Source organism: Halobacillus alkaliphilus (assembly GCF_900113125.1).
Lineage (GTDB): Bacteria > Bacillota > Bacilli > Bacillales > Halobacillaceae > Halobacillus > Halobacillus alkaliphilus.
This window is the reverse complement of record NZ_FOOG01000009.1, coordinates 57,672-115,342: the sequence shown is the minus strand read 5'-3', so window position 1 is coordinate 115,342 and position 57,671 is coordinate 57,672. Positions and strand designations below refer to the sequence as shown.

Genomic DNA, 57,671 nt, shown 5'->3' with positions numbered 1-57,671 from the left:
CAAAGAAAACGGGTGACGTAAATCATCGTACCTGGTCCCCATCACGTTAACGCTTTGTAGCGGGGGCAGGCACCAGGTAAAGAAAAATTTTACAAATGTCATAACCACAGTATTCTTGTATATAAATCATTCTCAATAATATTCTTTAATCATGATTGGCAGTGTAAAGGTCGTTTAGGTGTTTCCACTTTATATAAACATACTGGCTGCACGGGAGCGCAAAAAAGCTTGTAGAAAAACGCGGGGTTTTTCTACAAGCTGAAGGCTCTCTTTGGAGGCCTTATTTTTGTTGCAAATAGAACTGGTTTTTTCCCTCATACGGCGTGCTTTACTTGGTCAGAGTTACGATTAAGCTTATGCAGCTAAAGTTAAATGGAGGATTGTTATATTGAGTTAGACCTTCTTAAGTATGATTTCTGTTCTGTTGAGCTATCATAGCTAGTTCCTTCGGTAAGGTTAGTGACAAAAAAACGAAGAAGCAGAGACAATTGCTTCAGAAGACTCAGTTAATTTCAAGCCTAATAATAGAAATTTTAAAGTTTATAAAAGAGGTTGTTCCTTTTGAGGGGGAACTTGGAAGGAGTTTTACTCAGAAGAAACTATTTTTTTAGTATGCATGTCATGTCATGTGATCACTTTCTTCAACTGTCACTACAGCCCGACTCCCCAAGCATACAGTTATGGGATTTTCTTTTTTTATATCATTAATTCCCCATATTATGAATATTTTTCCTTACTCTTACAGAGTCTAATAAAAAAGTAAAGGATCCTTTCAAATATGAGGGCTGGACAAATTAGTTATGTACAATTGATCTTTTTAGTCATGATGTCTTCTGGTTTTTATAATCACGTTATTTTGACACCGCCCATTTTGAATGTGGCGAGAAGAGATGCATGGATTTCTGCATCAATGACTTCGGTTTCCTTTTTCGTTGTCCTTTTCATTATTTACATCATTCATAAACTGACGAAAGACCGTCCTCTTCTTCAATATTTAGAAGAAGGTTTCGGTAAAGCAGGTAAGTGGATCTTTATGATCCCTCTCCTGACTTATTTACTGCTAAGTGGGTTTATCACGTATTTCGACACGATTATGTGGACGAAAGTATCTTATTTACAGAGCACCCCAAAAATCTTTTTAGCTGTTCTAACATTAGCTGTCGTTTTATTAATGTTGAAAGAAGGGGTGCAGACTTTAGCAATTTCAGCTGGAGTGCTGCTGCCTTTCGTCGTTCTATTGGGCATATTTGTAGCGGTTGCCAACCTGCAGGATAAAGACTACTCTCTACTTTTTCCTGTGGTGGCTGAAGGATGGGAGCCAGTATGGAAGGGGTTTATCGTAGGAAGCAGCGGTGCCATCGACTTGATTATTATTTTGTGTATTCAACATCAAGTGAAAAAGAAAATGGCGTTCTGGAAGTATTTAATATTTGGAGCATTGCTTCTAAATCTGTTTGTATCCCCCATTACCGGGGCTATCGCTATGTTCGGACCAGAGCATGGAGCTGAACTGAGGTATCCGGCATTCGAACAATGGCGGATGGTATCCATAGGTTCTTATATTACCCATGTAGATTACTTAACAATCTATCAGTGGCTCTCTGGTGCGGTGATAAGAATAGCTCTTATCATATACCTTCTTCCTTCTTTTTTTACGATTAAAAAAGTAAAGGCGAAAAGATGGATTCAGTTAGGTTATGCCGTTATTTTAGTGCTTAGTTTATATACACCTTTATCCGATATGCAATTCTATTATTTATTGAAAAAGTTTGTATTGCCCGGTTTTGTTTATGGAATGGGGGTATATCTGTTCCTATTGCTCGGAGCCGTAGTATGGATTTATAGGAGGCGGACATCTTGAAAAAGAAAAATAAGATACAGGAAAATACGGAACAAGCTGTCACGTTTACTGAAAAATCCTTGAGAGAGCTGTTTGACGGCTGTGCAGATGTCAAGTTTCATCAAGCGGAAACTTCTGTTGGAAAAATAATTGTGGTTTATTGTAAAGGGTTGTACGATCAGACCGCTTTATTCCATTATGTATTGCGCCCCATTCAGCAAAACACAAGAAAAAGAGCAGATCTGAAGGAAATTCTTCCAGCAAATGTAACAGAGCTTGGTACTTCAATTACGAAAGAAAAGATGGTAAACATTGTTTTTAAAGGGAAGGCTGTCATTCTACATGAAGATGACTCCCAATTATGGAAAATCGAATCCGTTGACCATCCCAAGAGAAATGTAGAGGAACCAAGTACAGAAGTATCGATCAGAGGTTCGAAAGAAGGCTTTGTTGAAGAAATTGTCATGAATACAGCTCTCATACGTAAACGCCTAAGGACTTCCAGTTTAAAGGTCGTATCTTTTGTTGTAGGTGAGCGAACGAAAACAATCGTGGAATTGCTTTATTTGGAGGATGTAACCAATCCGGAAATGGTTGAAGAAGCTAAGTCCAGACTTAAAAATATCGATATTGACGGTGTAGAGAGCAGCCTTCAAATTGAGGAATTGATTGCAGACCGCAAACATCCTTTGTTCCCTTTATTTGTTTATACAGGAAGGCCGGACTTTGTGGTGGAAAGTTTAATGCATGGTCGGTTTGCCATTTTGGTTGATGGCACGCCGACAGCTTTAATCGCACCTGTTAATTTATTCTTCGTGTTAAAAACAGCGGAGGACAGTAATGTTTCTTCCATTTTTGTTCTTTTTGAAAGATTTATACGTTTGGTGGGGCTGTTCATCGCTTTATTTGTTCCTGCATTTTGGATAGCATTGATTTCTTATCACCCTGACCAACTCCCATTTACTCTATTAGCCACCGTAACACTGTCGAGAGACGGTGTTCCATTTTCTGCTCCTGTAGAGTGTTTTTTGATGTTATTTTTGTTTGAATTATTTCGAGAAGCAGGCATTCGCTTACCTATGGTTATTGGACAAATCTTGTCAGTTGTGGGTGGATTGATCATTGGCCAAGCCGCTATTGCTGCCGGCCTTACAGCACCTGGGATTCTTGTCGTCAACGCAGTCGCTCTTGTAGCTACCTTCACGTTGATCAATCAATCATTAACAGGCATTGTAGGTATCTTACGCCTGGTCATTTTACTGTTCACATCCATCTTTGGAATGTTCGGTTTTTTCATTTGCCTATTTGCAGTAGTTGGTTATTTAGCAAGTATGCGATCGTTTGGGGTCCCGTACCTGGCACCTTTCGCACCGCTTAAACCAAAAGACTTGAAGGATTCCATTTGGAATTCGTCTGATGATAAATACCGGAGACCAGACATGTTGGACCCTATTGATACTACGAGAAAAGGGCAGTGAATAAATTGTACAGAAAATGGATACTTGTCTTACTTTCTCTCATATTATTGACAGGCTGCTGGGATAGTACAAACGTCGAGCAAGTGAACTATATTTCCGATTTAGGTGTAGATTATAAAGATGGAAAATTTTATGTCTATACGAGTTTTCTTCACTTTGAAAATGTGGGTAAACAAGAAGGCGGTAGTTCTAAGGAAGAATTACCAATATGGGTTGCAGAAGGAGTGGGGCAAACCTTCGATAGTGCTACTGATCATATCTACTATACTGCTCAACAACCCATCTCGTGGGCCCATATCGGAGAATTAACCATCACGACCAGGGCATTGGAGAAGGACGGAATTCTAGATGAAGTGATGGATGTTCTGAACCGTTATTCGGAGACGAGAAGTGAAGTGATGCTTTATGCTACCGATGAGGAAATCCCCCGTCTAGCACAAGGGGGACCAATTTTAGGGACTTCCCCCTGGTATTCAAGAGTCAACAATCCCTACCCTGTATTTAAGCAATATTCTCTCATTACACCTATTACTTTGCGAAATTATTTAATTGACCAAAAGGAACCTGGTAAAGTCATAAAGATCCCTAAGTTTGGCATCAACGAAAATATGTGGACGAAACGTAATGAACCTCATCCTATTCCTGAATTTGGAGGAAGTGCTTTTGTAGATAAAGGGAAATACAAAGGCAGTCTATCCGTAGAAAAGATACAAGGAGTTCGGTGGATGCAGAAAGAATCAGAAAGGATCCCTCTTTACTTATATAAGAATGAAGATGATTACGCCTCTATAGTTTTTACCACCCCTAAAATTGATATTAAGCCTGAAGTTCAAGGTGAAGAGGTGACGGTTTCTGTGAAAGTAGAACTGACAGGAGAAATCATTGAGAATCCCTTCCATAAAGATGATCAAACACTGATGAAAGAAGCCGAACAACAAATTAAAGAACAAATAACGACCACCTATCAGGCAGGTTTAGAGAAAAACATTGATGTCTATCAGTTCACAAATCACATATACAAAACGGATCCCAAAGCTTTTAAAAAGCTCAGTCTTGAAAATAAAGATTGGATGAAACCTGAGACGTTGAAAGACTTAAAAGTAAAAGCAAGCATCGTTTCCTCAGGAAAACTAAAAATAAAAGAATGAGCAACTTTTCTATGTGATTCATTCATATTTACAAAGTAGACATCAGTATTTTTGGGAGAATACTTCTTCTCGAAGCTAATCTAATTATTCTGAATTATGAAGGTTATCGATCCAAAGAGGTTGTCGAGATGTTGGAATGTTCACCGGTCAACTGTTTAATTAGGCCGTCTTTTTGTAGTGTGATTTTTTCTTGGGGGATTTTCTGCATAAGATTTGAATCCTTTTCAGTCAGCGCCCTTTGTTGAGTAATCGTTTATCAATAGTAATAAGTCGAATATACTAATGCTTGTTAAAAAGTGTAGCTTTCTATTTATCCGGGAAAAGAAAGAAGAAATCGTGATAAATGTTAGACTGGTTTGTGCTTATGGAAAAAGAGAGAAGCAACGGTTAATTATCAAAAGGAGGGAAGCGTAAATGGCTGACCAAAATTCAGAAAACCAGAAAGCCCTCAAGAAAATTAAAGATTTGATTAAAGATGAGAAAGTGGCAATGCTGACCACGATATCCCCAGAGGGAAAACTAATGTCCCGGCCCATGCATACACAGGAAGTAGCAATGGATAAGGAAGAGTTCTGGTTCATTACAGAAAAAGATACAGATAAATATAGGGATATCGGCCGCAATCCTGCCGTTAACCTGGCCTATTCAGGAAGTTCCTATGTATCGATCAGCGGTACGGCTGAATTTGTTCAGGATGAAGATAAGAAGAAAGAATACTGGAATAAGATTGTCGAAAAAGTGCTGAATGCTTCAGCTGATGACCCGAATGTTATTCTGGTCAAAGTGACCCCCGAAGTTGCTGAATACTGGGAGTCCGGCGTGAACGTCAAGACCGTTAAGGAATTTGTGAAAAAGATGGCGAGCAGTAATTCAATAGAAGAAGAGAATAAATTAAAAGATACCGTCCACTTTGATGAAAAGTAGAAATAAATCAAGGAAGCGGTCTACTTTATGAAGTCAGCTAAAAATTATGTAACCCTGCCAGAGTTCCTCAGAACTATGGTGGGGTTTATTTTTCATTTCACTACTGTTTTTGGAACTGGGCTCGTATAGTGATTTCTCTTTTCCATCAATCAGGAAGCTCGATGACAATTTCATCTTTTCCTGGGCTCGATTGGGGAGTAGCGTATTTATAGGAGTTAAGGTAGGATGAGTATGTTTTTACATAAATTTTGTTTTCGTTCGATTTAACCTTTAATAATCGCATATAGCCTTGTCCGCCTTCTGGCTCGTTTTGATAATTAGTCATCATCTGATACACTTTCCGATCTGGTTTACCATCTTTATTATCGTCAAGTTCCTCAATGCGTGTTTCACTGCCATAGTAGTGACCGCTCAAAGTGGCTACAACATTTTTATTGGGTTCTACGACTTTCTTAAAGATTTCCTCTCCGATCGGGCTGTGCTTTCCTGAAGCTAATAAATAATCGTGAAAGCTGAGAAGAGCGATGTGATCAGGGTACTTGGCTAATACACGGTTTATCCAGTCGATTTCGTCCTTTGAAATTCCCCACCCCATATAGACCATAATATAATCATCGCTATTCTCACTGATTAGATCAAAATGACCCTGATTATCTTTATATGATCCGCCGTATGATGGCTGCTTTTCAAAACGAGTTTGTCCAAAGTACTTAGAAAACTGTGTGTATTTATTGCTGCTTTTTAAGTCGATGTCATGGTTACCGGCAAGAATTCCATAAGGGATGTTCACTTTTTCTAAAACTTTCATATACGTATCTGCATACTGCCACTGTGCTTCATTATCCCATTCATTTACGACATCGCCGGTGTGAAAGACATAAGGAATATTAAGATAATCTTTGTTTGCAGCAATCCAATCGACCATACTTTTGTATATGTGGGGATAGTTTTTTGAATAATACTGGGTGTCTGACATCCAGACAAGCGTGTAATCATAGGGTGAGTTCTCTTTATTACTGTTAAATGTGGTGGAAGGGTGGAGGCCGGCTCCAAAAACATCGGTCCCCTCATAATTGAAAACCGTAAGAAAGCTAATACATATGGTGGCAACGAATATTTTTTTTAGGATCTGCTCCATAACTATCCCCCTTTACATGTGAATTTTAATAAAACATAGGGATTGCTGATCATTGAGTTTAGTTTAGCTTCAGAGGGAAGTTATTATACGGTAGAAACGGGACAAAAGAGAGGAAAAATTAAAAACAGAAATAAAAAAGCTAAACACATTACTCAAGCGGGATAGGGGCCTCTTTTTGGACGTGAAAAGCCTTCTGATCCAGGGTGATGGTAATTTTGACCATACATTGAATCAATGGATGAAACGGCAAGGTATATTGCCCAATTGAAAGGGGATTATTATAAAATGGGGAAAATGACAGAAGCTAATGAAATGTTGAAAGTTAAAAACTAAAAATTCTCTCCTATACCATAATTTAAAATATCGTCTTTATTGAAATCGATTTTCTTAAAAATCGTGCTTTATAACTTCCTACAGTTATCCCGTTTCCTTGTTAGGTCATTATTCCAATTCAAAGGAATACATTAAAGGAAAGGAGGAATGGCTGTTATGATTTTAAAAATGATAGACTTAAGTTTAATGGCTGAGCACTTACCTGTTCATAAAGCGGAATTGGATAAATTAGCGTTATTTATTTGCAGTATTCAAGACCCAGAGATCAAACAAGTCGCAACAGAGCAATATATGATCATGCAAAATCATGTGAAAGTTATGATTGCACTTATGAACCCAGTTCAAAATGAAGCCATCGGGGTCAGTGACTTACAAAAGTGGGAACCTGTTACGTTTAACTGTAAGCAAAATTCCATAGGAATGGCTCAAGAGAATATCTTAATAGAACTTAAAACTTCCGCTGAAACGATGGCCAATAAGAATTTCAATTCAGGTTTAAGGATGAAAGCTGAAAATGTTCGTAATATACATATACAAATGGCCCTGCAGCAAACAATGATCCTCAATCGTTACAGTGACTTAATGAATAAACTCATTAAAGATACAGCTCCGGAAAGTTCACGGGAGGAGCAGGAGGAAACTGTTCAGACTTTTAAGAACTTGTTTAATATGTGAGGAATGCAGTTTTATCTAGCTGTACTATCTCCTGGTATATTTTTTTCAATAAATGAAAATAACTCAAATATGAGGTTTAATCACCTCTTATTTGAGTTATTATTATGTATGGAATTGTTTAATTTAACGCACGATACAAGAAAGCACTGAATTCAGCTCTTGTTGCTTCTTTGTTAGGGCGGAATGTGTCGTCATGGTATCCTGAAGTAATACCGTTAGAAGCTAAAGCATAGACATCCTCATAGGCCCAATGAGAAGAGCTTATATCTTCAAAACTATAAGAACTGTTCATATTGCTTAATTCGAAAGCTCTATTAACCATTGCTGCTATTTCAGCTCTGGTAATATCTTCATCTGGTTTGAATGTACCGTTCTCATAGCCCGTGATCACCCCGGCACCGCTTGCCGCATTTATGTATTCGTATGCCCAGTGAGAGGAAGAAACATCCTCGAAATGGCCGGACGAAGAAGGCTGAAGATTTAATGCTTCGCTCACCATTTTGGCTACTTGTGCCCTGGACACATTAGCCGTAGGTCCAAAACTTCCATTAGATAAACCGTTAATGATCCCTTCGTCATTTAAATACTTAATTTCGTCATAAGCCCAATAGTCTGGCGATACATCGCTAAAGAAACTGTTATCTATGAATCTTTTGGCTCCTGTATATTTATCTCCCCAAAAACCAGAGAAGACCGGATCGATGGCAACTCCGCTGCTCTTGGTGGCAGAGATCATGTCCCCGTTTCCGATGTAGAATCCTACATGAGATATACCCGTTTGGTGGGTGCCAGAGAAGAAGACCAGGTCTCCTTTTTGAAGATTGGATGCTGTTACATATGTACCTTGCTTATATTGATCATAGGAACCTCTTTCAAGATCTATCCCAAATTGATCCATTATATAGTGTGTAAATCCTGAACAATCAAATCCATCCGGTGACTCTCCACTCCATTGGTATGGAGTGCCAAGGTGCTTTTTTGCTCGTTCAATCACTTCCTCGCCTGAAGCTGATGATGCGTATGTATGTGGTATAAATAAGAACATTACCATGAAATTAGCTAGTACGACACTGACAAATTTCTTTCCCAAAAAAAATACCTCCTGATTATGTATGGCTTGCTAGCTTGCTCTTATATAATATCGTAGCATATTACAATTCGACACGAATTTACAGTTGTATAACAAATATGCTAAATTTCTATTTCAGTTACTTATTAAACTAATACTAATAAGTCGAATTTTTAAGTAGAATTCCTGTTATATTCAAGTGACAGTCAGCATTTAAAGGTTATGAGGGCTACAAGGTTTCTTGTCTATAATCCATTTTTTATGTAATCAAACTACAAATTAAAGGCTGCTTATATTATTAAAAGTAATTTCTTGTTAAAAAAATATGACTTGGAAGCATGGTTGAGTTCAGACGGCAACAATTAATGTTCTCTTCGACTAAAGGGCTGCCGCATATGAAGGCCATATTACCAATAATCATAAATAAAGCCGGGCTCTTATAATAAATAAGAGCCCGGTTTTTTTATGCATTTATTTTACCCATTCATCGACTAGATCTTGATTCTCTTCCACCCATTTTTCAGCTCCATCGAGAGGATTTTCCGTACCTTCTACATATTCGATAAGCTTACCGATTTGTTGATCATCCATCTTCCAGTTTTTAAACCATTTGCTTACTTTTGGATAATCTTCTTCAAATCCTTGTCTTGTAGCATGGTGAATTTTTTCTACACCACCGTACGTGTTTTGTGGATCTTCGAGGAATTTCAAGTCATATTTGGAGAACACCCAGTGTGGGCTCCAAAGTGGTGCTACGATTGGTTCTTCATCTTTTACAGCTTCTCCGATTTCAGCTAACATCGCAGATTCTGAGCTGGATAGTAGTTCGAAGTCGAGATCATAATCCTTAATTAGTTGTTCTGTTACTTCCATTGTACCTGCGCCAGGTCCAAAACCAACAATTTCGCTATTGAACATTTCTTTATGTTTATTTAAGTCTTCTACACTATTCACTTCCTCTAAGTAGGAAGGAACTACAAGTCCTACTTTTGCGTTGTCATACCAGGTTGCATCTGAGAAATTGACGGTATCTTGATACTTCTCCAAATAATTAGCATCCTGTACAGGCAGCCAAATTTCTAAACTAGCATCTAAATCGCCGCTTTCTAATGCCTTCATTGTACTGCCCATATTCAAGTTATTTAATTTCACGTTATACCCTTTATCTTCTAAAATGACTTTCCACATATTTGTTACAGCAATGTTTTCAGCCCAGTTAACTTGACCTATCGTTAATTCTTTATCCTTTGCTTCTGATTCTGTACCTGTCTGTTCACTGTTTGCTTCCTCATTATTGTTTCCGCATGCGGCCAGTACAGCAACCATTAGAATCGCTAAAATAAAACTAAGTTCTTTTTTCCACTTGTACATGTTGAAAACTCCCCTTTGTTGTTATTTATTTTAATTTTTACAGATTGTAAAAAATTAAATACGTTAAGAATTTTTTTAACATAAAGATATGAAAAATCCATTTCTTTCTTAGAAAAGAGTGGAGGATTCCTATAACCAGGCAGTCCATAATGGTTTTCTATAGACTGCCTGAGATTTTGCTTGCCCTTAGTCATGTGGATCCTTCGGCAAAAATTCAAATATCTTACCGCTTCTTATACTGTCCACTAAGTCATTCAGCCAGTGATAATATGTTTTCGATTCTTCTAATTGATCATAGTATTTCTTTGCATTTGCAACAATATCTGGTGTACTGCTGGAATCTTTTATAACATCGATAAAATCTTCCTGCGCTTCTTCAATGGCTTCCAAATTCATTTTCGCTTCGCGTTCCCACATCTGACAATAAAACGCCATAAAGGAACGGAAGAAGTTTTTCTCAGCTGCATACGTATGTTTCCTTGAGCCACGTGTAAAGGTTTTTTTCACCATTTCTATTTCCTGAAGACGGCGGACGCTGGTACTCATACTCGGTTTACTCATTCCGAGTTCTGTGCGCATTTCATCAAGCGTCATCTGATCCTTAAAATACATCGTCGCATATAAATTTCCAGCAGCTGGTGTTACTCCATATAAATCCATAGTCTCTGCAATGGCACCAATGACTTTATCTTTGGCTTCTTCTATTTTAATGCTGGGTTTTTCGGTATCGCTCATAAGGTCGCTCCTTCAATATAAAATAAACCTCGTTAAATATTTATCAAACATTCTTTATGAACTACATGTTAACGTGTTCAGCTAAAATGTCAAATGAGGATTTAATTTTTATCAACTTGATAAGTTGAAACTCACAGTCTTTATAGGCGTTATGCTTCTTTCCAAATATTACTTCATTTTATGATTGACATTATTTTGACAGCCTTAATAATACGTGTTAGTGTTTAAAACGTTAAATAAATTCTTAATAAAGTTAATTTTACTTCAGAATTGGAGTTGATAGATATGGATTTGAAACTACAACAATACATCAATGGAGAATGGGTGGATGCGAATTCAGGAAATAAGCGCCACATTATTAATCCATTTAATCAGGAAATTATTGCTACGGTCCCTGAAGGTGATGAATCAGATGCAAAAGCAGCCATCGCTGCAGCAAGAGAAGCATTTGATAATGGGGAGTGGGCTTCAACCCCAGCAACTGAGCGCGGTACTGTCGTAACGAGAATTGCTGAATTGATTGAAAGAGACAAAGAAGAATTGGCGTATTTAGAATCCTTGGATACTGGAAAAACAGTAGAAGAAAGTCGTGGAGACATGGAAGATATCGCTGGAGTGTTTCGTTATTATGGAGAACTTGCAGATAAAGATGGAGGAGAACTAATTGATTCTCCTGTGCCGAATTCCAGCAGTAAGGTTGTACACGAGCCGGTCGGTGTTTGTGGACAAATCACACCCTGGAATTACCCTTTACTGCAAGCGTCCTGGAAACTGGCTCCAGCGCTTGTAACTGGAAATACTCTCATTATGAAACCAAGTGAAATTACACCGCTTACTACCATTAAAGTATTTGAATTAATGGAAGAGGCAGGCATCCCTGCTGGTGTCGCTAACCTTGTACTTGGTGCAGGTAATACGATTGGTTCTGAGTTGTCCGGCAGTACAGATGTAGATCTTATTTCTTTCACAGGTGGCATTGCGACAGGGAAGAAAATTATGCAGGCGGCAAGTGTGAATGTGAAGAAGCTCGCGCTTGAACTCGGAGGAAAAAACCCGAATGTCATCTTTGCAGATGCTGATTTTGAATTAGCTGTAGATCAGGCGTTAAACGGAGTGTTTTTCCACGCGGGACAAATCTGCTCTGCTGGTACAAGACTGATTGTAGAAGAAAGCATTCATGATGAATTTGTCAATGCTCTTGTGGAACGAGTGAAAAAATTCAAGCTGGGCAGCGGATTTGATGAAGATACACAAATGGGACCGCTTATTTCAGCTGAGCACCTTGAGAAAGTGGAGAAGTATGTGGAAGCAGGGGTCAAAGAAGGAGCAACTTTAGCCGTTGGCGGCAAGCGCCCAGAAGATCCAGAATTGCAAAAAGGTTTCTTCTATCTGCCTACAATTTTCACAGACTGCACCACAGACATGCACATTGTTCAAGAAGAAGGCTTCGGTCCAATTATCACAGTTGAGAAATTTAGTACAGAAGAAGAAGCCACTAAGCTTGCAAATGATTCCATTTATGGTCTTGCTGGCGGTGTCTTTACAAATGATATTGCCAAAGCTGAACGCTGTGCAGCGAAAATGCGTATGGGTACGGTATGGATCAATGAATTCAACCTATATTTCCCGCACGCCCCGTGGGGTGGATTTAAACAGTCCGGTATTGGACGCGAATTAGGCAGATTAGGTATAGAAGAATATACAGAAACTAAACATATCTTCCAAAACCTGAAGCCCGAACCTATTAACTGGTTCTAAACTTAAACTACTAATCTATAAAAAAGTATCGGTATGGTAGAGAAGCTCAAGTCTGAAAAAGCTCAATCTATTTTATAAATGAATACAAAAAACAAATTTTTAATAAAGGAGAAGGGTTTTTGAGCGGTGTGTCTTTATTGCTTCAAAACCTTTCTACCCATTACAACATCTAAGGAGGAACTGACATGACAGAAGCATATGACATTGTAATTGTAGGAGGCGGTAGTGCGGGTTCTGTACTCGGTGACCGTTTAAGTGAAGATGGAAAAAAGAGTGTCCTAGTTTTAGAGGCGGGACGCAGTGATTATTCATGGGACTTATTGATTCAAATGCCGGCAGCATTGCCGTTCCCTTCTGGAAAAAATCTTTACGATTGGCAATATGAATCTGACCCTGAACCATATATGAATGGACGTCGCATCCCGCATGCGCGCGGAAAGGTGCTTGGGGGTTCCAGCTCCATCAACGGTATGATTTATCAGCGCGGAAATCCGAAAGACTATGAACGCTGGGGATCCGACAAAGGTATGGAAAACTGGAATTGGGCGCACTGCCTTCCATACTTCAAACGTTTGGAGAATGCTTTAGGCTCACCAGATGACGATCTTCGCGGTCACGACGGGCCAATCAAATTGGAGCGCGGACCAGCCAAAAACCCTCTATTCCAAGCCTTTTTTAACTCAGCTGTAGAGGCCGGTTATAACAAAACTCCGGATGTCAACGGTTTCCGTCAAGAAGGGTTCGGACCATTCGATAAGCATGTGTACAAAGGTCAGCGGTTGTCAGCTTCACGTGCTTACCTGCATCCTGCAATGAATCGTGAGAACCTGACGGTAAAAACTCGTGCTTTCGTTACGAGTATTGACTTCGATGGTACTCGTGCCAAAGGGTTGACCTATAAACGAAACGGGAAGATCCACCAAGTCAAAGCGGGTGAAGTCATCCTCTCAGGAGGGGCTATCAACACGCCGCAGCTTCTTCAATTGTCAGGGGTAGGAGATGCAGAACATCTTCGCTCTCTTGGGATTAAACCTGTTGTTAATCTTCCTGGTGTAGGTGAAAATCTTCAGGATCACCTTGAAGTTTACGTTCAGCACGCGTGCCCGATTCCTGTTTCTGAACAGCCTAACCTGCAGAAGAGACGCATGCCTTGGATCGGATTGCAGTGGATGCTTGGGCGTACAGGACCTGCAGCCACGAACCATTTTGAAGGTGGAGGCTTTGTCCGTTCAAATGAAGATGTTGATTATCCTAACCTGATGTTCCACTTCCTTCCGGTAGCGGTACGCTATGATGGACAAAAAGCACCAACGGATCACGGCTTCCAGGTGCACATTGGACCTATGTACTCTGATGCACGTGGATCATTGAAAATTCGCTCTAAAGACCCGAAAGAGCATCCGAGCATGGTTTACAACTATCTGTCTACGGAACAAGACAAACGTGAATGGGTGGAAGCGATTAGGATTACGCGTGAAATTATGTCTCAACCTGCCATGAAAAAATACAATGCAGGAGAAATCTCACCTGGACCTACTGTTCAGACAGAAGAAGAAATACTGGAGTGGGTAAAAGAAGATGCAGAGACTGCCCTTCACCCGTCTTGTACAGCTAAGATGGGACCGGCATCAGACCCAATGTCTGTAGTAGACCCAGAAACCATGAAGGTTCACGGACTCGACAATGTACGAGTAGTGGATGCATCTGCTATGCCTTATGTTACAAACGGCAACATTCATGCACCTGTATTGATGTTGGCGGAAAAGGCAGCAGATCTTATCCTTGGACGTAAGCCGCTTGAGCCAATTGATGCAGACTACTATCGTCATGGAGTACATCCAGCTGATGCAGGTACAGTAACTAAATAACATTCTATCAAGAAGGCCTCTATCCAAAAGAATTTGCTTATGAAGCAAACCTTTTGATAGAAGGCCTTTTCTTTTTTCAAAAGAATTATTAAACTAAAGGGCCGGTTAATTGGGCTCGAATTCGAGGTATTGTGGGTCCGTTGCTAAGAAAGAGAGTGGGATGGCTGCGGAAACAACTCGCTTTCCTGCGGGGGAACTGGCAAGCCTCCTCGGTCGCTTCACTCCCTGTGGGGTCTCGCCTCGCTCCTTCTCCCGCGGGAGTCTCGTCGTTTCCTCCGCCATCCTATGTTTGAGGAGTGAACGGACCCTTCTATAAGAGAGGTAATCGCTCTGGATCAGCCTTAACCCCTTATATATCAGGGATTGCATACTTAAATAAGTTAGATACTCTTTCGCTCTCCAGTTAACTTTAGCAGGCATTTTTGGTGGATTTCGAGTTTCTGATTCAGCCAGGTCCGGAGGGGGATGATGTATACTCCTGTGGGATGAACATGATCGGTGAGATCCCGGAAGGCGAAGCCTGAGGAAGCTCACCTCAAGGGATGTTCGACTAAGATCGCCACGTCCTGTGGCAACGTCGAACGACCCTGCGTCGTGCAGGGCCGGAAAGCGAAATCGTCACCCGGAGGACCTAATTCTCACAAATGTCTCGAAATCGAGTCTTCAACAAACGGGAGCTTTACTGGAAGATCAACACGATTTAATTTTTACTCTTGAAGACAAAAAACTCCGGAAAAACAGGATGATATTTGAACCTGTTTCCGGAGTTTTCTTGTATATAAATATAAAGAGTTTTTACTACTAGTTTCTAATCAAGTAATCAAATGCACCAAGAGAGGCATTTGCACCATCACCCATAGAAATAATGATCTGATTGTTTGGACAGTCGGTTACGTCACCGGCAGCAAACAGACCAGGTACATTCGTAGAACCTTGCTTATTGGTGATGATTTCACCAATGCGGTTGGTTTCTACATCTGCGTCTAACCATTCTGTATTCGGCACAAGACCAATTTGAACGAAGACGCCCTGAAGGGCAATGTGCTGTTCTTCACCAGATTCACGGTCGATATACGTAATACCATTTACGTTTTCGTCACCGGTGATTTCTGTAGTTTGGGCATTTGTCTTCACATTTACGTTTGGAAGACTATTTAGTCGTTCTTGGAGAACCTCATCTGCTTTCAGCTCGTCGGCAAACTCAAGCACAGTAACGTTTTGAACAATTCCTGCAAGATCGATAGCTGCTTCAACGCCGGAGTTTCCACCGCCGATGACCGCTACGTCTTTGCCTTCGAACAATGGACCGTCACAGTGAGGGCAGTAGGCTACACCTTTGTTCTTGAACTCTTCTTCGCCTGGAACACCAATTTGGCGCCAGCGCGCACCTGTAGAGATAATGGCACTCTTACTCTTCAGAACGCCACCGTTATCAAGTTCAACTTCGAACATGCCGTCATTCTTTTCCAACCCTTTGACACGTTGAAGGTTCATGATATCGATATCATAGTCTTTCACGTGTTCTTCAAGGCTTGCTGCGAATTTCGGTCCTTCGGTGTTTTTAACACTGATAAAGTTCTCGATGGTCATGGTATCAAGGACCTGACCGCCGAAGCGCTCGGCCACGACCCCTGTGCGAATCCCTTTACGTGCAGCATAAATAGCAGCACTGGCACCTGCAGGGCCACCGCCGACAACTAACACATCGTATGGGTCACGGTTTGTAAATTCTTCTGGAGATGGACCGTCACTGATTTTTGCAACGATTTCTTCAAGGGTTATACGACCGCCGCTGAAGAATTCTCCATCAAGATAAACAGCTGGAACTGCCATTACATTATTTTCTTCTGCTTCTTCTTTAAATGCAGCGCCATCAATCATTGTATGAGTGATGCCAGGGTTTATTACGCTCATGATATTCAGAGCCTGAACCACATCCGGGCAGTTATGACAGCTTAAGCTGACAAACGTTTCGAAGTGATACTCTCCGCTGATATTTTTAATTTGTTCAATCATAGTATCATCAATTTTTGGAGGTCTTCCGCTTACTTGAAGCAAAGCAAGTACTAAAGATGTGAATTCATGACCGAGCGGAACACCGGAAAAGGTAATCCCTGTTTCCTCTTGGGGACGGTTCACACTGAAGCTGGGTGTGCGTTTAAGTTCTGCATTTGTAACTGTAATTTTCGGTGACATGGAGGTAAGCTCATCGGTGAGAGCCAGCATGTCGCGGGAGACATCATCGTCTCCCGCGCTGACTTTCAGTTCGATGTCACCTTCTAAAAGCTTTAGATATTCTTCTAATTGCGCTTTTATTTGTGCATCTAGAACCATTTATTTCACTCCTTAAATTTTGCCAACTAGATCAAGGCTTGGCGTAAGGGTTTCTTCGCCTTCTTCCCATTTAGCCGGGCAAACTTCGCCAGGATTGTTGCGTACATATTGAGCAGCTTTAATTTTACCTACAAGATTATCTGCATCGCGTCCGATTCCGCCTGCGTTAATTTCTACAGTTTGAATAACGCCATCTGGATCAATCACGAATGTACCGCGTTCAGCCAGGCCATCTTCTTCGTTCAATACGTCGAATTGACGGGAAAGCTGTTGGGATGGATCCCCGATCATTGGGTACTTGATTTTGTTAATTTTTTCAGAGCTATCGTGCCAGCCTTTGTGTACGAAGTGAGTATCTGTAGAAACAGAGTATACTTCAACACCAAGTTCTTTCAAAGTTTCGTAGTTATTTTGAAGGTCTTCAAGTTCAGTTGGGCAAACGAAAGAAAAGTCTGCTGGATAGAAACAAACAACGCTCCACTGACCTTTGAAATTTTCTTCTGTTACATCAATAAAGTCTTCACCGTCTTTGAATGCTTTTGCCTGGAATGGTTGTACTTCTTTTCCGATTAGAGCCATAGTAGAATTCCTCCTGTAATTGTGATAAGATTTCTGCTTTTCTTAAGCAGTTTTTTATAATAATTCTAATCCAGTAACTATTATTATATAGAATGCGTTTTTTGTCAACACATCCACAATTCCGTCTAATAATCAATTCTTCAATGGTTGAGCAGGTGGAGTTAAATCACCTGTTAAGGACTAAATAATTCCTTATACTCTACCTATAACAAAGACACTAGTGACTGTCTAGGTAAAAGGGTTAAGAGGTGCTCTCCAGGAAGTAACAGATCGTGATTTTAGTTTGGCTTAAGATTCATACAAGGATACAGTTACAGCCCGCATTATCAATGACTCATTATAATTGAAATTAGTGCCATTAGAGAAAAAGTGGTCATGGAGACATTTCATATAGAAGTAAACACATTAAACAATCACCTTATTAGGGAGATTATTTAATGGGCAGTTTGAAACTTAAACTCCTTAATAAAGAAAGTAATTGTCATTTTACGTTATCTACCTTCCGAGGCAAGAGAAGTGTTACAACTATTATTCCTGCCGCGATAAGAGTAAAGCCAATAAAGAATTGCATTTCCATCGATTCCCCTAATAATGACTACCAAAACAGGGCTCCTTCTAGAGGCTTGATCGCTCCGTGCATAAATAGAAGTAGAGGATTCAACAAACTGTGGAAATGAATGGAAAGTCCTAAATAGTATTGACATAGATTTTCACTTGCAATAACATGATTACAGATGAAAATGATTCTCAATATCAAAAAGGAGGAATACATATGTTAAACCATCTTTTACATAAAAAATGGGGACTGCTTTTAATTGTTTTACTTTTGGCTACATTGCTTGCAGCTTGTGGTTCGGACGGGGCTTCTTCAGAAAGTAATTCATCCGATGAAGGTAGTGATTCATCAAGCGAAGCATCCAATACAAGAGAAATTGAACACGCCATGGGGACGACAACGATCGAGGGAACTCCTGAAAAGGTGGTAACTCTTTATCAAGGAGCAACGGATACAGCTACTGCATTCGACGTAGAGCCGGTAGGAATTGTTGAATCATGGGTAGAAAAACCTATTTATAAGTATCTTCGCGATGACTTGGAAGGTACGCCATTAGTAGGAGAAGAAACGCAGCCGAATTTAGAGGAGATTGCCCAATTAAATCCTGATGTTATTTTCGCATCGAAACTTCGTCACGAGGATATCTATGAGAAATTAAATAAGATCGCTCCTACTGTAGCTATTGATCAGGTCTATGAATTCAAGGAAACCGTTAAATTGATGGGAGAAACATTAGATAAGCAAGATAAGGCAGACGAAATCCTGACTAACTGGGATGAGCGAATTGAAGATTTCAATACAAAAGCTTCTGAAAAGCTAGGGGATGAGTGGCCGCTTAACGTATCTATCTTGAATTTCAGAAGCGATCATGCACGCATCTATTTCGATAGTTTTGCTGGGACAATCCTTAGAGAGGCAGGATTTACTAGACCAGAAAACCAGCAGTCAGATGAATGGGGTATGAAGTTAACGGATAAAGAAAGCATTAATGAAATGAATGCTGATGTCTTTTATATATTTATGAGTGATGAGCCAGCGATTAAAGATAATTATGAAGAGTGGACTAATCATCCTCTTTGGAAGAACCTGGACGCTGTGAAAAATGATGAGGTTCATATGGTGGATGAAGTTACTTGGAATATGGCTGGAGGAATTCGAGCGGCCAACTTAATGCTGGACGACTTGTATGACCGATTTGATTTAGAGAAGTAAATTCCAAAGATAGGAGGAGATCTCCTATCTTTGTTGCTTTGGGGAGAAACCTAATGAGCAAATTTATTATAAACAGACATTTCAAATGGACAATCCTGCTTGGGATTATTGTTATATTTTTAACCGCTGGATTTTTAAGTATAGCTATAGGAAAAACCTCTATACCTCTATCTACGGTTTGGGACGCCTTCATTCATTATGACCCTTCCAGCACGAATCAGGTCATTATTCGGACGTCGCGTATTACCCGGACATTAATAGCTATGACCGTAGGTGCCAGTTTGTCCATAGCCGGAGCTCTTATGCAGGCGTTAACGCGCAATCCTTTAGCATCTCCTGACATTTTCGGAGTCAATGCAGGAGCTCTTTTCTTTATCGTAGCTGCAGCCACGTTCTTTTCGGTAGAGTCCTTAAGCGGGTATATGTGGATTGGTTTTGTAGGGGCTGGTGTTGCCGGAACAATTGTATATTTATTAGGTTCTATGGGTGAAGACGGTTTGTCTCCTATTCGGATTGTGCTAGCGGGTGCTGCAATTAGTGCACTTTTTATTTCATTCACTCAAGGGATGCTCGTGTTAGATGAGCAACGAATGCAAAGCGTGTTGTTTTGGCTGTCCGGTTCTGTAGCAGGGCGGGAATTAGACATTCTTTTACCGGTTCTTCCTTTTCTCTTAGGAGCCATTGTCCTTTCCTTTTTCATTGGTAAGCCTTTGAATATTCTAATGTCAGGGGATGATGTGGCTAAGAACTTGGGTCAAAACACCGGATTGCTCAAACTGGTTATTGGAATAACGATTGTATTTTTAGCCGGAGGGTCTGTAGCTGTAGCAGGGTCGATCGGCTTCATTGGGCTGGTTGTCCCGCACATCGTAAAAGGAATCACAGGACCTAATTATCAGTGGATTATACCGATCAGTGGTCTGTGCGGAGCTACGTTGTTGCTCGGGGCGGACATTGCCGCACGGCTTATCATTGCACCCCAGGAAATGCCAATAGGGGTCATGACAGCTCTTTTCGGAACACCATTCTTCATTTATATAGCTAGAAAAGGGGTGAAGAAAAGTGGGTGAATTTTTCACAATCCGAAGTAAAGGCGACCAATTTTCGCTGCAATTTCATAAACGTTCATTATATATTTTAATTTCCTTGATGTTAGTGACGTTTATTGTATTTCTCATCAGCCTTTCAGCAGGCAGCAGTTATATTCCTTTAGGAGCGGTATTTCAAGAGCTTATTGGTGAAAGTGAGCACGCTTTTGTTCTCAATGAACTCCGGATGCCTCGTGTAGTTATGGGCTTCCTGGTCGGAGCAGGACTGGGAGTGTCTGGCTTAATCCTGCAAGGTATGATTCGTAACCCCCTTGGTTCTCCAGACATTGTGGGAGTTACCGGCGGGGCTTCCGTAGGTGCTGTATTGTTTATTGTTTTTTTGCTGGGCGAAATGAGTGTGAATTGGCTTCCCCTTGCTTCCATAATGGGAGCGGCCGTCACAACCGCAATCATCTACTTATTGTCATGGAAAAATGGAGTTACACCTATGCGTCTGATTCTTATTGGTATTGGCATCTCTGCTTTAACTAATGCCATAGTGACCATGTTTATGGTATCGAGTGAATCTGCTATTGCTTCTAAAGTATATCTATGGTTAACCGGAAGCTTATACGGGGCTAATTGGCAGGAAGTAACCATTCTTCTTCCTATTATTCTCACCCTGATCTTTATCTCGATTTTTTTTACGGGGGTTGTGGATGTCAAGCAGTTGGGGGATGACGTAGCCACTGGCATGGGCGTCCGAGTGCAGTTGTTCCGCTTCCTATTACTTGCCTTAAGTGTGGCTTTGGCTGGAGCGGCTGTGTCTTTTGCAGGCGGGATCGCTTTTGTGGGGTTAATCGCTCCCCATATCGCTCGGCTTATTTTGCATAACTCGTTTGCCAACTTAGTAGTTGGTTCTGCCTTAATAGGATCGTTAATCGTGATGGGTGCTGATATCATTGCTCGAACGGCCTTTTTACCATCTGATATCCCTGCTGGAGTGTTTACAGCCGGAATCGGCGCGCCATTTTTCATCTATTTACTATACCGCAATCGAAAGGTGATGAGTGAATGATTCCCATACAAGCCTTAACGGAAGAAGCAGAATGTATTGATTTCCTAAACCATCAACAACAACGGATTTTAGCTCCCAACTTAAAGGTTACAGCGTCCATGATGATGAAGAAGTACGCTCAGGTTCTGCCTTCTTATGTAATGGACTCTATGTTGTGGGAAGAGAGAGCGAGAATTATCCCTCTCGATTCGTGCAGTATTAGCAATGAGTTGGATATTAAAATCGACGATTCACGAATTAAATATACCGATTCACGAGAAGAGGCCTGGGAAGAGCTTTTTGCTTATAACATCCTGCCTTTGCTGGAATCGTTTCATCAAGTCACAAATCTTCCTGTCTTTATTTTGTGGGAAAATGTAGCTGTCCGGATTAATTCTTACTTTAGAAAAGCAGTAGAGCGATACCCGGATGCTCACCAGGCAATCGTTCAGCTGGCTGAGGAATTTAATCAACTGGGGGGAAGCTGCTTCAACTGGGTGGAGCACCCTATGAAGAATTACCTCACAGCTCCCAAATCTCTTAGAGAGCAAAAAGTTCGGCGTACATGCTGTTATTTTCATAAACTGGAAAAAAAGAAGGAAGCACTAACTCATTGCCTTGTATGCCCGCTTTCTAATAAGAAGTGCTCTTCTTAACTACCATGTTATGTTTATATCGTTCTCAGTTTTCGGGGGAAGCAGTTTTGCCGGACTCAAATAATGTAAATGGAGGTAGCGCCGCATTTTTCTCCACCTTCGTTATGGACGCAGTTTACACTTCACATCATACATCTAAAGCCATTGGGTACAAATCCTTGAACCTATCATACATAATGATCCTCTAATAGAATAAATTTACACTTAATGAGCGTGGAACAGTTAATTCTGTCTCATGCTTTTTTCGTATAGAAAAAATCCTCTTGTAGATAGGGTCTCCTAAGATTAGGTGGCATTTTCAATTGTGAACAAATAGATAACTTTCATGAAATATAAGGAAGTAATAGTAATTAAATGGTAATATATTCTTTGTATCCTATTGTTTTTGCGGTAGTGGAAAAATCTTTTTTAAAGCGTTTTAATAAAATTAGAAGAGGTTGATGAAAAGTGACAATACCAGTGAAGGAACCCTCCATTTTCGACCATACGGGGCATAAAATTATTACCGAAGACCGTGAAATAGCAATTATCGCTAAGATGGATAATCCATTGATTGCTGTCCTGGGTAATGTGGTGAGTAAGGAAGAGTGTGACGATCTCATCCTCCTGTCCAAAAGCAAAATGAACCGATCAAAAATTGGATCAAATCACGAGGTGAGTGACATCCGGACGAGCAGCAGCACGTTTCTCCCAGAAGATGATCTAACGGCCAGGATTGAAAAACGTGTGGCACAAATCATGAACGTCCCCGTCGAACATGGAGAAGGACTTCACATTTTAAATTATAAACAAGGCCAGGAATATAAAGCACATTATGACTACTTCCGTTCAAAGGCTAAAGCAACTAACAATCCAAGAATCAGTACGCTTGTCTTATACTTGAACGATGTGGAAGAGGGAGGAGAAACCTACTTTCCGCATATGAATTTATCCATCTCCCCTCATCAAGGGATGGCCGTCTATTTTGAATATTTCTATTCGGATCCCCTCCTCAATGAAAGGACTCTCCACGGTGGCTCGCCGGTCACTGCCGGTGAAAAGTGGGCTGCGACGATGTGGGTAAGGAGAAAACATTACAGGTGAGAGAACGTCTCTCGTAGGTAAGTAGGAACACCTTTAAAGCGGATGTATAACCCTTTGAAGGTGTTTTTTCTATACAATGTTTTACCATAGTGTATTTCAATCATGATAACGAAGAAGGTAAATCCAATCCTTTCTCCTAATCCCTATAGCTCTTGCGGGCAAAAAACACTTAGAAGGGTTCAAATCTGAAAGACCGGTGTCTATATGTTATAATATCGTAAGTGTCTTAACAGAATAATAACCGAAAATGTCGTCTTTATATAAAGTGTCGACAGCTACATAAACGAGTTAAAAATTTTAAGTTCGGGAGAGATTTACATGAGTTCAAAATCTGAAATGAAGCTATTTACGTTAAACTCCAATGAACCGTTAGCGCAGGAAATATCTGAGATATTAGAAGCGCCATTAGGGAAAAGCTCCGTTGTTCGTTTTAGTGATGGCGAAGTACAAATTAATATTGAAGAAAGCGTGAGGGGGGACGATATTTATCTCATTCAATCCACCTCTCAGCCGGTAAATGAACACTTAATGGAATTGTTGATTATGATTGATGCAATGAAGAGGGCTTCAGCAAGAACCATTAATGTGGTCCTTCCGTATTATGGATATGCCCGTCAGGATCGAAAGGCTCGTCCACGGGAACCGATTACAGCAAAGCTCATTGCTGATTTACTTGAATCAGCTGGGGTTTCAAGGGTCATTACCATGGATATGCATGCGCCTCAAATTCAAGGTTTCTTCAATATACCTGTTGATCAGCTGCTTGGCACATCTATTCTGGGTAAATACTATAAAGAAAAAGATATGAAAGATATCGTGGTGGTAGCACCGGCTACAAGTGGGCTGAGCCGTGCCAGAAGAATGGCGAATTTGCTAGACACCCCGATTGCTTTTGTAGATAAGCGCAGACCTGAACCGAATGCTGATGAGGTTATGAATGTGGTTGGCTCCATTGAAGGGAAGACAGCTCTTATCGTAGATGACATGATTGATACAGCAGAAACGGTGGTCCAGGCAGCATCTGCTCTAATTGAAAGCGGAGTGCACGACATTTATGCCTGCGGTACCCATGCGGTATTATCAGAACCCGCCGTTCAGAAGATTGAAGAATCTCCGATCAAGGAACTGGTCATTACTAATACAGTTTTCTTGCCGGAAGAAAAGCAGATTCAAAAAATCAAATCACTTTCAGTGGCTCCGTTGTTTGCGGATGCAATCGTACGTGTTCAGACGGACCATTCAGTGAGTGAACTTTTCGACTAGAAAAGAAATAAATATCTTGAAAAACTATATAGTGAAACTTGTGAAAAATGATCTCTGAAAAAAGAGATCATTTTTTTGTTGGAAAAAGTTATAGTGTACAGCCTTGTAATAAATAATACATATAAATCTGGGGTACCTTGCCCATACTATCTATATTCAGCAATCGATATTACAAAGCTGTTCTATTTTAGAGAGGTCAAGTGTATGAAGGAGTTCCCAATTATACATACAAATGTTTGGGAGGTGTTAATTGCTGTTCCTGTGGTAATCATTGTTACGGAAAATCTTAGTACCTGGAACCGCTGCGTTAATGGGGTTAATCATCGGTGTGTTTTTTGCACACCCAAACAACGTGTGAACAGGTAACTTTATGGGTTTCTTCTATAGGAAATAAAGCTGTTGGAGGATGTGCTTCTATCAAAACTTCTCTCGTCGCATTTAGGAAGAAAAAAGCTAAAATCCAGCCTGGGTAAAAAAAGCAAAATTAGAACGATATTGGCAAGTTTCCTGTGAAGCGGTTAAGGCAAGTTTCTAGACATCTTCCTGTTTTTTCATCTACGATAATAATATGGATCACGCAATGAATTCAGATTGTAAATTAGAAAGGATGAAGAAATGATGAAAGTACTTGTTGTAGGAGCAAACGGTCAAATTGGTAAACACCTGGTATCCACTATTCAGGAAAGCGACAAATTGGAAGCTAAAGCCATGATTCGTAAGCAGGAACAGGCGTCCTTTTTTGAAGATAAAGGGGCTGAAACAGTGGTCGTTGATTTAGAGGATGACATTGAAACGATTGCCAAAGCGGCTGAAGGAGTAGATGCTATTGTATTTACTGCAGGATCTGGACCTCATACGGGGCCGGACAAAACTGTTCTAATTGACCTGGACGGGGCTGTGAAGACGATCGAAGCAGCTAAAGCAGCTGGTGTGAAACGATATGTGATGATCAGCTCGTTTGATACGACCCGTGAAGCCATTCAGAGTGCCCCTTCATCCTTTGCACCATACGTTGCAGCGAAACATTACGCAGATGAGTGGTTGAGAGGAACAGATTTAGATCATACCATCATCCATCCTGGTATGCTGACGAATGATGCAGGAACCGGGCAGGTAGAAGCTGCTTCCAAAGTGGAAAGAGGGGAAGTGCCAAGGGAAGATGTGGCAAACGTAATTGCTGCCGCTTTAGAAAATGATTCAACGATTGGTAAAGAATTTCAGGTTGTGAGCGGAACCACTGCGATTAAGGAAGCTATACAATCCCTTTAAGTTGATAGTGTTTAGGAAAGGCAATTCACCGTTATGGTGTCTTGCCTTTTTTAATTTGCATCTAGTGAAGAAGAAAGGTCAGGGGTAGACTTTAAGTTTGTCCAGCTTGCGAATAATCAGGTGAATGATAATAAATCCACCGAAGTACATGAGGAAGGTGTAGAAGATGTTCCATTTTTCATGATAGGTCAATAGGTGAATAGAAAGAGCTATGAATTCAACTCCAGTCATCCCAAGTACAAACATTAAGTACATCCACGCCGGTTTTCTCTCCTTATAGTAAAGAAAATACGTAAACCATACAGCCGATACCGTAAAAATTCCTAAATCAAGAAATAACGTATTTAAAAGGACCACATTTGAAGACGTGTGGATCGCCCAGAGGTCTGTCTGGATTCCGAGCTGATTCAAAATGAGCGCAATTAAAGCAGCGAATGGTGCAACTGTAAAGAAAATCTTAGGTGCTCTCTTATAAACATATCCTGTGGTCAGCCAAGGAATGATGAAGCCTAGAACAATCATTAACAACATATGAACCACCTCCTTTGCTACCATCTTTTCTAATAATGAATAGGAAATATACGTGGAAATAAAATGGTAATTGTCGAGTGCTGTCTTTTTGTTACATAGAAAAATAGTTAGAAGGTAATGGATTGGTAGTTTAATTTGTCTGTCAGGTTTGTCTAAACATCTAACATGTGGAGGGATATATGAAAATTGCCAAGGTTTTAGATGAAAGGAAATGTTTATCGTTTATCCAAATAAAGGTTATTTCATAATGCTGGAGAATCTAATACTTGAAAGAGTAAAAAATAAGTTAGTGAGGTGAATGTAAAATTAAAAAGGGCAGTCAATTTTTAATGGAAGAGTACGTTAATCATCATTCACGTGATCTTAATAACAGTATCTTAATGAGTTCCCCATCACTGATTTCTTTTATGGATAAAAGCAAAAATATGAATTGGTATTCTCCATTGGAAAATGAAAATTATAAAGAGTATCGTAATGAATTTCTCGAATTGGATGATGAGTGGAAAAGTGCTAAGTCTCAAATGGAACTTTATTGGCCTGCTCAAGGTCCGAGGTGGGACGGCATCGCAATGGTTCAAGGTAAGGATGGTATGAAGGGGTTAGTGCTAGTAGAAGCTAAAGCTCATGTGCAGGAAATGAGGTCAAAACTGAAAGCAACGGATCCCCAGAGTGTAGATCTAATCGAACGAACGATAAGAGAGATAAAAGCTGTTTTTGGGTCAGAGTCCTCGATGCATCCATGGTTAAATCAGTACTATCAGTTATCCAATCGTTTAGCTTACATGTATTTATTGAATGAAAAATTAAAAATCCCTACCTGGCTTGCGCTCGTGAATTTCGTCGATGATGGCAGTCATAAGCCAACTTCCGTTAACCAATGGATGGACCATTACCAGGAGGTATTTGCAGAGTTGGATATAAATTTTGATTCTTCAAGCCTGCTTAATCGGTTAGTAACTATATATCCGAACAGTGTAGAGAAAAATTGAGGGATGAAATATCTTCGTATATCCTTAAAGCTGTATAATAGTCTACTACGATATCCAGTGAAATATCATTTATCTGCAAACTTATGAAAGTCTACTGTTTATAGCAAACTATAAAAATCCCTTATAAATCCTTTTCCTTTTGTCCATACTGATCCTAAAAAGGGTGATAAAGATGACTTATATGGAGAAGACCAATCAGGTGATCATGGAGCTGAAGAAAGAAGAGCGAGCTCAGTTCGGCAACTATTCTTATAGTTCAGCCGGTTTTACAGATGGAAAACAAGATGTGCCTGAGTGGGAAGTCCGGCAGTTTGTGCTCAAATATTTCTTAATTCTCGAAAACTCAAATAAATACCAATACAAATAGACTCCCTTTTTGGGAGTTTTTATTTGGAAACTTTTTTAATGTTCTCGTTTCCTTGTAAAAACGTTTTATTCAGGGGGGAAAAGGAATAATATGTATCATAGCTGTTTTTGAAAAGGAGTGTTCCTATGGGCAAATTTATTTTGAATTTACTTGCTTATTTACTTGTGGTTATCGTTAATGGACTCGCCAATACGCTGCCACTTAATGGTCAGACGACGGGCGAAATTTCAAACAGGTTGAACGTCCTGTTTACTCCAGCTGGGTATGTGTTCAGTATATGGGGCTTAATCTATATCCTGCTTGGCATCTGGGTGCTCCGCCAGTTTCCTGAAAGCAGACGAGATCTGCCTATTTATCAAGCGGTAAGTGGACTCTTCGTGTTAAGTTGCATTTTGAACAGTCTTTGGATTTTTATGTGGCATTACAACTTCTTTGGACTTTCGGTCATCGTCATGATTCTTTTACTTCTCACTCTTATTCGTCTTTATGTAAAAGCAAAAGCGGTCGATGCTTCGTTTCTGGACCGGCTGCCATTTTCCGTTTATCTTGGATGGATCAGCGTAGCTACTATTGCTAATATCAGCTATTACCTGACATACGTGGAGTGGAGCGGATTTGGGATTTCTGCTTCTATCTGGACGTTCATCCTTCTCATTATAGCGACTCTGCTTGCTTTCTATATCTTAATAACGAAAAATGACCGGGTGTATCCTCTCGTGTTTGTCTGGGCGTTCGTCGGAATAGGGGTTAGAAATCAGGATGCAGATGTGCCGCTTGTGGTGTATTCCTCATATATTTTAGCCGCTTTGATTCTGATGGTTACGATCTTTTATGCCTTGAAGCAAAGAAAATGACAGGATGTTCAGTCTAGGAACAGAGAGTTTTGGCGGCTTCTTGTCAGGATTCTTTGATAAAGCTCTCTTTACAGGTCAGGCCGCTGGGGATTCATGGGCTACGGGCTGGACAACCTTTTATTGGTCAAACTGGATGGCCTGGGCCCCTGTAACAGCCGTGTTTCTGGCGAGGATTGCCTATGGTTACACGGTTAAAGAAGTGATCATGATGAACTTTGTTATTCCCGGGTTGTTCAGTGTCATTTGGATGACTGTGCTAGGCGGTACAGCCATCAACTTCCAGATGACAGGAAAAGTAGATATTGCCGCTATTATAGATGCCCAGGGCACAGGAGCAGCCGGGTATGCTGTCTTAAGCGAAATTCCGTTTTCCGGCATTCTGATTGTTCTCTATTTGTTAGCTGTAATGATTTCCTTCGTAACAGCAACCGACTCGACAACCAACGCGATGGCGAGTATTAGTGCTACCGGGATAACGGAAGGTGCTCAGGAGGCTCCGATCTTTATTAAGATTACCTGGGGACTGATCGTAGGAGCTGTGGCTCTTATCTTCATATCGACTCTTGGGATAAATGGGATCATGACTTTGTCCTACCTGGGAGGATTTCCAGCTCTGTTCTTAGGAATCCTCAGTATATTATCTCTGATTGTAGTGATGAGAAATCCAGCGAAATTTGACCGGCATTCGAAAAAGCAAAAACAAAGGGATTCAGCTTAAAGGAGCTAGTAGAGACTATACTGCTTTTATTTTTTTGGCAGTCTATGTACTTGATTAGCAACTAGTGAATTCTAACTTAATAAAAATAAGAGCCCCTCCTAGAGCGGCTCTTATTTTTTTACCAGAAGAAAGCTGAAGCCAGAGCAACACCGGTAATTGCTCCGATTGCAAATGGAATACCGAACCCGTACCCTCCGTAAAAGAAAAAACCATATCCGCGTGGACCCGGGGATGGACGCAGCCATACATGGTTGCGAGTCACTCGGGTTATTCTACCGTAATGAACACGACCATCACGACCGGTTAGACGGACATCTCTACCATGATAACGGCAGCAGAGACCATAAATGTTGGATTGAGACAAGTAAACACTTCCTTTCTTTCCTGCATAGAGGACTATGATTATAGAATATGTTTACAGACGAGTTTTGCTTATACGAGAGTTGATATTCCGCCATAGTTTAAAAGAAAAATGTTTTTTGCCCTAAAGTCATAGAATGAAGGAGAACTTACTTAGAAAGGGTGCATGGATTGGGAATTGTAGACACTTCACGTGCATTGGAAGCTTTTAATGAAAAGTGTAAAAGAAAGGCTCCTTTTCAATCTCCTTATATCGCCCAAAGAGAAACGATTTGTCAGCCTGCCCAACATCCCTTCAACGGACTGCAAGAAGAAGAAATTCAATATCTCTTGTTATCCTATGGTTTATTCAAGCCGGATGCTTGGAGAAGAGCGGGGAAATTGGTGAAGAACTGGAAAGAGGAAGGTCTGTACGAAAAGTTGGAAAAAGAATACCGGTATTTAAAAACATTGTGGAAGGGTCCTGAGGTCCCTGTATATCTTTATCCCTTCCAAGAGGGCGGTTCTTTCTTGAGAGAAAGCAAAGATAATAAAGGAGGAGTAGCGTTCAAGGAAGGTTTATACCTTTTCTATGGAGACCCAGTAAAAGAAGATGATTGGAAAGCAGTTCTGGCTCACGAGTATAACCACGTCTGCCGCTTAACCGAAAAGAATGTGGATATGGAGCGCGTAACATTACTGGAGACTCTGGTAATTGAAGGTTTGGGAGAGTACGCAGTTAATGAGGTTTATGGAAAAGATTATATATCTCCGTGGACGAATCAATACACTGACAAGCAATTGAATAAATTATGGCTAAAAAAATTCAGGGTCAATCTTTCAAACCGAGAGCGTGATAGTCAAATGGATTTTCTTTACGGAAACAAAAAGAGAGCCATTCCCAGGTGGGCAGGGTATCAGATTGGTTATAAAATTATTGAGTCTTACCATAAAGCCCACCCAGACCAAAGTCTGTCACGGATGATGAAGCTTGAGGCAGATGATTTGGTTAAAGGATCTTCTTTTCCGTTGCCTGAGAACGAATGAATTGAAGTAAACAGGGACAACTGCTGATACGTCCTTCGTGTCATTTTCATAGAATACTTAAGAACTCTAGGAAATGACGAAGGAGGTTTACTCGTTGTTCGATAAATTTGAGAAAAAGACCGGCGTTAAAATGGATGAAGTTTTTAAATTAGCAAGGTCGCTGCAGGGTGCGAACTTCAAAGATGAGAAAACAGTCAGAAACGTAGTAAATAAAGTGTCCGCATTGGCAAACCGCCGAGTTTCCAAGCAGAAAGAAGATATGATTGTGAAGGCAATCCTTGATGGAAAAGTACCGAAAGATCTTTCATCGATAGAGAAAATGATGAAAAAGAAGAAATAATATAGAGCAAAGACTCTTCGTTGGTGGACATGATCGAAGAGTCTTTTTTATATGAATTACTTTTTATGAGCCTTTAAAATGGAATCCCTGAGATCATACAGATCTTCATTTATATTTGGCGAAGGTCTGTAACTTGGGTCTCTGCAATTGGTTTAACGTCGTGTACCCGAGATACACTCTTTGACTGTAACCGTTCGAGTGCTTTTTTCACCATAACGGGAAGATTGTCTATAGCGGTAACTTTACAATCTAAGTGATCGGAGAGTATTCGGCTTTTTGACCGGTTCCGCAGCCAATGTCTAATACGGATGATGAGGGAGGAAGATGTAAGGATGACAACACTTCTTTGGTTAGAGGTAGACCGCCTGGATGGGCGCATCCGACTCCGAATTCCGCTAGTAAATCAAGATAACGATTGCCCATAATTAGTTGCTGATGTACTTGGCGAAAAACAAAATAATAAATAATGGAAAATCCCTGGCTCTGCTTATTTGCGAGTCAGGGATCTTTTATATTTAAAAGTAATTATTTATCCTCATCCTCATAAGGGTAAAGCTCTTCAGAAGCTTCCGTACTTAATTGAGGTGCTGGGCTCATCTTTTCTGTACCTGCTTCCTCACCATCCAAGTTACGGGCAACAGATTGGTGGAAGAAGTATTCAAAAATAGTGAGTGAAATAGTCGAAATCAGTGTGGCTGAAAACACATTATCTCCAACGGTAAGTGCATCGGTCATCAAGTAAACCACCAGAAATGTGAGTACGAAATCTGAAATCGTAGCTGTGGTATTACTGGATCGGGATAGGATTAATAAGTCGCCGATAGCATACGAAACGGCCCCCAAAACCAACGTAATTAAGAACACATTCCCAAAGGATACGTCAAATCCGCCTCCTAATATGATAAGAAGGATGGGGAAAGTGAACAAAAACTTCATAGCGATTAATTTCAAATGTTCCATGAATAATCACCTCCTGCGTCTATAGCTTCCTTCAAAACCATTCGGTCTATACCTTATTTACATTTAATTTTACAAATGTATCGAAGGAAGCAGTGCTGTAAGTAGCTTTATTCAACTCAACAAATGAGAAAAAAGCAAGCATGCCAGATATGCTTACTTTAATTATTTAGTGAATCGTATCGTTCCGCATATCAATATATAAGCTTCCATCTTTTTGGACTTCTGCATAGAAAACTTCGGATATGGACGGCACGCCAGCTGATTTAAGCTGTTGGTGAAGCCACTTCTGATCCAGATTTAAGTTTTGCAAGTTACCATCGTTTATCTTTCCATCCGAAACGACGGTTGTAGGGATGGGGTAAACTGCGGGGCTGTTTGAAACGACATTCCCGTCTTTTTTAGTAAACGGCTGATCTCCTGTTTTTTTCAAAACAGACAGGGTTCCGTCGGTTTCGAAAATAGCATAACTTACTTCATTTAAAGAAAACACATTTTTCTTTCGAAGTAATACGTGCAGGGAATCCAGGTCAAGTCTCGCTTTGCGTAGTTCATCCTCAAGCACTTTCCCCTGTTTCACAACGATGAGAGGCTGGCCGTCAATAACAGAGCGGACATCCTTGGATTTAATATCCAAGTACCCTAAAAAAACAGTAAAGACAGTCCAGCTTACTAATGCAATCAATCCATTCCGAACGCTTAAGGAAGCATCGATAGCAAGTGATCCTCCGATCGTACCGATGGATATAGCGGACACGAAATTAAAAAACGTCAGTTGAGAGATTTCTTTTCTTCCCATTGTTCTTGTTAAAACTAAAAGAACAGTAAATGCGAGTGCCAGTCTTAACTGCAATTCAGTAACATCCATGCTTTAGATCCTTTCTGCTGCATCTCTATTTGTGTAATTTCTTACTTTTATTTTGATCTAGAAAAAGGTTACTTCAAGAATGGTTTTTCTGAATTTACTACAACGTTTCTCCAAAGAAGTTTCTAAACGCTTCCAGGACTGATTTACGGTTTACAGCTGCAATAGCCGTGGTTAATGGTATGCCTTTCGGGCAGGATTGTACGCAGTTTTGTGAGTTGGAGCATGCTTCAATTCCCCCTTCTCCCATAACGGTCTGCAATCGCTCGCTTTGATTCATTTTTCCGGTCGGATGAGCGTTTTTTAACTCTACTTGAGAAAAAATAAATGGACCAATAAAATCGGACCGCACGTTAACAACCGGACAGGCTTCCAGACATACGCCGCAGGTCATGCACTTGGAGTATTCATAAGCCACCTGCCGCTTTGGTTCTGCCATTCGGGGTCCTTCTCCTAAATCATATGTACCATCAATAGGAATCCAGGACTTGCTTCGTTTTAACGTGTCGAACATATTGGTTCGGTCGATAATTAAATCCCTTACAATAGGGAAGGATGACATGGGTTTTAAACGAATAGGCTGCTCTAACTTGTCGATAAGTGCTGTGCAGGCTTGTCTTGGAGTTCCGTTAATAGTGACAGAACAAGATCCGCATACTTCTTCTAAGCAGGCTGCGGTCCAGGCAACGGGAGTGGTTTTTTCTCCATTTGCATTAACGGGATTGCGCTGGATTTCCATTAGTGCTGAAATAACATTCATAGTCGGCCGGTAAGGGATCATAAATTCTTCTTCGTATGGTTCCTTGTCCGGATGGTCTTGTCTTTGAATAATAAAATGTACTTCTTTCATACACGACCTCCTTCTCTCTAAATATTTCCAAACAGCTTGAGGCTTATACGAAAAAAGTTCTTAAAGCAAAAAACCCAACCCCGATTTTACTCCTGCCTAAAGCTCTATCTGTTTATTCAAAAAATCAGCAGCATAGGTTGATGAGATCAGCTTGTTCAGTTCTGTAGCATACCAAGTGTTGCGATTGAGACAAAAAAAGTGAAGGATTTTATCTGCGGCTGGTGTGGATTTATAAATAAATTCATTGCTAAATGGAGTAGTGATGAAGGTGGAAACGCTTTATAAATATAGAGATACATATTTATGTGAACTTTCTTAACATAAGAGTTGTTTTAATATTTAGAATTTGGTAAAGTATAATATAACATCTGATGTTAGAAAATATCACATAGAAGGGGATAGCTATTATATGGATGCAACTTTTTTAATGAATAACTTATGGATTGTCGTTTGTACGGTTCTTGTTTTATTGATGCAGGGTGGGTTTATTTTACTTGAAGCAGGCTCCACACGAATGAAGAACGCGGGCCATATTGCGGGTAAGACAGTGTTTACGGTAGGAATTGTATCCCTGGTGTTCTGGGCAGTAGGTTATGGATTGATCTACGGAGAAGGAAATGCATTTATTGGATTTTCTAATTTCTTTTATGGTGATGCGACCACAATGGGAGAGGGACTTGCGGGTTCCGTTGACTTTATGTTCCAGCTTGCGTTTGCGGCCATTGCCATGACGATTGCATTTGGTGGTTTTGCGGAACGTGCAAAGCTAGTGGCTTATGTAATATTTGCTATTTTATTTTCTATTGTTATTTATCCTGTCATCGCCCACTGGATCTGGGGTGGAGGCTGGTTGGCCGGCCATGGTAAGCAGGATTTCGCTGGGTCGACCGTCGTACACTTAACAGGTGCAGCGGCTGCCCTTGCTGCTACCATGATTTTGAAACCACGTATTGGTAAATATAATAAAGATGGATCTTCTAACGAAATTGCCGGTCATAACCAGGTCTTTACTGCGTTAGGTGTACTTATTCTATGGGCAGGCTGGTTCGGTTTTAATGCAGGTAGTACGTTTGGTGTAGCAGATGCTTTCTTCGGTTATGTAGCGCTTAATACACAGCTTGCTGCAGGTGCAGGGGCTGTTGGTGCCATGCTGATGGTTTGGGCTGTAACCGGTAAAGCTGATGTACCTACCACGCTGAATGGTGCCCTTGCAGGACTAGTTGCCATTACTGCATCTTGTGCATTCGTTGAGCCATGGGCTGCAGTTATCATTGGGCTTGTCGGAGGAGCCTTTGTATTCTTCAGTATGAGGTTCTTTGATAAGAAAAGAATTGATGACCCGATCTTTGCCTTATCTGTCCACGGAACGGTTGGAATATGGGGAACACTTTCTAACGGATTGTTTGCTACACCGGAGCTTGCTACAGTAGGCCGTCCAGGTTTATTTTATGGCGGTGGTTTTGAGCAGCTTGGTGTTCAGATTTTAGGTGTTGTCAGCAGTGGGTTGTATGCTTTTGTTGTATCGTACATCATCCTGAAGGTTATGGATAAAGCCATGGGAGGTCTTCGAGTAACAGAAGAAGAAGAAATTATGGGTCTTGATTTGAGTGAGCACGGAGGCTATGGCTATCCAGAGAACTTTAATTCGCCGGAAAAGAACCCAGGAGCGTAAACATATACAAAGGGATGGATCGTTATGTTTGAAACTTATGAGGAAATCAGGCAGTGGCGGGAAGAGACCATGGCGTCTGTTGTTGACGATCATCGCCAATTAAACGCTTTTCACGACCAGCTAATGTATCAAACGTTGCGAATTGCCAAAGAAACGATCGAAAGTGAGCAGGGTCCGCCTCCTGCTCCTTTTGCGTTTTTTTTAATGGGTAGTGCAGGACGTTCTGAGCAGTCGGTTTGGAGTGATCAGGATCATGGTATTATTTTTGAAGGCTCGTCTCCCTGTCAGGAGTATTTTTTAAATCTCGGGGCGGAAATCAGCCATGGTTTAGCTATCGCAGGCTATGAAAAATGTGAGGGCAATGTTATGGCTTCGAATCCTTTGTGGTGTCGTTCAATTGAATCTTACAAAAAACAAATTCATGATTGGCTTAATGAAGCCAGCTGGCAGTCGCTGCGAAATTTTTCGATATTATTTGACTCGCGAGTGTTAGATGGAAATGATGATTTTTTATTAAAGGTGAAGCGTGAATCTTTTGCGGTCTTAGAAGATCATACGCACCTTTATTCACGGTTGGTCGACAATTTTGAGTTTATTAAAAAAGGGGTTGGAGTGTTTGGTCAGCTGCTCCCGGAACAGCGGCAAGGAATGAAAGGGGAGATTCATTTGAAGGAAACAGCTTATTTCCCCTATGTGAATGCCTTGAGAATTCTGGCCTTGAAAAAAGGAGTGTCAGCTGCTCCTACATTAGACCGGTTTGAAATTTTGTCCTATTCCTACCCATTCATTGAAGCTTATGAGAACGATTTTCGGGAACTGCTCAAGTTTCGTCTGCGTTATAAAAAGCAAGCGGAAAGCTATGAAAAAATTCACTTACTACCGCTGGATCAATTGTCGAAACAGGATAAGCAGCAGCTTAAATATTTGATCAGACGGGGGCAGCAGCTGTTTGCTAAATCAAAATCAGTTCTTAAAGAAGAGAGTTCCCTATGAATCCATTTATACAATTTGTAAAGGATGTGTCCGGTCGCCTGGGGAGCGGCTTTTCATCCTTAAATCAGAATGATCCTTCTAAAGAAGCTTATATAAGAAACTTAGAGCGACAGTTAAAAAATAAAGATGACTTGGATGTTCCTTTTGATGAATTGAAAGTTGTGGTGTTTGATTTGGAAACGACCGGGTTTTATCCTTACAAAGGTGATGAAATTTTATCCATAGGCGCTGTAAAAGTGGAAGGAACTAACATTCTTGAAGGAGAAACATTTTACTCTCTCGTCTATAGCGAATCAGGTCCTTCGAAAGAAATTGAGGACCTGACTGGAATCACCAGCGATATGCTGTTAGATGCGGAACCCCTTCGAGATGTACTGCATGAGTTCTATTCTTTTATTAGAAGTGATGTGCTCGTGGCTCATCATGCGAACCATGAGAAGCAGTTTATGAATCATGCTACATGGCTCGCTTTGAGAAAAAATTTTCAGCACCGCATTGTAGATACCACTTTTTTAACCAGAATTGCTCACCAGGAAAAAAATCTGGTCAGTCTGGATGAATGCTGTGAACATTATGGCATTGATATTAACCAGCGTCACCATGCTTTGGGTGATGCTTGGGCGACAGCGAAACTATGGGTAAAAAGTATTCAGGATATCAAACAAATGGGTTACACAGATTTGAGAGACGTTTACACACATCTTGCGACTTTAGAGTAGGATCCCTTAAAGAAGCTTTGGCTGATGCCAGAGCTTTTTTAATGAGTTAAGTTTGAGATGAGATTATACAGGATACAGTCATATAGATTTGAGTAAAGGAGGCTAATTAATTATGGGAATTATATTATATTTAATTGTCGGAGGTTTAATCGGCTGGCTTGCAGGAGCCATTATCGGACGTGATATGCCGCTTGGTATTATAGGTAATATTATTGCTGGAATCGTAGGGGCATGGATTGGCGGCGAATTACTAGGATCGCTCGGACCGAGTTTAGCAGGAATAGCAATTATACCTGCATTAATAGGGGCTATAATCTTTGTCTTCATTGTAAGTTTAGTTATGAAAAGCACTCGAAAAAAGTAATGGAAAGCAAACAACTCAAGGCCGGATAAGCTTTGAGTTGTTTTTATATAGGAGATTAATGTTTTAAAATAAAAAGAAAGCGTTACTTAACAAAAGGGTCTTATGGGCAGGTATAATTAATTTGAAGAAGAAAAGATTAAATAGATACGGTTGGTCTGGTTTAGGTATAGATGATCGTAAATTGATCAAATTGTTTGTAAATGTGTATTACAGAAAAGGAGATGCGGTGATGACACAGCGAAAAGAAAAAGTAGAAACTGAATGGAACTTCGATCATAGCTATGCACGTCTGCCGGAGCTTTTATTTCAGAGTTCTGAGCCGGAACCTGTTCGTTCCCCTCGTTTAATTCTGGCGAATGATACGCTGGCGGAATATCTGGGATTAAACGCGGAATGGCTTCACAGTGAGGAAGCCACAAAGATTTTGGCTGGTAATGTAGTACCTGAAAGTGCGTTTCCTTTAGCCCAAGCTTATGCGGGTCATCAATTCGGACATTTTACGATGCTGGGCGACGGGAGAGCTTTGCTTTTAGGTGAGCAGATTACCCCTCAGGACGAGCGGGTAGATATTCAACTTAAAGGATCAGGTCGCACCCCATTCTCTCGTGGAGGAGATGGCCGGGCACCACTTGGGCCGATGCTTCGCGAATATATAATTAGTGAGGCTATGCATGCGCTTGGTGTTCCTACGAATCGCAGTCTGTCTGTCGTTGCCACAGGTGAGTCCGTGATTCGGGAAACTGAACAACCAGGAGCTGTCCTTACCCGAGTAGCCAGCAGTCATCTGAGAGTTGGGACTTTCCAATTTGCAGCAAGATGGGGAACGTTAGAGGATCTGAGAGCTTTGGCTGATTACACTGTGCACAGACACTTTCCGACTATAGAATCGGATGAAAATCGCTATCTTTCTCTGCTTCAACAAGTAATTGAACGTCAGGCGAAACTGATTGCTAAGTGGCAGCTGATCGGATTTATTCATGGAGTAATGAACACAGACAATATGGCGATTAGTGGAGAAACTATTGATTACGGTCCCTGTGCCTTTATGAACACCTATGATCCGGCAACGGTGTTCAGTTCTATTGATATTCAAGGAAGATATGCTTATGGCAATCAACCGGATATTGCGGGCTGGAATCTCGTGCGATTTGCTGAAACCCTGATCCCCTTGATCCACGAGGATCAAGATGAAGCGATAAAAATAGCTGAGCGCGAACTTTCACATTTCACCAGTCTCTACGAGGCAAACTGGCTGGACGGCATGAGAAGAAAACTCGGTATTTTTAATCAGGAAACAGAAGACAAAGAACTCGCAGAAGACCTGCTCCATATGATGAAGAAATATAAAGCAGACTTCACAAATACGTTCCGGGCTCTTACATTTGACCGAATGGAAGGTATATCTTTATTTGAAGCCCCTGAATTTAAAAAGTGGCTGGAACAATGGCATAAAAGATTGGACAGGCAGGAAGAATCGAAAGACACTTCATACCAGTTGATGAAGAATAATAATCCTGCCGTCATTCCCCGGAACCACCGGGTAGAAGAAGCGATTGAAGCAGCGGTTAAAGAAGAGGACTATAGCGTGATGGAGCGACTCCTTGGAGTTCTTTCCAACCCTTATGCCCATTCCTGTGAACAGGAACCCTACACTTCACCTCCGGAACCATCTTCCAAACCTTATCGTACGTTTTGCGGAACCTGAACACTCTTAAATGAATAGAATGATCCTTCTCCATGTCAGGGGGAGGATTTTTTTGTGGCTAACGATTGAAGGATACGCTTATTTTGAAGTATAGTTTTAATGATTCTTTTATGACTAATTAGAAAGAAATTTTATTAAAGAGCGTAAGTGTTAAAATGTAAAGTCAGGAAAAATCACTGCAATTTAGAAGGGCGAGTATATATGGGGCGTCGGGTCTATGTCTTTTTCACAATTATCATTATTATTCTCACCATTTATGGAGCAAGAGGCTGGATATTCTCAAGTGAGCAGGGAGACTGGGTGGGCGCATGGAGCACAAGTATGATAGCTCCTTATACAGATGGGATCTCCCAAGAGGGATTTGAAAATCAAACCATCCGATCGATTATTCAGCCGCATATTGATGGGAAGAATATGCGCATACGGTTATCGAATGAATTTGGGTCTTCGCCTATCACCATTGAGGAGGTAAACGTAGCTGTTTCCAAAAATGAAGCAGCTACGATTACGGGCACAAACCGGAAAGTCACATTTGACGGGGAAGAAAATATAAGTATCCCTCCTGGTGAAAAAATGGTGAGCGATCCCGTCTCACTGAAGGTAAATCAAATGGAGGAAATAGCGATCAGCCTTTATGTTCGTGAACCTACCGGCCCTGCTACGTGGCACCCTCTCTCCATCCAAGAGTCGTATATTTCAGCATCCGGCAATCACGTTTCTGATTCTAGTGCATCTGCATTCAAGAAAAAAGAAGAGGCCTGGTTCTGGCTGGACGGAGTCGATGTTATAGCTGATCCTTCAGTAAAAGGGTCTATCGTAGTAATGGGCAGTTCCATTGCGAACGGAAATTATTCAACAGTCAACGCTGATCATCGCTGGCCTGATTATTTGGCGCAACGAATAAATCAGGGATCTGAAAAGAACAAGTTATCTGTATTAAATGCCGGAGTTTCGGGTAATCATTTGATCAATAGCGGAGTAGAAAGAGGAGAAAATGCGTTAGCAAGGCTAGAGAGGGATGTGTTTAGCGAAACCGCAGTTACGTCTTTGATTTTTCATCAGGGACTAAATGATATCCGACATCACCCTGAATATGATTCGGAGAAAATAATTGAACGCATAAAAGAAATTATCCAGGCCTGTCATGAGGAAGGACTTAAAATTTATGGCGGTACGTTAACGCCTTATAAAGGTTCAAGTATGTACACCAAGGAAGGAGAAGAGACTAGGCAGGAGGTTAATGAGTGGATCAGGACCAGTGGAGCGTTTGATGGTATGATTGACTTTGACAAAGCTATGCGGGATCCTGATAATCCTAAGCGTTACCTCCCTAAATATGATTCCGGGGATCATTTGCACCCTAACGATTTAGGCTATAAGAAAATGGCCGAATCGATAGATCTCTCCATGTTTAAATGAAATTCATTCAAAGTAAGCAGTTTTGCATGATTCGGGAAAATATCTAATTAATTTCCCGGGGAATATTTTTTTCAACATAATCCGCATGAATTATATTGCTACAGTAATCGACGTTAATAAGAAGAAAGTCATAAACTCTGTAATATAAGGGAGGATAGTTATGAGTGAAACTTCAATATTAGTCGTAGAGGATGAAGAGAAAATTGCTAGAGTTTTAGAACTCGAACTTGAGTACGAAGGGTATAAAGTAGTAAAAGCTAAAGATGGTTTAGAGGGATTGCAGTACATCCGGGAACAAAAATGGGATCTGATATTGCTTGATGTCATGCTTCCTGGTATGAGCGGTATCGACCTTTTGCGGAGGATACGTACGGGTGATGATCAAACACAGGTAATCATGCTGACAGCAAGGGATGGCCTGGATGATAAGGTTACAGGACTCGACCTTGGAGCAAATGATTATGTGACCAAGCCCTTTCAAATGGAAGAATTACTGGCACGAATTAGAGCTACTCTCAGAGTGGGTGGAACGAAACAGTCAGCGGACTTCCTGGAACTAGCTAATCTAAAAGTAAAAGAAGCGACGCATGAGGCCTTCCGGGGTGAAAAAGAACTCCAATTGACAGCGAAAGAGTTCTCCCTTCTCGTCTATTTCATGAGAAATCAACGTCAGGTGTTAAGTCGTGAGCAGCTTTTAGACCATGTGTGGGGGTATGATTACTATGGGGATACCAATATCGTAGACGTGTACGTGCGATATGTACGAAATAAGATCGATAAGGGATATGAACCGCACCTTCTTCATACTGTTAGAGGCGTCGGATATGTATTGAAGGATCCACGATGAAGCTTGCTAATAAGATTCACATTTATACGACCGTATTATTTGCAGCTCTTCTGCTGTTGATTATTGCCACGATTTATTTTTCCTCTAAAAACATCATGTTCAACAGTGATGTAGAACAAGCCAGGGCAGAAGCGGAGCAAATCTTATCAGGAGTTGGTGATAATCAGGGGGAGGCTAAGGCAAGCGACCTACTTCGCGCTTATGTGCCACCCGGGGGGATGGTCGAAGTTGTCTCTCCAAATGGACAACCTGATGTAACCGTTATAGGGGGGAGTGGTGAGTTACTGGCCAAGCAGGAGTCAGAGTTTCATCAGGGAGAGGTTAATAAGGTTCAAATAATAAACGATACTCCTTATGCTTTTATCTCTATTCCTATTGTTTGGACGAATGGAGAAGTAGCAGCCCTGCAGCTTACTGAGTCGATGAAGGCCACTTCTGATAATTTGGAAGTGCTTGGCATCGTACTAGTTGCCGTCAGTATTTTGACTGTTATTCCCCTGTTCTTTTCAGCTCGCTTGTTAAGCAATTTAATCACTCGGCCTATCACCTCGCTGATACAAACCATGAACGATACTCAGAGCAGCGGCCGTTTTCAACGTATTGAACTTCCTAGGAAATCCAAGGATGAATTGTATCAAATGACAGAGACCTTTAACCAGATGATGAACCAGCTTGAAGCCAACTATGAGAAGCAGGAAAGTTTTGTTTCCAATGCATCTCACGAATTGAAAACGCCTCTAACGGTGATTGAATCATACTCCAGTTTGCTAAAGCGCAGAGGTAAGGAGGATGAAGATCTTTTTAACGAATCTATAGAAGCTATCCATTCAGAAACACAAAGGATGCGGAAGCTAACCCAGCAAATGCTTCTGCTTGCAAAGCAGGATGAGAAGTGGAAGCTGGACATGGAAGTTCACTCTTTAACCACCATTCTTCAGTCAACGGCAAATTCGTTTGAGAAAGCTTACCAGCGAGAGGTCTCTATAGAAGTCGTGAATGAAATAGAACTAATGACGGATCAGCAGAAACTTAAACAGCTTCTTTATATATTTATGGATAATGCTCGAAAATATAGTGAGGACCAGATAGATATTCGCATCAAAGAAGCTCAGGGGAAAGCGGTCATCCAAATTACAGACCACGGAATAGGGATCTCAAATGACCATTTGGATAAAGTGTTTGACCGTTTCTACCAAGTAGATGAAGCGAGGTCCCGCAAGTCTGAAGGACTTGGTTTAGGGCTTTCCTTAGCCCGGGAATTGGCTCAAGTTTTAGAGGCGGATATTTCATTAACCAGCGAGCGCGGGAAAGGTACAACAGCATCCATTCTTCTGCCTATTTCTCAGTGAATTCTCATAATCACCTATTATAATTATAGTAGAGGTGAAGATCTATGGATAACAAACTTAAAAAGAGGGTGCTCATAACCATTGGAATATGTGCAGCCGTTGCTTTTATTAGCTGGGCGAGCGTACGTTACTGGATGGGACAGAATGTTTTGTCAGCAGAGGAAGTTCGTGCTCAAATCCAGAGTCAATATAAAGGTGAAATTACTAATATAGAGAAGGTAGAGGATCGTTACCTTGTAGCTCTTCAGCTAGAAACAGGAACGTATCGATTGGAAATGGCTGAGGGGGACGGGCGCATCATTCGTATGGACAGAACAGGAGAGCCTTCTCCTGCCAATGATGAACCAGCCAATCCAGAGTCCCCTGATGAAACAGAAAACAAGCAGCCGATTACCGAAGAGCAAGCAAGGGGGATTGCTCTAGAAAGAGTAAATGGTGAAATAGACGATGTCGATTACGAGTCCTCTGAAGAAGGGCCTTATTTCTTAATTGAAGTCGAACTGGATGATGACCGTGAAGCGACTATTCAGGTTCATGCTATTACAGGGGAAATTATGACTGTCAGCTGGAATGATTAAATGTTTTCTCATCAAATTCTCATTTTTATCTCCATGGATTCTCATCTTTCCTCGGTAAGCTGTAGATAGAATCAAACAAAGGAGGAAACAAAAGGTGAAGAAAAAACTGGTTGTTGGCGGTATAGTAGGAGCAGTCGTTCTTGGCGGAGCTTTTGGAGCTAATGCGATGACGAATAACGGAAACGATTGGAATGGACAGACGGCAAGTCTCTCACAAGAGGAAGCGGAAAAAGCGGCTAAAGAAGAAGTGAGTGGCTTGACCATTAACAAAGTCGAGAAAGATGATGACGACGGTCGACTGATTTATGAAGTAGAAGGAACTACTGAAGATGGCAAAGAAGCAGATGTCGATGTCGATGCGAATACAGGTGAAGTGATAGAGACAGACAGCGATGATGATTCAGACGACAATCAAAATAGCGCTGATGTAAAGATCACCAAAGAAGAAGCTGAACAAGCAGCAAAGAAAGAAGGAAAAGGTAAGATTGAAGAGATTGAAGTGGATGACGGTCACTATGAAGTAGAAATGTCTGACGGTCAAGATGAGTATGAGATCAAGATCGATGGCCAGACTGGAGAAGTTATTGAATCAGAAAAAGATCAGGATGACGATTAATTTTACTTAAAGGCTGCAGTAGGTGCAGTCTTTTTCTTTTATCTATATATAGCGTATTATATTAGGAAAGAGAATAGTCTTATTTAAAATTTCTACATTGTTGTATAGGGAAAGGAGAACAAATCATATGTATAAAGGTCTTCATCACGTTTCTCTGTTGGTTACCGATATTGAACGAGCCAAGCATTTTTACGGTGAGGTGCTAGGTTTTGAGGAAAGCAGCGAACGTCCAGACTTTGGATTTCCCGGTGCCTGGTATCAGGTGGGAGAAACACAGATTCATTTAATTGTACATAATGAAGGCAAAACTCTACGTGGAACATCAGAAATTGATTCAAGGGACGGTCATTTTGCTGTGAGGGTAAAGAACATAGAAACTTTCCTTGAAAGAATGGAAACCTATGGCGTAGAGATATTAAATAAACCTCACAATAAAACGGACTGGCATCAAGTATTTATTTGTGATCCTGATGGAAACGTTATTGAATTTAACAAGTAGCAATCAGGGAAAGAATCACCGTTGATCAAACTGGGTGCATAATCAACCAGAGCTTACTTGGATAAAAAACAAATCATACAAGTAAAAGAGAGATTCCGTGATTTTGGGAATCTCTCTTTCAGGTTCAATTCCCTCTTTTTCCTCTCCTGCATAACCTGGTAAGGCCTGTACATATAGTGAATAAGACCATTAAAGTCTTAATCTTCCATCAAAGCCAAGGGGGCTGGCTATGGATTCAAATGTTATGGTAATGACTGCTTCGGCTTTGGTTACAGGACTGGGAGCTATCCCTGTGTTATTTATTCGCAACATTTCCCACAGAAGAATGGATGCTATATTAGCTTATACGGCAGGGGTGATGATGGCGGCTTCAACGTATGGTTTAATCCCTGCTTCCTTAAAACTAACGAACTTATATATTCTTGGTTTTGGTGTACTTGCTGGAGCTCTGCTATTAAATATGCTTGAATATTTTATTCCCCATACAGACATGGATCATGAGAGGGATGACATTATTCTTTCTTCTCAATCCTGGATGCTGGTTGTGGCGATGACCTTACATAATATTCCGGAAGGGCTATCGGTTGGGGCTAGTCTAGCCAGCGAAATAGAGAACTTGGGTCTGGTAGTAGCGCTGTCCATGGCTCTTCAAAACGCACCGGAAGGGTTCCTGGTGGCCATATTTTTAGTGAATCAACGAGTTTCAAAACTTATAGCCATCACGTTTGCGATGGCCACAGGGGTTACTGAGTGTCTTGCGGGGTTTGCGGGGCTGTATTTGGTTCAATTCGCAATGTTTCTTGTCCCTTATGGCCTGGCATTTGCGGCAGGAGCGATGTTGTTCATTGTTTATAAGGAACTTATTCCTGAAAGTCATGGCCATGGATATGAGCGACTGGCAACATTTTCTTTCCTTCTTGGTTTACTCAGTATGATTGGATTAGTTGAGTGGTTCAGATAGGGAGAGGATTCGGAGACTGAAAAAGTAATAAGTCTTTTCGATAGAGAAGGATAGTCGCCTTTTTTGTCGAAATAAATGATGAAGAGTTTCAATTTTGATTAATGAAAGGGGAGATTGTTTTGTTTAAGAAGCTGGCCAGTGATGCTTTAGGATTAAGTGATATAGGTAAAATTATTAAAAAAGAAGACTTTGATAAAACACAGTCGGATGACTTTGTACTGACTGAGGATGGGGAGAAAATTTTCTTCCTCATTAAATCAAAATCTGACGAATATTGCTTTACAAACAGAGCGCTGATCCATTTGGATGGAGAGAAGGCATCCAGCAGTAAACGAAATATTTTCCGATATGATTATTACCAGCATCATATCAGTAACCCCTCGATCGAAACGGCAGGGACGATCGATTTGGATTTAGAAATTAAATTCACAATGGGAAATAAAGTATTCAGTATTGATATTGCTAAGGATGAGGGTGAAGCGATCGCTGATTTGTATAAGTCACTGGTAGCGATTTCTCATATCCAGGAGGAAAATCGCCTGTATTCGGATTTTGCCAGAGATAGCCTTGGCACAGCAAGCTCGCTGATTAAAGATAACCGCTTCCATGATAATGATATCTCAAAGGAATTCGAGCAGGCAGCTAACTTTGCATATGGCTGGTATGAACAAAAGCATCGCGAAAATACACAGAAGGATTTTAAAGAGGTATTTGAAAAATATATTCATAATTAAACGTAAAGGAGAGCCTTTCTAGATGCTCTCCTTTTTTTATTTAAATATATGGTTGAAAGGGTTAATATTTACTTCTCTCTATATGTAAGGCTCAAGCTCGCTCGAAAACAGAAAAATTGTTAAACTTATAAATGGTATTTTTATCGCAAGTTTCATCAAGGGTTATGCACTTTGTTTCTTTAATGAATCTTTGGAGCAAAATGATCTTAGCTTGCAAAACTGTTTGAAGAAGTAACATTTAATCACATTTTAATATTTTAATATGTCCATTCTAGGAGGAAACTGTACTTGATTATTGCTATTATCTTTTTGTTATTTGTCTCACTCTTCTTTTCGGGGAGCGAAACAGCTTTAACAGCTGCGAATAAAATGAAATTACAATCAAGAGCAAATAATAATGACAAAAAAGCAGAAAATCTGCTCCAGTTAATCTCAAAACCGAGTGAGTTCATTACCACTATTTTAATCGGAAATAACATTGCGAACATTTTATTGCCCACACTTGTTACCACTCTTGCGATTCAATATGGGTTCAGTGTAGGGTTAGCATCAGCTATTTTGACGGTGACGATTATCATCTTCTCCGAAGTCATTCCGAAATCAATAGCAGCTACATTTCCTGATCGTATTTCTCTATTGGTTTCACCTGTCATTCGTTTTTTTGTATTTGTATTTAAACCAATTACCATTGTACTTAATAAACTGACAGGTGTGATCACTAAGGCACTTGATAAAGGTCAATCTAATGAAGTTTCCATCTCTAAGGAAGAGTTGAGGACTATGGTTGATATTGCAGACTCTGAAGGAACCTTTAACGAAGAAGAATCTCTTCGTATCAAAGGTGTATTGGATTTCTACAATCTGAATGTAAAAGACGTCCTGAAGACCCCGAGGGTAGACATGATTGCTCTTCCCGCAGATGCTTCTTTTGAAGAAGTGAGAGATATCGTAATTCAGAACCCTTACACACGATATCCTGTGTATAGAAAAGACGTGGATGACATCATAGCTGTTTTCCACTCGAAGTATTTGACCTCCTGGTCCATGGATCCTGAAAAACCATTGGAAAATTTTACTTACAAGGAACCATTAATCATTTACGAGTTCCAGAAAATTGAGTGGGTATTTAAAAAGATGACGAGAGAACAAAAGCACATGGCTATTGTCCTCGATGAATATGGCGGCACCGAAGGGATTTTATCACACGAAGATGTTATTGAAGCTATGATTGGGCTGGAAATTGAAGATGAAATGGACACTCAAACGGATACGATTATTGAGAAAGTTTCAGAAAATGAGGTTATCTGTGATGGAAAAATAACTCTACGCCGATTGAATTCGATCTTCGATACTGAGATACCTGAGGAAGAAGATGTACTAGCAGGATACTTATTAGAGGAGTTTAACTTGTTTCCAGAAGAAGGAGATGTATTGGAGAGAAACGGCATTTCATTTAAAATACTTGAGATTCAAGGCAGGAAGATTAAAAAAGTCCAGGTAGTCAAATAACTTTGTGAACCAGGGAGTTCAGAAGAAACTGATCAATGATAACCTTGCCCGCTTAAAATGATATTCCCTAAGATTTAGAGGAGCGATCTTATAAGGTCGCTTCTTTTTGTCTGTTTAACCCAGCTTTCTTTAGGGCATTCTTGGCTTCTTTGGCATAAGGTGAATCTTTTTATGCATACTAAGGGAATCAAGAATTCTTTGGAGGAGTCAGCATATGAACATAGCAATTATGGGATCCGGTTTAGCAGGACTCTCGTGTGCATTAACCCTTGAAAAATATGGGTATCAAGCGGATGTTTTTGAAAGACGGGAAGAGGTAGGGGATCGATTTGTCATAGCGGAAGCCATGTTTTCCATGTTTCACACTCCTTATGATGACGCGATTAAGTTTCTATCGGAGACACACGATATACACTTAAAGCCCTCCAGCAACCTGCAAAAAGTCTATTTTTATTCAAAGAATGAGTCTTCCTTTATTGATGGACATCTGGGGTTCACCAACATGAGAGGGAAGCACCCTGATTCTTTTGAGAAGCAAATGGAAAGTCAGATGAAAGGAAAAATTAAATACAACCAGAACGTTACTTATGAGGAACTCTCAAAGGAATACACGCATATAGTTTTAGCTACAGGTGATCCTCTGGATACTAAAAAAATTCAGCCCTATGACGTGGCTTTTAAAGCAAGTTTTAAAGGGGCAGTTATAAGGGGAGATTTTAACAAGACAGAGGCGCATGTGTTTTTTAATCACGATTATGCTCCTAAAGGAATGGCTTATTTACTGCCTCATTCTGATTGTGAAGCTTCGCTTGTACTGGTTTATCCACAATATCCAGAGAATGAGCATTTAGATAAAGACGAGCTGTGGAAGATGTGTCTGGAAGATGCATGTAAGCAATTGGATCAGGAATTTACGATTGTAAATGAGTATTCCGTTAAAGATTATCGCATTGGAAAGTCGGAAACAGATCGAATTGGAAATACATTTTTCGTCGGGAATTGCTGGGGATCTATCACGCCTGTATTTGGCTTTGGGCAATTTGAATCAATCCTAACAGGGATCTATGCCGCCCATGACATCGCGGGCGTTGGCGATTACACGAAGCTCGTTAAGCCACTTTCTCAGAGTTATCATGATTCTCTTACCTTACGTAGAACCATGGAGAAATTAAATAATAATCAACTGGATTTAATTACAAAGTCAATTAACATTCAGTTAATTGAGAGTATGATTACGAATAAAGATTTAAATTTAATGAAGATCTTGAGCCGCATCATTCATCCGTTTAGTCGAAAAGCATAGGACACTTCTTAATCATACTTCTCGTCTTATTAACTAAAAGCATTGGTCATTCCAGTTTTCCAGGAATAGACCGATGCTTTTGTATTTGCGTGAACGGATTGAATAAATGATAATTTCCCTGAGGCAAAGTTGAATATGATAAGCTTATAAATAATAGAGGAGGGGAATAAGAATGAGTGAACGAACAGCTGCAACCGTACAATCTGTAGACCGGGCTTTATCTATTCTTCAGCTTTTACAGGAGAATTCTGATGGGCTGGGAGTTACAGAAATTGCTCATCGTCTAGATGTGGCGAAAAGCACGGTTCATAGACTGCTGGCTTCATTAAAGCAAAAAGGTTATGTAAGACAAGATGACATGCTTGAGAAGTACCGACTAGGATTAAAATTGCTTGAACTTGGAGAGACCGTCTCGGAAAACTTGGATATTCGAACAACTGCGAATCCTTATTTGGTGAAGCTCGCCCAGGAGACAGGCGAGACCATTCATTTAGGAATAAGAGAAGAGGCCGAAGTCATCTACGTGGATAAAGTAGAACGATATGCGCCGATTCGTATGTACTCTTCCATTGGCAAGCGCGCCCCGCTATATTGCACGGGGATTGGAAAAGCCTTGCTTGCCTTTATGTCTAGTGAAGCAGAAGATAGTCTAATGAGTACTCTCACACTAAAGAAATTCACGCCCCATACAATTACGGATAAGAATGAGTTGAAGAAGCACCTGGGCCATATACGTGAACAGGGTTACTCGATAGATAATGAAGAGCATGAAGAGGGGATTCGTTGTACAGCTGCACCAATTTGGAATCATCGCGGCGAAGCGATAGCGGCCATTAGCGTGGCAGGTTCCATTTCAAGGATGACAGAAGAAAAAGTTGAATCTTGTACGGACAGTCTCTTGCGTACATCCCTTGAGATTTCACGTATGCTTGGGTATTGAAGGAGAAGAAGCCAGTTGACAAAAACATCTGGAATACTTTAGGTTATTAGTAGTTGAACTTTTTTTAATTATAAAGTGGAACGATGTTCCGTAATAAGGAACAATGCAGAGAGGAGATTTTGATGACAGTACTAGAAATGGTCGAAAAGGAAAAACTGGTAGCCATTCTGCGACTTCAGGATACGCAATTTCTTGAGTCTATAGTGAAAAGCTTATATGACGGTGGGATTCGTATTCTTGAAATAACGATGAATACACCACGTGCACTCGAAACCATTCAACAAGTGAAGGAGCAGTATCCTGATATGACTGTTGGAGCAGGGACTGTGCTTGATGGAAGTTCGGCCCGCGATGCTATTCATTCAGGTGCTGACTTCATGCTGGCCCCTACTTTAAAGGAAGAAACAATTCAAACTGGAAACCGTTACGGCGTACCAGTTATTCCAGGAGTTTTCACTCCAACTGAGGTGTTAACCGCTTACGAGTACGGAGCATCACTGGTAAAGGTTTTCCCGGCAACTCAGGTGAATGCCGGTTATATAAAGGATCTTAAAGGCCCTATGCCGTTTATTAATGGAATGGCAGTCGGAGGGATTTCAGCATCGAATTTGGAAGAGTACCTTAAAAGCGGCTGGCACTCCGTAGGTCTTGGAAGTTCGTTGGTTCATCCCAAATGGGTGGAGCAAAAGGAATTTCATAAAATCGAAGAAGCGGCGGGAGAGCTGGTCGCCATTCGAGATCAAGTCTTTAAAGATTGAGGAGGGGATACTTTATGGCTAAGATAATCATCGATTGTGGAACGACCAATTCTCGTCTGCGACTGGCAGCAGGAGAAGAAGGTCAGCTGACCGATGTTCTAAAAATAGAAGCTGGTATCCGCAATACGGCAATGGATGGAAATACAGATCGTCTAAAATCGTATTTGCAAGAAGGTATTCGGTCACTGGTCGAGCGTAATGGATTAGAACTATCAGATGTTGATTATATGGCCGCTTCGGGCATGATCACATCAAATATCGGTCTTTTCGAAGTTCCGCATGTGACTGGACCTGCTGGAGTAAAAGATTTAGCTGCTCAAGCAAAATTGGTCAAGCTCGAAGAATTTTTTCATATTCCCTGCTTGTTTATTCCTGGTATGAAGAGCATCAGCCTCGAAGGTACTACAGAAAGTAGTTCGATAGATGAGTATGATGTGATGCGCGGGGAAGAGGTGGAATCAATAGGACTCTGGAATCAGCAGCGGCCGCATGGTAAAGGACTAATGGTTCTGCCAGGCTCCCATACGAAATTCGTATTTGTGGAAGAGGGTGGGACTCTGAAGAAAAGTTACACTACACTCGCTGGTGAACTTTTGAAAGCGATTCAATCGGAAACGATTCTGTCCGGTTCGCTTAAGGAGGAGCTGATTGAGTCTTTCATCTCTGGTTACTTTGATGAAGGGTTTACATCGTGTGAGAAAGTCGGAGTCACACGTGCTTTGTTCCACGTTCGTCTTCTGGATCTGCAAGGTAAAGTTAATGCTAATGAACGAGCCAACTATATGGCTGGGGTCCTTTTTCATGAAGATTGGAAAGCTCTTAAACTTGCACTCTCAAATCTGGATAGACTTGATTGGGTTATGGTTGGAGGTTCCAGTCCGCTCAGAGAACTGTTTGTTTATCTACTGCAAAAGCATGAAGAGGATTGGGAAATTCATGAAATGGATGAAAAAAGCAGTGATATGGCCGCGTTTCACGGAGCGCTGGAAGTCATAAAAGCTTATGAGGAGGAACAGATATGAAAATTAGAAGTTATGAACTATTTCAAGTACCACCAAGGTGGTTGTTCTTAAAAATTGAAACGGATGAAGGCATTGCCGGGTGGGGAGAGCCCGTAATTGAAGGAAGAGCTCACACGGTAAAGGCAGCCGTTGAAGAACTAATGGAGAATTTAATCGGTAAGGATCCTTTCCGCATTGAGGATCACTGGAATATGCTTTACCGTTCTGGCTTTTACCGGGGAGGCCCGATTCTGATGAGTGCTCTTTCCGGTATTGACCAGGCGTTATGGGATATTAAAGGGAAATATTACAACGCTCCCATCTATCAATTGCTAGGAGGAGCTTGCCGTGACTCTATCAAAATATATTCGTGGATCGGCGGCGACCGGCCATCTGACGTAGGGCAGGCAGCCAAGGAGGCAGTAGACACAGGGTTTCAGGCCATCAAAATGAATGGAACGGAAGAAGTACAGTATCTTGATTCGTATGAAAAAATTGATCAGACGGTAGAACGTGTAGCATCTGTACGTGAAGCGGTTGGAAAAGGAGTGGGGATAGGAATCGATTTCCACGGGCGTGTTCACAAACCTATGGCTAAAGTACTGGCCAAAGAATTGGAACCATACCGCCCGATGTTCCTTGAAGAACCTGTACTTGCTGAGAACAATGAAGGACTGAGAGAAATTGCCCAGCATACCCATATTCCTATTGCTACAGGTGAACGAATGTTCTCTCGCTGGGACTTTAAGAATCTATTATCCGATGGATATGTTGATGTCATCCAGCCGGACATCTCTCACGCAGGAGGAATTACGGAAACCAAGAAGATCGCCTCGATGGCGGAGGCGTACGATGTAGCTCTGGCTCCGCATTGTCCACTTGGACCTATTGCTCTTGCTTCCTGCCTGCACGTGGACGCTACATCTCATAACGCAACCATTCAAGAGCAGAGCCTGGGGATTCATTATAATAAAGACAATGATCTGCTGGACTATATAAAAGACCGTAGTGTGTTTGATTATGAGAATGGTTTTGTGAAGATTCCGCAGGGGCCTGGGCTTGGCATTGAAATTGACGAAGAGTACGTCAGAGAACGAGCAAAAGAAGGGCATAACTGGCATAATCCGATATGGCGTCACGATGATAACAGTATAGCTGAATGGTAAGGGGAAAAGGAAAGCCCTGTTAAACAGGGCTTTCCTTTTTTAATGAAAAATTTTTTATTACAACTTGAAATGAATGGTAAATCCTTATGGTGGGAGTCAGCAAGGGATACAATCGCGATTCTCATGAAAATTAGTTTCATAAACAGGGTTGAATTGAAAAAAATTTTATGTATAATCATTAGTGAAAGAAAAAAATTTCGTTAGCAAATCCAGCTTTTAAAGATATTTTTTTCTGCGAATTGAAAGCGTTTACCGTTTAACTTATCAATCTAGCACATGTCGTGGAGGAAAATGATATGAAAAGAGAACTTATTGTAGCCATCGATATTGGTACGACCAGTACGAAAACATTAGCTTACGATCAGGAAGGTCGTATATATGCGGAGGTAGAAAAAGAGTATCCGCTCTATTCTCCTGAAGCGGATCGCAAAGAACAGGATCCCGATGAAATCTATGAGGCTGTTATTTATACACTGACAGAGGTTTCACGCACGGTTAAACAAAAAAGCAGAGAGATTGCAGCTGTCAGTTTCAGTTCAGCTATGCACAGTCTTTTGGCTGTAGACGAAAATGGACGTTTGCTGACCAACGCTCTTACATGGGCTGATCAGCGTTCCGTTAAAGAAGCGGAAGAGCTGAAAGCGGGCAGAGGGCATGAAATTTACCTGCGGACTGGAACGCCGGTGCACCCGATGTCTCCACTTACAAAATTGATTTGGATGAAACGGCATGAACCTGAACTCTTTGCTCAGACGTCTAAATGGATTTCCCTTAAGGAATACGTTTTTTACAAGTTATTTAACCGTTTTGTCGTCGATCATTCCATTGCATCTGCAACAGGTCTCTTTAACTTAAAGGAACTGACCTGGGATCAAGAAGCTCTGGAAATAGCAGGAGTATCAGCGGAACAGCTGTCTGAACCTGTACCTACGACAGAAATCATTCGCGGACTCTCCAGTGAACATGCTGAAGCACTGGGCCTTGACTCTGAAACACCCTTTGTAATAGGAGCAAGTGATGGAGTACTTGCGAACATAGGTGTTGGGGCGATTACTCCAGGATCAATTGCCTGTACTGTAGGAACAAGTGGAGCTATTCGAACTGTAGTGTCTGAGCCAGCGGTTGATCCCAAAGGCAGAACGTTCTGCTACGCGCTTACGGAAGATCAGTGGGTAATTGGCGGGCCGATTAACAATGGTGGAATTTCATTCCGCTGGGTGCGCGACCAATTGTTTCCGGACTTACAAGAGAAAGCAGCTGCCAATGGTGAGAGTGCTTACGACGAATTAACCAGACGTGCCTCCAGTGTAAGTGCCGGGTCAGGCGGGTTGTTGTTCTTACCTTATTTAACGGGAGAGCGCGCTCCATTCTGGGACGCAGACACAAAAGGTGTCTTCTTCGGATTGACGCTTGATCATGGAAGAGACCATATGATTCGCAGTGTTCTTGAAGGAGTCATGTTCCAAATGTATTCGGTAGCGCTTGCGTTGACAGAAGCGGGTGTGGAGCCGGTAGAATACCGCGCAGGCGGCGGATTCGCACGCTCTGAGCTGTGGCGTCAGATTATGACAGACATGTTTGAAACGGACATGATCATTCCAGAAAGCCACCAGGGCTCATGCTTAGGGGCTGCCTGGCTTGCTATGAAGTCACTGAACTGGATCGATGATCTCTCAAGTATCCAGGACATTCTTCAAACGACAGTGAAACATACGCCAATTGAAGAGAATGTTCACACGTATCGTCTTCTAAAGCCTATTTATTTAAGATTAGCTCGGAAGCTGCCTGAAGAATTTAGTGCTATTTCAGATGTTCAGCGAGAGCTTATGGATCACCATAAATAAACATTCAATAAAGAGAGGAGAAGATTAAAATGGAATCGACAGCGGGGTTAGTGATTGTAGCCGTATTAGCGGTTGTGGCCTTATTATTTTTAGTTATGAAAACCAAGCTTCAAGCCTTTGTAGCGTTACTTACAGTTAGTATTTTAGTCGGTTTGGCCGTAGGAATGAATCCAGGAGATATCATAACAACGATTGAGGACGGAATGGGAGGTACTCTTGGTTACGTAGCCGTCATTATCGGTCTTGGTGCCATGTTTGGTGAAATTCTTCGTGTTTCAGGAGGAGCGGAACGTCTCGCTCTTACACTAATTGATAAATTTGGAGAAAAGAATATTAGCTGGGCCCTCGGCCTAACTGGTTTTATTGTATCGATCCCGGTTTTCCTTGACGTGGCACTCGTGATCTTAGTTCCAATGATATACAGTTTAACTCAGCGTACGAAAAAGTCTTTATTATACTTTGGTATTCCCTTACTTGCGGGTCTTGCGGTTACCCATAGTTTCATCCCGCCGACTCCTGGGCCGATCGCCGTAGCATCCTTGCTTGGCGCAGACCTGGGCTGGGTCATTCTATTCGGTTTCTTAGCTGGTATTCCGGCTATGATTCTTGCTGGACCAGTCTTTGGTAAATATATTTCTAAGAAAATTCATGTTGGAGTTCCAGAGTATATGCTCGAACAAGTGAAGAATGTGGATTACGATCAAAAGAATCTTCCTAGCTTCAAAAGTGTTGTAGCTATCATCACCCTTCCTCTTGTGTTGATCCTTGTCAATACGTTGTCTGGTCTTGTGCTCGCTGATGACAGTACAGCACAGAGCATTCTTACATTTGTGGGTCACCCATTTGTTGCCTTAACGATAGCGGCATTGTTGACGTTCTACTTCTTCGGGATTAAACGTGGTTATTCTAAGGAGCAAGTACAGGAAATTACCACGAAAGCCCTTGAACCGGCAGGAATTATCATTCTAGTAACTGGTGCCGGTGGCGTATTCGGTGAAATGCTGATCCAATCTGGCATTGGGGATATCCTTGCTAATGCTATGGAGCAGACACAGATGCCGATTCTCGTATTCGCCTTTCTTACCGCTACAGTCGTACGTATCGCGCAAGGTTCTGCTACCGTATCAATGATCACAGCGGCTGGACTAGTTTCTCCACTGCTTGATACCTTTGATGTAAGTGAACCGATGCTTGCTCTATTAGTTATCGCGATTGCATCCGGTGCAACGGTTGTATCTCACGTTAACGACTCTGGTTTCTGGCTGGTAAACCGTTACTTCGGATTGACGGAAAAAGAAACGCTTCAATCCTGGACGGTTATGGAAACCATTATCGGTCTTGTAGGATTTGGTGTTGCCTTGATTTTAAGCATTTTTGTATAAGAACAATGAAGAGACTTCCTTTATCAGGAGTCTCTTTTTTATGTTTCGGCTCTATTAATCTCCAAATATATTTATTACAGTAAAGCTCCCATTACTTGAAGACTTGATTTCGATTATGTCTCGAGTGTCTGGGTGATGGAACAAGACGAGTTATTTCCCCACCAGCCCTCTTCCACATAGAGTAAAGGATCCAAGATATCTCGAAAATGAGTCTTACCGTAACCGGCCCTGATTGTTGAAGACTTCATGATGAAAGACTAAAATAACTTTTAACATTTTTTTGTTTTTAATAGGGGACGTTCATCTTAAAAATAATCCGTTGAATTTTCAGAAAACTAAAGATATAGTAAAAGTATTGAAGCTGTTTTACTAAAAAGAAATGGCTTTTTTATTAGGGGATTACATACTATCCGGTTAGTATGTGAAATTTTCGGAGGTGGATGATTACATGGGAATGATAGAAACTGTAATGGGCCCGTTGGACACAGAGAAGTTAGGGAAAACCTTGATTCATGAGCATTTCTACTTTGGTTATCCAGGATTTCAAGGTGATATGACACTCGGAGGATTTGACTTTGAAGAGAAAAAGCATCAGGGCATAGAAATTGCTGAAATGGTCCAACAGCAGGGCGTTGAAACAGTAGTGGATCCGACGCCCAATGAGTGTGGGCGTGACGTTCGGCTGCTTCAAGCTGTTTCGGAAGCTACCGGGCTGAATATTATTTGCGCAACCGGTTTTTATTATGAAGGGGAAGGAGCAACCCCATATTTTAAGTTTCGCCAGCAGCTAGGTACGGCAGAAGAAGAAATTTATGAAATGTTCATGGAAGAGATCACGCATGGAATTGAAGGGAAAGGTATTAAACCAGGAATTATTAAACTTGCCTCCAGCAAAAACGAAATTACATCTTATGAAAGTATGTTTTTTCGAGCAGCGGTAAGGGCACAGAAAGAGACAGGCATTGTACTTTTAACGCATACCCAGGAGGGGACAATGGGGCCTGAGCAGGCGGCGTTTCTAATTGAAGAGGGAGCGGATCCTTCAAAAATTGTTATTGGCCATATGTGCGGAGCAACCGATATAAACCAGCACTTACAGGTACTCAATCAGGGAGTTTATATGGCGATGGACCGATGGGGATTACAGGGCATTGTAGGAGCCCCTATGGACGAGGAGAGGAAGGCTGTACTCGCAGGTTTGCTTACTTTAGGTTATGAAAAGCAATTGTTCCTCTCTCATGATACGGTCAATGTATGGTGGGGGCGTTCTCCCGTCTTACCCGATCAGCTTGTGAATTTGCTTCAAAACTGGCAGCCTGATCACTTATTTAAACGAGTGGTGCCAGAGCTTAAAGAAAAGAATGCTATAACGGAAGAGCAGCTGGCACAAATATTTATTTCGAATAGCTTTCGTTTGTTTTCATAAGGATCAATCTGATCTACTATACAAGTAAAAGCACATTCGATTGTTGAACATCGAATGTGATTTTTATTAATATACGAATGCGGTTCTTACGATGATAAGGAGAATAAACAATACAACAATTAAAGCAAAACCGCTCGCGTAAAGGTATTCTCCATAGCCCCGAAACGGCCATACTCGAATCCCGTAAAAATCACTTCTGTTTGATAGTTGAGGCTAGCTGCCTCTTTACAGAAGGAATAGTGGCTGTGTTTCTGCCTGAGGTAGAGTAAATTGTAGGCTGAATGACATAACCGGCTACTTTCTTTGAATTCAAAATAACTGAATGTTATAGTTGTTTTGTACCAACCGGTTGGTTTTGAGTTTTATTGTATTGGGGAATACAGATAAGTGATCGAACGTCAGGGCAATTCACCTAGCAGATGGCTGTTCCTTTCTTGAATAAGATCAAGGAGGGAGGCTGTCGTGTTTCTGTACCGGCCAGTAGGTGTAAAAATACGGATTGGGTGATATTGTGAGTGAAAAGAAAAAAGAAATCATTAGAGCTGCAGCTGAGTTAATCCACACTAAAGGTTATGAGCCCACAAAATTGAGTGATATTATGAAGGCTTCCGATATAGGAAAAGGTCAGTTCTATCACTATTTTTCTTCAAAAAGG

55 protein-coding genes (1 of these 55 only partly in view) are annotated in these 57,671 nt (G+C 41.1%); 43 read left to right on the top strand and 12 right to left on the bottom strand.

Annotated features, from left to right (window positions below; translation table 11 throughout):
* Positions 1–778 precede the first annotated feature (778 nt).
* From BMZ06_RS07695 to BMZ06_RS07680, 4 genes are all read left to right on the top strand, one after another.
* Entirely contained in the window at positions 779–1,861 is a 1,083-nt protein-coding gene (locus BMZ06_RS07695; protein ID WP_089751473.1) for a GerAB/ArcD/ProY family transporter, read from the top strand.
* Positions 1,858–3,318 (top strand): spore germination protein, encoded by a 1,461-nt coding sequence (locus BMZ06_RS07690; protein WP_175477824.1) that lies wholly within the window; start codon positions 1,858–1,860, stop codon positions 3,316–3,318. Before BMZ06_RS07695 ends, BMZ06_RS07690 begins: the two co-directional genes overlap by 4 nt.
* Complete coding sequence (locus BMZ06_RS07685) at positions 3,315–4,466, top strand: Ger(x)C family spore germination protein (protein WP_089751471.1); 1,152 nt, start codon at positions 3,315–3,317, stop codon at positions 4,464–4,466. Before BMZ06_RS07690 ends, BMZ06_RS07685 begins: the two co-directional genes overlap by 4 nt.
* 414 nt (positions 4,467–4,880) lie before the next feature.
* Entirely contained in the window at positions 4,881–5,390 is a 510-nt protein-coding gene (locus BMZ06_RS07680) for a pyridoxamine 5'-phosphate oxidase family protein (protein ID WP_089751470.1), read from the top strand.
* Between the two features lie 145 nt (positions 5,391–5,535).
* Here the strand turns inward: BMZ06_RS07680 and BMZ06_RS07675 are convergent, their stop codons facing one another.
* On the bottom strand, positions 5,536–6,528 hold the full coding sequence (locus BMZ06_RS07675; RefSeq protein ID WP_089751469.1) for a metallophosphoesterase: 993 nt from the start codon (positions 6,526–6,528) through the stop codon (positions 5,536–5,538).
* 489 nt (positions 6,529–7,017) lie between these two features.
* Between BMZ06_RS07675 and BMZ06_RS07670 the strand changes: the two genes are divergently transcribed.
* Positions 7,018–7,536, top strand: a complete 519-nt coding sequence (locus BMZ06_RS07670) for a hypothetical protein (protein WP_089751468.1) — start codon at positions 7,018–7,020, stop codon at positions 7,534–7,536.
* Positions 7,537–7,654: 118 nt separating this feature from the next.
* On the opposite strand, the gene BMZ06_RS07665 is transcribed toward BMZ06_RS07670, so the two are convergent.
* The 3 genes from BMZ06_RS07665 to cudC form a co-directional block, all read right to left on the bottom strand.
* Positions 7,655–8,626, bottom strand: a complete 972-nt coding sequence (locus tag BMZ06_RS07665) for a C40 family peptidase (protein ID WP_245755972.1) — start codon at positions 8,624–8,626, stop codon at positions 7,655–7,657.
* A gap of 450 nt (positions 8,627–9,076) precedes the next feature.
* On the bottom strand, positions 9,077–9,976 hold the full coding sequence (locus tag BMZ06_RS07660) for a glycine betaine ABC transporter substrate-binding protein (RefSeq protein ID WP_089751467.1): 900 nt from the start codon (positions 9,974–9,976) through the stop codon (positions 9,077–9,079).
* Between the two features lie 186 nt (positions 9,977–10,162).
* Positions 10,163–10,711: a choline uptake/conversion transcriptional regulator CudC gene (cudC, locus tag BMZ06_RS07650; protein ID WP_089751465.1), complete on the bottom strand. Its 549-nt coding sequence runs from the start codon at positions 10,709–10,711 to the stop codon at positions 10,163–10,165.
* A 285-nt stretch (positions 10,712–10,996) separates the two neighbouring features.
* On the opposite strand from cudC, the gene betB reads away from it, so the two are divergent.
* Positions 10,997–12,469, top strand: coding sequence for a betaine-aldehyde dehydrogenase (betB, locus tag BMZ06_RS07645; protein WP_089751464.1), 1,473 nt, complete (start codon positions 10,997–10,999; stop codon positions 12,467–12,469).
* A 185-nt stretch (positions 12,470–12,654) separates the two neighbouring features.
* Positions 12,655–14,337 (top strand): choline dehydrogenase, encoded by a 1,683-nt coding sequence (betA, locus tag BMZ06_RS07640; protein WP_089751463.1) that lies wholly within the window; start codon positions 12,655–12,657, stop codon positions 14,335–14,337.
* A gap of 801 nt (positions 14,338–15,138) precedes the next feature.
* Here betA and ahpF read toward each other — a convergent pair.
* Complete coding sequence (gene ahpF / locus BMZ06_RS07635) at positions 15,139–16,671, bottom strand: alkyl hydroperoxide reductase subunit F (RefSeq protein ID WP_089751462.1); 1,533 nt, start codon at positions 16,669–16,671, stop codon at positions 15,139–15,141.
* Positions 16,672–16,683: 12 nt separating this feature from the next.
* Positions 16,684–17,250 carry an alkyl hydroperoxide reductase subunit C gene (ahpC, locus tag BMZ06_RS07630; protein ID WP_089751461.1) on the bottom strand — a complete coding sequence of 189 codons (567 nt, stop codon included), beginning with the start codon at positions 17,248–17,250 and terminating at the stop codon, positions 16,684–16,686.
* Positions 17,251–18,022: 772 nt separating this feature from the next.
* Here ahpC and BMZ06_RS07625 point away from each other — a divergent pair.
* The 7 genes from BMZ06_RS07625 to BMZ06_RS07595 all read left to right on the top strand — a co-directional run bounded on the left by BMZ06_RS07625 (position 18,023) and on the right by BMZ06_RS07595 (position 25,374).
* Positions 18,023–19,018 carry an ABC transporter substrate-binding protein gene (locus BMZ06_RS07625; protein ID WP_089751460.1) on the top strand — a complete coding sequence of 332 codons (996 nt, stop codon included), beginning with the start codon at positions 18,023–18,025 and terminating at the stop codon, positions 19,016–19,018.
* A 53-nt stretch (positions 19,019–19,071) separates the two neighbouring features.
* A complete protein-coding gene (locus tag BMZ06_RS07620; protein ID WP_089751459.1) occupies positions 19,072–20,088 on the top strand; it encodes a FecCD family ABC transporter permease in 1,017 nt (338 codons plus the stop codon).
* The gene (locus BMZ06_RS07615; protein WP_089751458.1) at positions 20,081–21,124 is read left to right on the top strand and encodes a FecCD family ABC transporter permease; all 1,044 of its coding nucleotides are present in this window, start codon (positions 20,081–20,083) and stop codon (positions 21,122–21,124) included. The genes BMZ06_RS07620 and BMZ06_RS07615 overlap by 8 nt, the downstream gene beginning before the upstream one ends.
* The gene (locus BMZ06_RS07610) at positions 21,121–21,759 is read left to right on the top strand and encodes a hypothetical protein (protein ID WP_089751457.1); all 639 of its coding nucleotides are present in this window, start codon (positions 21,121–21,123) and stop codon (positions 21,757–21,759) included. The genes BMZ06_RS07615 and BMZ06_RS07610 overlap by 4 nt, the downstream gene beginning before the upstream one ends.
* Positions 21,760–22,206: 447 nt before the next feature.
* Complete coding sequence (locus BMZ06_RS07605; RefSeq protein ID WP_089751456.1) at positions 22,207–22,842, top strand: 2OG-Fe(II) oxygenase; 636 nt, start codon at positions 22,207–22,209, stop codon at positions 22,840–22,842.
* A gap of 318 nt (positions 22,843–23,160) precedes the next feature.
* Positions 23,161–24,105, top strand: a complete 945-nt coding sequence (locus BMZ06_RS07600) for a ribose-phosphate diphosphokinase (protein WP_089751455.1) — start codon at positions 23,161–23,163, stop codon at positions 24,103–24,105.
* A 615-nt stretch (positions 24,106–24,720) separates the two neighbouring features.
* The gene (locus BMZ06_RS07595; RefSeq protein WP_089751454.1) at positions 24,721–25,374 is read left to right on the top strand and encodes an SDR family oxidoreductase; all 654 of its coding nucleotides are present in this window, start codon (positions 24,721–24,723) and stop codon (positions 25,372–25,374) included.
* Between the two features lie 78 nt (positions 25,375–25,452).
* On the opposite strand, the gene BMZ06_RS07590 is transcribed toward BMZ06_RS07595, so the two are convergent.
* Positions 25,453–25,905 (bottom strand): hypothetical protein, encoded by a 453-nt coding sequence (locus BMZ06_RS07590; RefSeq protein WP_245755971.1) that lies wholly within the window; start codon positions 25,903–25,905, stop codon positions 25,453–25,455.
* 329 nt (positions 25,906–26,234) lie between these two features.
* On the opposite strand from BMZ06_RS07590, the gene BMZ06_RS07585 reads away from it, so the two are divergent.
* From BMZ06_RS07585 to BMZ06_RS07570, 4 genes are all read left to right on the top strand, one after another.
* Complete coding sequence (locus BMZ06_RS07585; RefSeq protein ID WP_089751452.1) at positions 26,235–26,894, top strand: hypothetical protein; 660 nt, start codon at positions 26,235–26,237, stop codon at positions 26,892–26,894.
* Between the two features lie 172 nt (positions 26,895–27,066).
* Positions 27,067–27,261 (top strand): hypothetical protein, encoded by a 195-nt coding sequence (locus tag BMZ06_RS07580; RefSeq protein WP_089751451.1) that lies wholly within the window; start codon positions 27,067–27,069, stop codon positions 27,259–27,261.
* 125 nt (positions 27,262–27,386) lie between these two features.
* Positions 27,387–28,115 (top strand): TspO/MBR family protein, encoded by a 729-nt coding sequence (locus tag BMZ06_RS07575; protein ID WP_089751450.1) that lies wholly within the window; start codon positions 27,387–27,389, stop codon positions 28,113–28,115.
* 4 nt (positions 28,116–28,119) lie between these two features.
* On the top strand, positions 28,120–28,833 hold the full coding sequence (locus tag BMZ06_RS07570; RefSeq protein WP_245755970.1) for a BCCT family transporter: 714 nt from the start codon (positions 28,120–28,122) through the stop codon (positions 28,831–28,833).
* Positions 28,834–28,951: 118 nt separating this feature from the next.
* Here BMZ06_RS07570 and BMZ06_RS07565 read toward each other — a convergent pair whose 3' ends face one another.
* Positions 28,952–29,197 carry a hypothetical protein gene (locus BMZ06_RS07565; RefSeq protein ID WP_089751449.1) on the bottom strand — a complete coding sequence of 82 codons (246 nt, stop codon included), beginning with the start codon at positions 29,195–29,197 and terminating at the stop codon, positions 28,952–28,954.
* 167 nt (positions 29,198–29,364) lie between these two features.
* Between BMZ06_RS07565 and BMZ06_RS07560 the strand changes: the two genes are divergently transcribed.
* Positions 29,365–30,219: a DUF2268 domain-containing putative Zn-dependent protease gene (locus BMZ06_RS07560; RefSeq protein WP_175477823.1), complete on the top strand. Its 855-nt coding sequence runs from the start codon at positions 29,365–29,367 to the stop codon at positions 30,217–30,219.
* Between the two features lie 73 nt (positions 30,220–30,292).
* A complete protein-coding gene (locus BMZ06_RS07555; RefSeq protein WP_089751447.1) occupies positions 30,293–30,559 on the top strand; it encodes a stage VI sporulation protein F in 267 nt (88 codons plus the stop codon).
* A gap of 525 nt (positions 30,560–31,084) precedes the next feature.
* Here the strand turns inward: BMZ06_RS07555 and BMZ06_RS07550 are convergent.
* The 3 genes from BMZ06_RS07550 to sdhB all read right to left on the bottom strand — a co-directional run bounded on the left by BMZ06_RS07550 (position 31,085) and on the right by sdhB (position 33,231).
* Positions 31,085–31,519, bottom strand: coding sequence for a YndM family protein (locus BMZ06_RS07550; RefSeq protein ID WP_089751446.1), 435 nt, complete (start codon positions 31,517–31,519; stop codon positions 31,085–31,087).
* Between the two features lie 166 nt (positions 31,520–31,685).
* The gene (locus BMZ06_RS07545; protein WP_089751445.1) at positions 31,686–32,384 is read right to left on the bottom strand and encodes a YetF domain-containing protein; all 699 of its coding nucleotides are present in this window, start codon (positions 32,382–32,384) and stop codon (positions 31,686–31,688) included.
* A gap of 97 nt (positions 32,385–32,481) precedes the next feature.
* Positions 32,482–33,231 carry a succinate dehydrogenase iron-sulfur subunit gene (gene sdhB, locus BMZ06_RS07540; protein ID WP_089751444.1) on the bottom strand — a complete coding sequence of 250 codons (750 nt, stop codon included), beginning with the start codon at positions 33,229–33,231 and terminating at the stop codon, positions 32,482–32,484.
* A gap of 409 nt (positions 33,232–33,640) precedes the next feature.
* On the opposite strand from sdhB, the gene BMZ06_RS07535 reads away from it, so the two are divergent.
* The 22 genes from BMZ06_RS07535 (at position 33,641) to BMZ06_RS07430 (ending at position 57,016) form a co-directional block, all read left to right on the top strand.
* On the top strand, positions 33,641–34,903 hold the full coding sequence (locus BMZ06_RS07535) for an ammonium transporter (RefSeq protein WP_089751443.1): 1,263 nt from the start codon (positions 33,641–33,643) through the stop codon (positions 34,901–34,903).
* 24 nt (positions 34,904–34,927) lie between these two features.
* Positions 34,928–35,896: a DUF294 nucleotidyltransferase-like domain-containing protein gene (locus tag BMZ06_RS07530; RefSeq protein ID WP_089751442.1), complete on the top strand. Its 969-nt coding sequence runs from the start codon at positions 34,928–34,930 to the stop codon at positions 35,894–35,896.
* Complete coding sequence (locus tag BMZ06_RS07525) at positions 35,893–36,615, top strand: exonuclease domain-containing protein (RefSeq protein ID WP_089751441.1); 723 nt, start codon at positions 35,893–35,895, stop codon at positions 36,613–36,615. The genes BMZ06_RS07530 and BMZ06_RS07525 overlap by 4 nt, the downstream gene beginning before the upstream one ends.
* A gap of 112 nt (positions 36,616–36,727) precedes the next feature.
* Complete coding sequence (locus BMZ06_RS07520; RefSeq protein WP_089751440.1) at positions 36,728–36,979, top strand: GlsB/YeaQ/YmgE family stress response membrane protein; 252 nt, start codon at positions 36,728–36,730, stop codon at positions 36,977–36,979.
* Positions 36,980–37,208: 229 nt separating this feature from the next.
* Positions 37,209–38,684 carry a protein adenylyltransferase SelO gene (locus BMZ06_RS07515; RefSeq protein WP_089751439.1) on the top strand — a complete coding sequence of 492 codons (1,476 nt, stop codon included), beginning with the start codon at positions 37,209–37,211 and terminating at the stop codon, positions 38,682–38,684.
* 201 nt (positions 38,685–38,885) lie between these two features.
* Positions 38,886–40,103: an SGNH/GDSL hydrolase family protein gene (locus BMZ06_RS07510; RefSeq protein ID WP_089751438.1), complete on the top strand. Its 1,218-nt coding sequence runs from the start codon at positions 38,886–38,888 to the stop codon at positions 40,101–40,103.
* 160 nt (positions 40,104–40,263) lie between these two features.
* A complete protein-coding gene (locus BMZ06_RS07505; protein ID WP_089751437.1) occupies positions 40,264–40,950 on the top strand; it encodes a response regulator transcription factor in 687 nt (228 codons plus the stop codon).
* A complete protein-coding gene (locus tag BMZ06_RS07500; protein ID WP_089751436.1) occupies positions 40,947–42,299 on the top strand; it encodes a sensor histidine kinase in 1,353 nt (450 codons plus the stop codon). Before BMZ06_RS07505 ends, BMZ06_RS07500 begins: the two co-directional genes overlap by 4 nt.
* 44 nt (positions 42,300–42,343) lie before the next feature.
* Positions 42,344–42,877 carry a PepSY domain-containing protein gene (locus BMZ06_RS07495; RefSeq protein ID WP_089751435.1) on the top strand — a complete coding sequence of 178 codons (534 nt, stop codon included), beginning with the start codon at positions 42,344–42,346 and terminating at the stop codon, positions 42,875–42,877.
* Between the two features lie 94 nt (positions 42,878–42,971).
* Positions 42,972–43,493, top strand: a complete 522-nt coding sequence (locus tag BMZ06_RS07490; RefSeq protein WP_089751434.1) for a PepSY domain-containing protein — start codon at positions 42,972–42,974, stop codon at positions 43,491–43,493.
* A gap of 127 nt (positions 43,494–43,620) precedes the next feature.
* A complete protein-coding gene (locus BMZ06_RS07485) occupies positions 43,621–43,992 on the top strand; it encodes a VOC family protein (protein WP_089751433.1) in 372 nt (123 codons plus the stop codon).
* Between the two features lie 229 nt (positions 43,993–44,221).
* Positions 44,222–44,953 (top strand): ZIP family metal transporter, encoded by a 732-nt coding sequence (locus tag BMZ06_RS07480; protein ID WP_089751432.1) that lies wholly within the window; start codon positions 44,222–44,224, stop codon positions 44,951–44,953.
* A gap of 119 nt (positions 44,954–45,072) precedes the next feature.
* A complete protein-coding gene (locus BMZ06_RS07475) occupies positions 45,073–45,687 on the top strand; it encodes a PH domain-containing protein (protein WP_089751431.1) in 615 nt (204 codons plus the stop codon).
* 288 nt (positions 45,688–45,975) lie between these two features.
* Positions 45,976–47,196 (top strand): hemolysin family protein, encoded by a 1,221-nt coding sequence (locus BMZ06_RS07470; RefSeq protein WP_089751430.1) that lies wholly within the window; start codon positions 45,976–45,978, stop codon positions 47,194–47,196.
* 214 nt (positions 47,197–47,410) lie between these two features.
* Positions 47,411–48,499: an FAD-dependent oxidoreductase gene (locus BMZ06_RS07465; RefSeq protein WP_089751429.1), complete on the top strand. Its 1,089-nt coding sequence runs from the start codon at positions 47,411–47,413 to the stop codon at positions 48,497–48,499.
* Between the two features lie 172 nt (positions 48,500–48,671).
* Positions 48,672–49,439 (top strand): IclR family transcriptional regulator, encoded by a 768-nt coding sequence (locus tag BMZ06_RS07460; RefSeq protein ID WP_089751428.1) that lies wholly within the window; start codon positions 48,672–48,674, stop codon positions 49,437–49,439.
* Positions 49,440–49,561: 122 nt separating this feature from the next.
* Positions 49,562–50,197 carry a bifunctional 4-hydroxy-2-oxoglutarate aldolase/2-dehydro-3-deoxy-phosphogluconate aldolase gene (locus BMZ06_RS07455; RefSeq protein ID WP_089751427.1) on the top strand — a complete coding sequence of 212 codons (636 nt, stop codon included), beginning with the start codon at positions 49,562–49,564 and terminating at the stop codon, positions 50,195–50,197.
* 14 nt (positions 50,198–50,211) lie between these two features.
* Positions 50,212–51,219, top strand: a complete 1,008-nt coding sequence (locus tag BMZ06_RS07450; protein ID WP_089751426.1) for a 2-dehydro-3-deoxygalactonokinase — start codon at positions 50,212–50,214, stop codon at positions 51,217–51,219.
* Positions 51,216–52,364 carry a galactonate dehydratase gene (gene dgoD, locus BMZ06_RS07445; protein WP_089751425.1) on the top strand — a complete coding sequence of 383 codons (1,149 nt, stop codon included), beginning with the start codon at positions 51,216–51,218 and terminating at the stop codon, positions 52,362–52,364. Before BMZ06_RS07450 ends, dgoD begins: the two co-directional genes overlap by 4 nt.
* Before the next feature lie 296 nt (positions 52,365–52,660).
* Positions 52,661–54,208 (top strand): gluconokinase, encoded by a 1,548-nt coding sequence (gntK, locus tag BMZ06_RS07440; protein WP_089751424.1) that lies wholly within the window; start codon positions 52,661–52,663, stop codon positions 54,206–54,208.
* Between the two features lie 29 nt (positions 54,209–54,237).
* Positions 54,238–55,590, top strand: a complete 1,353-nt coding sequence (locus tag BMZ06_RS07435) for a GntP family permease (protein WP_089751423.1) — start codon at positions 54,238–54,240, stop codon at positions 55,588–55,590.
* A 448-nt stretch (positions 55,591–56,038) separates the two neighbouring features.
* Positions 56,039–57,016, top strand: coding sequence for a phosphotriesterase family protein (locus tag BMZ06_RS07430; RefSeq protein WP_089751422.1), 978 nt, complete (start codon positions 56,039–56,041; stop codon positions 57,014–57,016).
* Between the two features lie 66 nt (positions 57,017–57,082).
* Here the strand turns inward: BMZ06_RS07430 and BMZ06_RS07425 are convergent, their stop codons facing one another.
* Entirely contained in the window at positions 57,083–57,196 is a 114-nt protein-coding gene (locus tag BMZ06_RS07425; protein ID WP_089751481.1) for a YjcZ family sporulation protein, read from the bottom strand.
* A gap of 319 nt (positions 57,197–57,515) precedes the next feature.
* On the opposite strand from BMZ06_RS07425, the gene BMZ06_RS07420 reads away from it, so the two are divergent.
* Positions 57,516–57,671 carry the start of a TetR/AcrR family transcriptional regulator gene (locus BMZ06_RS07420; RefSeq protein WP_245755969.1) on the top strand. 423 nt of this gene lie beyond the right edge of the window, so 156 of the gene's 579 nt are visible here — the first part of the coding sequence; its start codon is at positions 57,516–57,518; the stop codon falls past the right edge of the window.

Bases quoted from the DNA above. Each gene is read 5' to 3' on its own strand.
- BMZ06_RS07525 (WP_089751441.1), top strand. From the start codon at position 35,893: ATGAATCCATTTATACAATTTGTAAAGGATGTGTCCGGTCGCCTGGGG.
- BMZ06_RS07625 (WP_089751460.1), top strand. From the start codon at position 18,023: ATGTTAAACCATCTTTTACATAAAAAATGGGGACTGCTTTTAATTGTT.
- BMZ06_RS07680 (WP_089751470.1), top strand. From the start codon at position 4,881: ATGGCTGACCAAAATTCAGAAAACCAGAAAGCCCTCAAGAAAATTAAA.
- ahpF (WP_089751462.1), bottom strand. From the start codon at position 16,671: ATGGTTCTAGATGCACAAATAAAAGCGCAATTAGAAGAATATCTAAAG.
- BMZ06_RS07530 (WP_089751442.1), top strand. From the start codon at position 34,928: ATGTTTGAAACTTATGAGGAAATCAGGCAGTGGCGGGAAGAGACCATG.
- BMZ06_RS07495 (WP_089751435.1), top strand. From the start codon at position 42,344: ATGGATAACAAACTTAAAAAGAGGGTGCTCATAACCATTGGAATATGT.
- betB (WP_089751464.1), top strand. From the start codon at position 10,997: ATGGATTTGAAACTACAACAATACATCAATGGAGAATGGGTGGATGCG.
- BMZ06_RS07485 (WP_089751433.1), top strand. From the start codon at position 43,621: ATGTATAAAGGTCTTCATCACGTTTCTCTGTTGGTTACCGATATTGAA.
- BMZ06_RS07570 (WP_245755970.1), top strand. From the start codon at position 28,120: ATGTTCAGTCTAGGAACAGAGAGTTTTGGCGGCTTCTTGTCAGGATTC.
- BMZ06_RS07695 (WP_089751473.1), top strand. From the start codon at position 779: ATGAGGGCTGGACAAATTAGTTATGTACAATTGATCTTTTTAGTCATG.
- BMZ06_RS07505 (WP_089751437.1), top strand. From the start codon at position 40,264: ATGAGTGAAACTTCAATATTAGTCGTAGAGGATGAAGAGAAAATTGCT.
- BMZ06_RS07580 (WP_089751451.1), top strand. From the start codon at position 27,067: ATGACTTATATGGAGAAGACCAATCAGGTGATCATGGAGCTGAAGAAA.
- cudC (WP_089751465.1), bottom strand. From the start codon at position 10,711: ATGAGCGATACCGAAAAACCCAGCATTAAAATAGAAGAAGCCAAAGAT.
- BMZ06_RS07500 (WP_089751436.1), top strand. From the start codon at position 40,947: ATGAAGCTTGCTAATAAGATTCACATTTATACGACCGTATTATTTGCA.
- BMZ06_RS07670 (WP_089751468.1), top strand. From the start codon at position 7,018: ATGATTTTAAAAATGATAGACTTAAGTTTAATGGCTGAGCACTTACCT.
- BMZ06_RS07620 (WP_089751459.1), top strand. From the start codon at position 19,072: ATGAGCAAATTTATTATAAACAGACATTTCAAATGGACAATCCTGCTT.
- gntK (WP_089751424.1), top strand. From the start codon at position 52,661: ATGAAAAGAGAACTTATTGTAGCCATCGATATTGGTACGACCAGTACG.
- BMZ06_RS07675 (WP_089751469.1), bottom strand. From the start codon at position 6,528: ATGGAGCAGATCCTAAAAAAAATATTCGTTGCCACCATATGTATTAGC.
- BMZ06_RS07585 (WP_089751452.1), top strand. From the start codon at position 26,235: ATGGAAGAGTACGTTAATCATCATTCACGTGATCTTAATAACAGTATC.
- BMZ06_RS07535 (WP_089751443.1), top strand. From the start codon at position 33,641: ATGGATGCAACTTTTTTAATGAATAACTTATGGATTGTCGTTTGTACG.
- ahpC (WP_089751461.1), bottom strand. From the start codon at position 17,250: ATGGCTCTAATCGGAAAAGAAGTACAACCATTCCAGGCAAAAGCATTC.
- BMZ06_RS07510 (WP_089751438.1), top strand. From the start codon at position 38,886: ATGGGGCGTCGGGTCTATGTCTTTTTCACAATTATCATTATTATTCTC.
- BMZ06_RS07575 (WP_089751450.1), top strand. From the start codon at position 27,387: ATGGGCAAATTTATTTTGAATTTACTTGCTTATTTACTTGTGGTTATC.
- BMZ06_RS07595 (WP_089751454.1), top strand. From the start codon at position 24,721: ATGATGAAAGTACTTGTTGTAGGAGCAAACGGTCAAATTGGTAAACAC.
- BMZ06_RS07555 (WP_089751447.1), top strand. From the start codon at position 30,293: ATGACGAAGGAGGTTTACTCGTTGTTCGATAAATTTGAGAAAAAGACC.
- BMZ06_RS07480 (WP_089751432.1), top strand. From the start codon at position 44,222: ATGGATTCAAATGTTATGGTAATGACTGCTTCGGCTTTGGTTACAGGA.
- BMZ06_RS07600 (WP_089751455.1), top strand. From the start codon at position 23,161: ATGAGTTCAAAATCTGAAATGAAGCTATTTACGTTAAACTCCAATGAA.
- sdhB (WP_089751444.1), bottom strand. From the start codon at position 33,231: ATGAAAGAAGTACATTTTATTATTCAAAGACAAGACCATCCGGACAAG.
- BMZ06_RS07545 (WP_089751445.1), bottom strand. From the start codon at position 32,384: ATGGATGTTACTGAATTGCAGTTAAGACTGGCACTCGCATTTACTGTT.
- BMZ06_RS07435 (WP_089751423.1), top strand. From the start codon at position 54,238: ATGGAATCGACAGCGGGGTTAGTGATTGTAGCCGTATTAGCGGTTGTG.
- BMZ06_RS07460 (WP_089751428.1), top strand. From the start codon at position 48,672: ATGAGTGAACGAACAGCTGCAACCGTACAATCTGTAGACCGGGCTTTA.
- BMZ06_RS07660 (WP_089751467.1), bottom strand. From the start codon at position 9,976: ATGTACAAGTGGAAAAAAGAACTTAGTTTTATTTTAGCGATTCTAATG.
- BMZ06_RS07430 (WP_089751422.1), top strand. From the start codon at position 56,039: ATGGGAATGATAGAAACTGTAATGGGCCCGTTGGACACAGAGAAGTTA.
- BMZ06_RS07520 (WP_089751440.1), top strand. From the start codon at position 36,728: ATGGGAATTATATTATATTTAATTGTCGGAGGTTTAATCGGCTGGCTT.
- betA (WP_089751463.1), top strand. From the start codon at position 12,655: ATGACAGAAGCATATGACATTGTAATTGTAGGAGGCGGTAGTGCGGGT.
- BMZ06_RS07450 (WP_089751426.1), top strand. From the start codon at position 50,212: ATGGCTAAGATAATCATCGATTGTGGAACGACCAATTCTCGTCTGCGA.
- BMZ06_RS07465 (WP_089751429.1), top strand. From the start codon at position 47,411: ATGAACATAGCAATTATGGGATCCGGTTTAGCAGGACTCTCGTGTGCA.
- BMZ06_RS07590 (WP_245755971.1), bottom strand. From the start codon at position 25,905: ATGTTGTTAATGATTGTTCTAGGCTTCATCATTCCTTGGCTGACCACA.
- BMZ06_RS07515 (WP_089751439.1), top strand. From the start codon at position 37,209: ATGACACAGCGAAAAGAAAAAGTAGAAACTGAATGGAACTTCGATCAT.
- BMZ06_RS07550 (WP_089751446.1), bottom strand. From the start codon at position 31,519: ATGGAACATTTGAAATTAATCGCTATGAAGTTTTTGTTCACTTTCCCC.
- BMZ06_RS07610 (WP_089751457.1), top strand. From the start codon at position 21,121: ATGATTCCCATACAAGCCTTAACGGAAGAAGCAGAATGTATTGATTTC.
- dgoD (WP_089751425.1), top strand. From the start codon at position 51,216: ATGAAAATTAGAAGTTATGAACTATTTCAAGTACCACCAAGGTGGTTG.
- BMZ06_RS07455 (WP_089751427.1), top strand. From the start codon at position 49,562: ATGACAGTACTAGAAATGGTCGAAAAGGAAAAACTGGTAGCCATTCTG.